This window comes from Pseudoalteromonas byunsanensis, from assembly GCF_001854475.1.
Lineage (GTDB): Bacteria > Pseudomonadota > Gammaproteobacteria > Enterobacterales > Alteromonadaceae > Pseudoalteromonas > Pseudoalteromonas byunsanensis.
On the sequence record NZ_MNAN01000037.1, the window covers coordinates 382945 to 440615 of the forward strand.

Genomic DNA, 57671 nt, shown 5'->3' on the forward strand with positions numbered 1-57671 from the left:
CTATATCCAGACATTCTAAATCAAACCGTCACCCTGAACTTGTTTCAGGGTCCATCTGCACATCGCGATAAAGCTGACACAAGATCCTGACCTTCGTCAGGATGACAGTGGTGTTTTCTGAGCCGCCTGTGCCTATATCCAGACATTCTAAATCAAACCGTCACCCTGAACTTGTTTCAGGGTCCATCTGCACATTGCGATAAAACTGGCACAAGATCCTGACCTTCGTCAGGATGACAGTGGTGTTTTCTGAGCCGCCTGTACCTATATCCAGACATTCTAAATCAAACTGTCACCCTGAACTTGTTTCAGGGTCCATTTGCACATTGCGATAAAACTGGCACAAGATCCTGACCTTCGTCAGGATGACAGTGGTGTTTTCTGAGCCGCCTGTGTGGCGGTGAACGACATATGACCCAATGAATGACATTGAAGATTTTTCTGAGCCGCCTGTGTGGCGGTGAACTTACCGCAATCAGCAATAAGATCCCCTGTATCTTTTCTGAGCCGCCTGTGTGGCGGTGAACGTAACTTGTCTTGCTATTGAGCTAGAAGCAGATTTCTGAGCCGCCTGTGTGGCGGTGAACAAACAACCAGCCATATCTACGTTCAAGTATGGTTTCTGAGCCGCCTGTGTGGCGGTGAACTGATTGAAGGCTTAGCCAAGCTGATCACTGATTTTCTGAGCCGCCTGTGTGGCGGTGAACTAGTTACGCGGCCTCTAGACCCTTACAAATGTTTTCTGAGCCGCCTGTGTGGCGGTGAACTGTACCGCTTTATCTTGCGATAGTCCCATCGATTTCTGAGCCGCCTGTGTGGCGGTGAACCTGGTATTCAATGTTTGATTGCCTGCCCCGCATTTCTGAGCCGCCTGTGTGGCGGTGAACGCATTGGCAAAATCTACATCATTGCAGGGCCATTTCTGAGCCGCCTGTGTGGCGGTGAACAATATGCAATCATCGGTATTACTCAAAATAACTTTCTGAGCCGCCTGTGTGGCGGTGAACTGGGGCCGTTACCACCCACCCAACTACATTGTTTTCTGAGCCGCCTGTGTGGCGGTGAACACGGTGACGGAAACGGTTGGTCAGTTGTTTACTTTCTGAGCCGCCTGTGTGGCGGTGAACTTTGGGCGGCTCACCACCCTCAAAATTAACTTTTTCTGAGCCGCCTGTGTGGCGGTGAACCAAACCTCTCACTTCCATTGAAAACTTCATGTTTTCTGAGCCGCCTGTGTGGCGGTGAACGTTCCGCCGGTTATGGCAAGAGAAATCACAAATTTCTGAGCCGCCTGTGTGGCGGTGAACTTTTGGTAGCGGAGACTCCTTTAGGTAATAAATTTCTGAGCCGCCTGTGTGGCGGTGAACAGCAAGGGTGTGCCTACTTGGGCCATTTATACTTTCTGAGCCGCCTGTGTGGCGGTGAACATTACGTATCAAATGGCGAACTTTATTCGTTTTTTCTGAGCCGCCTGTGTGGCGGTGAACAATAGAATATTAGCTAAAAAACTCAAGAAATAAACAAGTTATAGCCAATTTAAGAAAAATACCTTATTTTTCTTCGGTTCTTTAGTTTATTGATTTTAAAGAGCATTAATGAGGGGCAACAAAGTATGGTATATCATACCTGATCAACTTTTGCTTTATATTGCCATAGTCACGCATTGGTTGCACACTTCGAAAAACCAACTGTAATCCCCATTTACACCTATCAACCGATTCGCCCTGCACAGAGTTTACACCAGAGGCAAATACACATCGGTGCGTAGGTCGCATTCATCCACTTCGTGAATGAGGTTTAGATACTCAAAGAACACTGGATGGTCGCCAAGTTGCTCTTGGTTTTGCGGTAGCCATTGCTCATACAAAGCATAAATGGTTTTTTCTAAGTTATCATGGCTGCCAAAGTGGGTGGCTTTTGCGCAGCGCATTGCGGGGATCGCTCCGGCTTTTACGCCAAATTCATTGTCTGGAATGGTTGTGCTGTTATGACGCAGTGAGCCGCATATTTTAAATCGAAAAGCTGATTCCTCCATGGTATTTGGGTCGCCGTTAGGAATACCAAAGGTGCGACAATGGGCTATGGGTGAACATTGGCTTTGTCTTCGCCAAGCAACAAACTGGCCTGCACTTTCGTACACGCGTTGTGGGTCTCCACAATGAGTTAAATACGCAATAGGAGTGTGTGCAAACTCGACTATTGATACCTCTAGTGAGTTATTACAGCTGGGTAAAGTAAACTCATATACTTGATACCAGTTTGGCCAATCAGGGTTTTGTCTAAACTGACTTGGCGTTTGCGAAAAGGTACGTTTAAACGCTCGTGAGAACGCTTCACTGCTATCAAATTGTGCCGCTAATGCTATGTCGATAATTTTCATATCAAGTTCAAACGCTAGCTCAAAAGAGGCCCGCTTTAACCGAGCCAACTGCAAAAACTTAATTACACTCACTCCTGTATAAGCCAAAAACACGCGATGAAAATGATACCTAGAAAGGGCCGCTACCTCACTGAGCTGTGTTAAGTCTAACTGTCTATCAAGATGATGATTAATATAGTCGCATACTCTTTGAATGCGATTTTCTAGTGTACCTTTGTGGTCCATTTATTTAATCCCTAAAAATCAAAGCCGTTAGTGTGAATAAGGCAGCTATACTTGTCTTGATTGAAATTGCGCTATTACGGTCAGATTGGCTTTCGTTCTTAAAAAGCGAATGAAAACTTCTAAATACAATAATTTTAATCTTGTAGTAAGAATATAAACTAGCTTCATCGGTCAGCCTATGCTGGTTTTTGAACTTAATGTTATGAGGAATTACTATGAACATGATTAACCCACTTACAAACAATACTCTGTTTGCCAATGTTTCTGTGCTACTAGCTCGTTTTGGTCTATCAGCCATTTTCATTATGGCTGGCTTAAACAAAATTCAACAATATGATGGCAGTGCGCAATATATGGCTTCTGTTGGTTTGCCTGGTGAGCTACTGCCACTCGTTATCGCGCTAGAAGTCATTGGGGGCTTATTTATTCTCATTGGACTTTTAAACCAAATTACCGCTTTGGCACTAGCGCTGTTTTGTGTTGTCAGCGCCATTTTGTTTCATGCTAACTTCGCAGATCAAATGCAGTTTATTATGTTCTTTAAAAACATTGCAATGGCGGGAGGGTTTTTAGTACTGGCTGCACATGGGGCGGGTCAGTGGAGTGTAGACCAAGTCATTACTAATAAATCGAATAATTAACACTCTTTTTAGTCGAGCAAACGTAACACCTAATTTTACATGTTAGGTGTTACGCAGTGCTGTAATGGTTGCCATATATAGCGCTTCGTATTGAGCGTATCACGTGTTCTGATACTTATGTATGGATTAGGAATTTTAAGCACCTTACGTTTGGTAAAGCTACTTTTTTGCAACGCTGCAGCAATGATCACATTTGAAAAAAACAAGCGCTCAAAGCTGCCATCATTAATAGCCTGATCTAACCCCTCGGTGATCCGCTTTCTTAATCTATCATTTTGAGGATTCACAAAAAAATACATGGCCGCGGGGTAACACATCGCAAAGTTCGGTTCAACTATCAGCAAAGGCCTTTGTTCAATTTCTCCCCAAGGTTCATGTAGCGCCCTTGGGAATAGCTCAAAACGCCGTTGCTCTAGCATGTCATGCAAATGAGAGGTATCTGATGTCGCAACATCAAAACCATTTTTTTCATAAATTTTGGTATCAGGCCAATCTACCCCACTGCCCACCGAATAGTTTAACAAATGCATTGGGTTCTTTAGTTTGGCAAACTTATTGGCATCATCTTGGTGGATCAAAAATAATCGCGCGCCCATAAGCCCACGCAATAGTGGAATATATACCACACCGAGCTGCTGCTCACGCCCAATTGAGGTCATGCTCCAGTGCACATCAATAATGTCTTGATTGGCAAGTAAATCTAAAGTTCGACCTTGAGGCACATCATTGAGCATTAACGCCTTGAGTTCAAAGTCGCCGTACTTGGCGGTGCTTTTTTCCATAGCCAAGTGTAACAACGAAATATAATAAGCTTGCTTTGGGTCGTGTATATACTCTGCCATGTTATATCGCACCACATCAGCAGCGTTGGCCAAGGTCCCTACAAAAACCAATAAAACACAGCAGCATAAAACAATGTAATGCACTCGGTATCCTTGCGCTTGGTTGTTTTGTTACTTTCAGTATATAACTTTACTGTGCGACTTTCTGATTAATTCAGCTCAATATGGCAACCTGTTAACTGCTGCTCCCCTTTTAGTTTAGCCGCGCCTCATTTTTGGGATGAACCTCAGTTTCAATCCCACATTTGGGATTTTAGTTTTGAAAATAAATATAATTTAAATTTTTCAATGATTTAACTAATGGCCCAGAGTCCACTATTTAACGCTCAATATTAAGAATACTTATAACAACAGTACCAACCAAAAAAGTACGCCATAGTATGCATCGCCAGTGTTGATGCCAAGGTTGAAGCCCTACTTTGATAAACCAGACCAGCCAAAATACTGCGCTACTTTGACCTTACCCATGGACCAAGCAAAGACAAATTGAACGTAGAAGTTATCAATCACCTTAGGTTAATGCTAAATTAGCCACCATAATAACAATCACTTTGTATTTATTTTATGGCGCTTTTTAAGCTCTTAAAACCACTGGGTATTATTTTCACGATGACACTAAGTAACACATCACTTGCTGGCTCACAGCTCCCTCTTGAGGTGCAGTTGGGCCAAAAGCTCATGCTTGATTTTCGCTATTTTTGCCAACAAGGGAACAGTGAAACATGTCGCTCACCAATGACAACCCTCCCCTCAGAGCTTGCCGATGTAATAAGTAAGTATCACATTGGGGGTGTGATTTTATTCTCTGAAAACACCCAAGACATAGAGCAAATAGTCAACTTAAACAATCAACTACAAAGTGCCGCGCACAAAGCTAAACACCCTCAACCACTACTTATTGCCATTGACCAAGAAGGTGGACGCGTGGCACGCATTAATCGCGAACAGGCCACTTCATTTACTGGCAATATGAGCATAGGTGCGACTTACCCTAAACACGATACTCACTACGCAAGCTCAGTAGCAACGGCCATCGCCAAAGAGCTAACGAGTCTTGGAATTAACGTTAATTTTGCGCCAACCGTTGATGTAAACATGAATGCCGAAAACCCAGTGATTAACGTGCGCTCGTTTTCAGAAGACCCAAATGTGGTTGCCAAATTAGGTGCAGCTCAAGTTAAAGCATTTGAACAGCAGCGAGTGATCTCCGCACTCAAACATTTCCCAGGCCACGGTGATACTCACGTCGACAGCCACACAGGCCTGCCACGTGTAGAGCACAATGAAAAGGTTATTTGGCAAAATGATTTAGCGCCCTTTCAAGCGGTGATCAAAACCAACCCACCGGGCATGATCATGACGGCGCATATTCAATACCCTGCGCTCGATAACAGCACGCTGGAAAACAAACATGGTAAACACATGCTCAAACCTGCCACTATGTCGCGTAAAATTATGCATGACCTGCTGCGCGATAAATTAGGCTACCAAGGAGTGATCATCACTGATGCATTAGACATGGCAGGTATCAGCGATTTTTTTGACGCCAATTCCGCTGTACTCGAAACTTTCAAAGCCGGAGTCGATATTGCGCTAATGCCTATTACCATTCGCACCCCCAGTGATATCGGAAAATTAGAAAAGCTCTTGCAAACTCTCACCAAAGCCGTCAACCAAGGACAGCTGAATGAGCATGAGGTAGCACTATCGGCGCAGCGTATTTATGAACTAAAAAAGCGTTTTTTCAACAAAAAAACCAAGGTTTCAGCCAGTATTGCGCGCGCAACACTGGGTAACCCTAGTCATAGAAAGTTAGAAGCAGAGCTTGCATTAGCGGCAATCACACAAGTAAAAAATTCAGATCTGTTACCGGTTGATATCAAAGTTAACAGCAAAGTACATATTATTATGCCTGATCAGCGCAAGTGTGAGGCAATGCGCCAAGCGCTTGAACTATATAGTAAAGCCCCTTTACAAATTAGTTGTAGTAGCTTGCAAGGCTTTGATCCCAAGATTGCCCATGCAGCTATTAAGCAAGCCGATTGGGTGATAGGCGCACATGCGAGTCCGCAACAAAGTGCGGTTGAAATTGGCGGTATGGAAGATGTTAGTAAACTAGAAGAGTTCGCTCTATCTCGTCAAGAGCAGCCCAGCGCGCTCAAAGCACTTTTGAAGTATGCGAAAAAGCAGCAAAAACAAACGCTGTTTATTAGCCTACGAGCTCCATATGAAATCTCTCAATTTTCGCCCTACAGCGATGCTGTGCTGGCAAGCTATGCTTATAATATTGATGTAGATAATAGCAACCGCGTTGCGGGCCCCGCATTTACCGCGCTAGCACAGGTGATATTAGGCCAAGCGCAAGCTCATGGTACACTGCCAGTAACGATAAAATAGGATAAGATAGATGCTGTTAAACTGTGATTTAGGTGAAAGCTTCGGCGCTTGGACTATGGGCTTGGATGAGCAGGCTATGGCCGTTATTGACTGTGCCAATATCGCCTGTGGTTTTCATGGTGGAGACCCAGACATCATAGCCAAAACACTCGAGCTGGCCAAACAACATAGTGTCACCATAGGCGCTCACCCGAGTTACCCAGATCTGCAAGGCTTTGGACGTCGCTCTATGAAACTCTCGCCGCAAACCCTCAAAAATACTTTGCATTATCAAATCGCGGCTTTGGATGGCATGGCACAATGCCAAGGACTATCAGTCAGTTATGTTAAACCCCATGGCGCACTTTACAATGACATGATGGCAGATGAATCCATCTTGCAAAGCGTGATCCAAACAATCGCCCATTACCCCAAACCATTAAAGCTCATGATTTTGGCTACTGCAAAACAAGAAGAGCATCAAAACCTTGCCAACGAATATGGTGTTAACCTTATGTTTGAAGCATTTGCTGACAGGCTTTATACAGATAAGGGATTATTGACGCCACGCAGCCAACCAAATGCCGTACATGGCAAACCTGCGCTGATGGCACAGGTAAAACAGTTAGTTGAACAGGGCTCAGTTACAACCAACACGGGTAAGCAACTACCACTAAAAGCTGATACGCTGTGTGTACATGGTGACAATGAAGCCAGTATCGCGCTCGTCAAAGAGATCAGTATTTTACTAACTAGAACATAACTACTCTAAAATTACACGATCTCCATGGCTCGGAGGGGTTGAAATAACCAGTATGTTCAATATTTCTGATGAGACATTTTTTAGTTGATGTGGCGTATTGGCACTAACATGCACCCCCTGCCCCGCTGTGAGACTCAACACCTTACCAGCCACTTCTAGTTGCGCCTGTCCTTGTAAAATATAAAAGAACTGCTCTGAAAAATGATGAAAATGCCTTACTTCTTGAGCTCCTGCAGGCACCCGCTCTTGGATCACACTCAAGCCAGATGTTGCAGCTAAGTGCCAACCATCACAGACTTCACCCCACTGATAATGCTCAGAATTATCAGTGCTCACGACTTTACTCATAATACTTTCCACCACCATTGAATGATTAAACTTATTACAGACAATAAAAAACCGAGCATAAAGCTCGGCTTAAAATTACCATTGATAATTTAGTTTTTCACGATGGCATTATGATAAACGTTTTGTACGTCATCACAGTCTTCTAACATGCCCATGAACTTTTCAAAGTTAGCAATGTCATCAGCATCTGTGATTTCAACATGTGTTTGTGGCACGAAAGTAATTTCGTCAACTTCAAAGTTAATGCCTTCAAAAGCTTCTGTAAGTGCCGTTTTTGCTTTGTAGTATTCTGTATGAGGTGCAAATACAGAGACCTTACCGTCTTCTACTTCAACGTCAGTAACATCAACATCAGCCATCATTAGAGCTTCAAGAACAGCTTCATCGTCATCGCCATCAAAACCTAAAATGGCTAGGTGATCAAACATGTGCGCAACACAGCCTGGGCTACCAATTTTTGAGTCGGTTTTAGTAAATGGAAGACGTACATCTTTAATAGTACGGTTTGGGTTGTCAGTTAAGCAATCCACGATAACCATACAGTTGCCTGGTCCATAACCCTCATAACGAGCCGCGGCATAGTCTTCACCTGCACCACCGGCTGCTTTTTCAACCGCCTTATCAATAACGTGTGCTGGAACCTGATCTTTCTTAGCTTTATCAATCAAACGGCGTAAAGACAAGTTTGTTTCAGGGTCAGGGCCGCCATTTTTCGCTACAACGTAAATTTCTTTACCATATTTTGAGTTTACTTTGGTTTTTGCCGCCGCCGTTTTTGCCATGGCGTTCTTGCGGACTTCAAATGCTCTGCCCATCTTAATTCTCGTTTTATAGATTAAATAAATTAAATTGGCGAGATTTTAACAAGACTCTCGCCATTGGGCTAGCGTTTGATGGGCTTTGTCTTCGGTTACTTAACCGAAAGCTTTTATAAGCTGTGGTAAATCATCAAACGAATGCAATATATGATGTGCCTGACTGGCATAATGAGGTATCTCGTGCGGCGCATAAAGGCAAGAGCGCATTTTAGCATTATGGGCTGCTTGAATGTCGTAAAGATAATCTCCAACATACATGCAGTGATTAGGTGTAAAATGCCACTGTTTTGCGATATGTAGCAAACCGCTTGGGTTTGGTTTAGCTGGGGCATCATCTCGGGTTAGCATCAGCGAAATAGGCACATTGCATTGACTCAACTTTAATTTCGCAGCGCGACCAAAGTTACGAGTTACTATCGCCATAGGTATTTGCATCAAAGTGAGTTGCTCAAGACACTTAGCAACCCCCGGCATCAATTGCGCGTTATGCGCATCGAGCATTTCATGCTGATGTACAATGTTCATTGCTTCTTGACGCATGTATGGTGAGGGGAGTTGGGAGATAAAATCTAGCAAATCCAGATCTCGAGGGCACCCTACCTGTGCTTTGATCAGCTGAAAATCCAATTCAGAGCTAACTAATGTGCCATCTAAATCAAATATCACACCTTTAATTTGCTGTTGTATCATTACACTACTTTGTGAGCACGCCTGTGCATTAAGCTGTAACATCATAATCCCTGCCATTATCGGCGAATGTAATTAAACCATAGGTTACGAATAGCCATCTTGCAAAGCGCTGCACTAATGATTTATCAGTGCTGTTGCTTAGATGAGAATCCCCCTTATTGCACCTAACAAAACAAAATGGTCCTAGTTTGTTAGCGTCCAAAAGACACATTATCCTTCAAGTAACGCGCAAAATCACTTTTCATCTTAGAACAATAAAAAATAGACTATGCGCAAATTCGAATAAGTACTAAATATGGCAATAAAATACCGTGCCAACTCGCCATTTTTCAAAATTATTGTGTCTATTTTGTAAATAAATAAAAAAACCTCAATTAATAGTTGATATTTGATCGAAATTGTCTTTAAAATCCCGCACTTTTTTATTTCGTGCAAAAATGCCATAAAAAGTTGGCCCCAGTTTTGCTCGTATAAATGAACCCGTTTAGCAATAGAAATGTGGTGAGCAGTATGGATTTTTACATCCTGAAAAAACAAGAGAAGCTTGTTGCCATTCCTGCGGATGAGCAAAATTGCAAAGAGTATTTAGATGACGGCTACTTTTATGTCGATAAAGTGGCGGCATGTAATGAAAAATCAGCTTTGAAAGCGCTTCAAGCCAAGCAAGTCAAGGCATTTAAAACACCTGCCGTATTGTTATTGCTTGTTTTACCTATAATTCTTTTTGCTTGGATGCAAATAAGCCGCTGACCAAATAGCTCTGGCAATGTTATATTAGTGTTTCTATCGTCAAGGAAACGCTGAATGAAAGTATTGCATACATCTGATTGGCACCTAGGCCAACAGTTTTATGAGCACAGTCGCACCGATGAGCAACAGGCTTTTTTAGATTGGCTTGTTGATACATTAGCATCGCAGAATATCGATCTGCTGCTAATCGCGGGAGACATTTACCATACGGCCACACCACCTGCCAGTGCCGAACAGCAGCTCTACACTTTTATAAAGCAAGCAAAACACGCATGTCCTGATTTACATGTTGTCATAATTGCAGGCAATCATGATTCAGCAAACCGTATTGAAACAGCCAAGCCTTTATTACAACTATTTGATACTCATGTGGTAGGTCGTTTTGATAGACAAGCTCCCGAGCAAGTGATCAAGACTATAGCAACCAAAAACGGGACCGCTCATGTTGTTGCAATGCCATTTCTGCGAGTTTCAGATATTTCAATGACCAGCGACATAAGCTATCAAAGTGCCGTTGCTGAAGCCTACAATCAGGCTATAGAATCGCTATTAGCAAACCCACTTACAGAACAAGAACCACTCATTCTGATGGGCCATTTGCATGCCAAAGGTGGTGATATTTCAAGTGACTCTGAACGCAATATCTCAATTGGTGGGTTTGAATCGATAAATGCAAATATTTTTAGTCAACATGCAGACTACGTGGCTCTTGGGCACTTGCACAAGGCCCAAACTGTAGCCAAAAGCGAACATATCCGCTATAGCGGTACCCCACTCCCAATGTCGTTTTCTGAACGTAACTATCAGCACCAAGTTTTAGTAGCTGAATTTGACGGCAAGCAGCTGAGCTCTGTAAACCCCCTTTACGTGCCACGCCATCAAAATGTGGTGCTGCTTCCAGAGCGTGGAGGCGCAGACTTAAATAGTTTGTGTGACATGATCAATGAACTTAAATTTGACCCTAATACACCTCCTAGCTATGTCCGTCTACGTATGAAAAGCAGTGAAACCAACAGTCAATTTAGGGCCATTATCGATGAGGCACTAAAAGATAAACCCATATTATTCTGTGGTATAGAACGGGTAAGTGAACAAGCTCATCAACAAAATGAGGTTTTTACAGATTTAGGTCAAGTTGAACAACTTGATCCAATGACTTTACTTGCTCTGGCATTTGCACAACAAGTAGATGCCAACGAACCCGTTCCAGATGCGTTAAAGGATTGTCTAGCACACGTGATCAACTCTATGGATGAAGAGCCAAACACATGAAATTACTGAATATCACCATTAGCAACCTTGCATCTTTAACTAAGGCCGCTGTTGATTTTGAACAAGCACCATTGAGCCACAGTGGGCTTTTTGCTATCACCGGTGATACTGGGGCAGGAAAAAGTACATTACTTGACGGTATCTGTTTGGCGCTTTATGGAAAAACTGCAAGATTGAGAAATGACTTAAAAAACACCGTAGAGTTTAATGGCGACGATATTAAGCTCAATGACCCCAGAAACTTATTACGCAGAGGATGCGCACATGGGCAAGCTGAGGTGCAATTTGTTGGTCAGGATGGAGAGCGCTACCTTGCACGCTGGAAGATCGAGCGGGCGAGAAAAAAAACAGATGGTAAGCTTAAAAGACCAGAGCACATTTTATTTAAAGTAGCAGACGAGTCACAACTCACACAATCTAGCAGCGCCACCGTCAACAAGATAGAGCAATTGATAGGGCTAAACTTTGAACAGTTTACACGCGCCGTATTGCTTGCTCAGCATGAATTTGCCGCTTTCTTAAAAGCAAGTGCTGATGAACGGGCACAGCTGCTAGAGTGTTTGACAGGAACTGATAAGTTCAGTCGACTTGGACAGGCAATTTTTGAGCATCACAAAGAGAAAAAAAGCCAACTTGAGCAACTACAGAATTCGCTTGCCAATTATCACATTTTATCCGATGAAGAATTAGCTTCTCTTAAAGACACAATTACCACACTGAACGGTCAGCTTACTCAGTTAAAAGCACAAAGCACACAGTATCAGCAAGATATACAATGGCTTACCCAAAAAGAGCAGTACCAACTCAAGCTGCAACACTATCAGCAGCAACTACAAGATTTAGAATCTGACATACAGCAACAAGCAGCTAAGATCGAGCAAGCACAGCTTGCACAGCTTACTCAGCAAATCGCCGATAACCGGCAACAAGCAAGCACACTCGTTAGCCAACACGAAAAGCTGACACATCAATACGACGAGCTGATAAAGCAAGACTACCAACACCAATTAGAAGTACAACAAGCTTTGGTTGCTGAGTCTGAGCGCTCACAACGAGCAGCCCAGGAAAAACTAAAAAACCACGAACCAGATATCAAGCTAGTCAGAACACTTGATAACAAACGATATGCCAACGCGCAACAACTTGAAGACAATAAAAAGCAACTTGCAATTACCGAACAGCAGTTGCAGGAGCTCCTTGAGCAAATAAAGCAAACAGACAAGCTATTAAAAGACAACCAACAAACACAAAACGAGCAGTTAAAGCAGCTTGAACAACACGCTACATTAAAAAGAGCGTTAGATAATTGGTCTTACCTTGAAAGTACTTTCGACAATATTAGTCAATCGACAGAGCACATAGAAAACCTAAAAAATAATTATAATCAGCAGTATGACGAGCGCTCTAAATTGGAGTTAAAGCTTGCTCCTTTGACGGCGAAAATACAAAACCAACAGAGCAACCATACGGCTTTACAGGAGCAGTTAGACAGGCTGCAAAAACAGTTGGCAACATTGGACTATGAAGCACTGCAAAAGCAAAGTTACAGTTTGAAGTCAGCGTTGCAGCTCTCACTGGATGGACAAAAAAATGACCATGAGCAGTTACAATTAGCCGCTAATATTGATAAGTACCGTCACCAACATCATACTTTACAGCTTCAACTGAAAGATACTGAAAAACAAGTAGATTTACAAAAACAAAGAGCACTACTCACACAAGAAAACGTCACTCAAGTACAACTACGTGCCAGTGAAAAAGTCAGTGCTCTACGTGCCCAACTTAAAACAGGGCAGGAGTGTATGGTCTGTGGTGCGACAGAGCATCCCTATGGAGTTGATCACATAGATAGCCATTGGCAAAACTTGATTGCCGACTTTTCTGAGCAACAACAAAAAGCAGAACAGGCGCTAACTCAGGCACAGCAGCGCCACAACGATCAAGTAATTGCAAATGAACAGGTCAATACTCAGTTACAAGTCTCTTTGCAGCGTAAGTCGCAATTACAAGAGCAGCATGCAAAAATAAGCAATTCCCTAAAAGAGCTGGGATTTGAAGAGTATGTTGATATCGACGTGAGTCAGCAACGTTTAGAAGAGATAGAAGACAAACTCAACCGTTATAGTGAACTGAGCAAAACTCAACAACAGCTTTGGCAACAATTACAAACATATCAGCACGAACTGACACAATGCCAAACTCAACATAGTGAGATACAGCAAAAAATTCAGAGTCTAAGTGCTGCTCTTGACGCCAATACACAGCAGCAAAACGATGCTAGAAATACCATAGCTCAATTAAAACACAAGGCTCAACAGCATTACTCAGACAATACATGGTGGCAACAGTATGAGCAAAACATGCACAGTGCCATACAGTCACTTACCAGTAAAGTTAATGAATTTGCCAAATGGCAAGAGACTTTAGCTCAGCTACAAAATACGCAGCAACAACTAGACGCACAGCAGCGTAACAATGAACAACACCAAGGCAAACTGCAACAAACTTTGACACAGCAGCAAAGCGTAGTAACACAATTGCACAATACCCTGGATGAGCTTGATTCTCAGCGCAAAGTCATACTGCCACTTACTCGTAGCGCCGATGAATGGTTTAATGAGCTGCAATCTGAATGTGAGCATTGCAACTCAAAATGGACAGCACATAAGAATACGCTGACACAGCTAGAACAGGCTGCGCGCCAACAACATATTCAACTAGAGCATCTAAAAAACCAACTTGCGGATAACCAAGCACAACAAATTTCCGTAGAACAGCGTTTTGATGAGTGGTTAGCAACACAGCGCCAGCAACATAGTGAACTTAACGCTGCCACTGTGGCAGAATTGCTCGCGGTACCATTTAAGCAATACGAACATATCTTGAAAAATAGCCAGCAACTGCACCTGCAACACACACAAGCACTCGCTAGACTCAACCACCTTCATGAAGAGATTGAGCAACATCAAGCGCAAGCCAGAACAACAGAATCACTCGATCAGCTAGCGCAATTGCAAGCCGATCTCAATCTGCAAATCGAGCAAGTACAGGCACACTGGCTCGATAACAATACACAATTGAAGCAACATGAGCAGAATGTAGCAAACAGGCAAGTGCAGCAAAACGAGCTATCACGCTTGCAAGCACAGTACGAACACTGGCATTTGTTAGATAAACTCCTCGGTGACGCAACTGGTAAAAAACTACGTAACGTAGCCCAGACGCAAACCTTAAAAATTCTGTTGCAATACGCCAACCAACACCTCAGCAGCCTATCCAAACGATATCGACTGAGCATTATCGGACATTCACTCAATATTGCGATTATTGACAAAGACATGGCCGATGAGCAACGCTCAGTGAACACCCTCTCTGGAGGGGAATCATTTTTGGTATCATTAGCTCTGGCGCTAGGATTGGCGTCCTTGTCAGCCAATAAAGTACAGATCAGTTCACTGTTCATAGATGAAGGATTTGGAACATTAGACCCGGAAACTTTAAGTGTTGCATTGGATGCGTTAGACTCATTACAAGCTCAAGGGCGTAAGGTGGGTGTGATCTCTCACGTCAGCGAAATGACCGAACGAGTAGCGACTCAAATTCACGTTAAAAAACAACCGGGTGGCTACTCAAGCATTCAAATTAAAGGACAGATCTAATGCCAAATTTTCAAGCTGATGAAGCAAAAAGCTACGAGCAACGCATAACTAGACTCATCCCCGGCTACGAATTACTGCATGAACTCACCGCAGCCCAGTTGAAAACACTGCTACCAGACGAAGCAACGATACTTGTGATAGGAGCTGGCACAGGCAAAGATATTTTGGCTCTGGCACAGCTTAACCCACACTGGCGTTTTATTGCACAAGATATTTCAGCCGATATGCTTGCGATAGCAGATCAAAATTTTACTAACTTAGGTCTAAGCTCCAGAGTCTCTATTGTCTGTGGCGAACTTGACTCTAACTTGGGTCATGTTGATGCTGCAATATGCCTTTTGGTCATGCATTTCTTGCCAGACAACGGAGATAAACAAGCACTACTAAAAACTATTCGAGCGCAATTACCTAGTCGCGCGCCACTGTTTTTAGCCGACCTCATGGCGCCTGAAACCGAATTTGAACGTGAATCGCAACTTGTGGCGTGTAGAGAGCTTGGCTTGACCGAGGTTGGTGAGCAACGTATGCGCCATAACCTGCAGCATGAATTCTTCGCGTTGGACAGAATGCGCTTAGCTGAATTACTTGCACAAAGCGGCTTTGGTTCACCTCACAGCTACTTCAAAGCGCTCGGTTTTACAGGGATTGTTTGTCGTGCCGAATAGCAACGTAACGAAGTTGCTTTTGCAAGGTTTGTAGATTAAACGGTTTGACCATCAAACCGTCAATTTTTGCAGAGATCAGATTGAGCACAGTTTCTTTATTATCATCACAGGTAACAACAAGAATTGCCAAATGAGATAGACTTAGTTCTTTGCGAACTTTGTCGATAAGCATTTTGCCATTCACTTTAGGCATATTTAAATCTGTTATTAATAAATCAAAATGATGAGTGTTAAGTAGCTTTAAGGCATGCTTGCCATCTGTCGCTTCAACGATGTCTTCATATTCCAAACGACGTAACATGTTTATCATTACATGGCGCATCAATGGCATATCATCTACAACGAGAATTTTCATATTGATACCTCTGTCCTTGAATAGGCCTAAATGTATCTCGGTGATTTAATTTTAGATTAGTTCAATCCTCGTAGAATATCGCATAGTTTATTGATTTTAATATTGCTCAATTGCCTGTAATCTAGAAATGGACACACCACCACACGATGATTATTATCAACAGCAAACTCCTCATCCAGCCACACCAATGAGTTAGTAAAAATATGATCTCTAAATAACCTTTTAGCGTATGTTCTTCCAGCAATAACATGATAGCGATACTGATTTGCTGACAAATCAGGGACCGAAAACAGTAGCGCTTCTTGACTATGACTTTGCAGTAAGCACTCATCGCGATATGATTGCCAGCTATCATAGTTAGTATAATTATGATCTGAATGCTCTAGCTGACCCAGTATTTTCGCATACACATTGAAAATTTTTCGCCAACCATTCCCAGAGGCCTGATTGATCATGGCTACCTCTCCTAGGCTAAGCGGTTGAACTTCAGTCAGATTTTTATATTCAAGCATAGGAGGGCAATGCTCGATATAAATAGCTATCAAACCAGAGCTTGCCCCAAAGCCACGAGTTAGTATTTTCATGACCTGGCTTTTGTAAGTATGCGGTCTAGCGCGTTACCAAAAGCCTGTTTGTCTGCGCTGGAGAGCTTGGCTGGTCCACCGCTCATTTCAACGCCGCTGCTACGCATCGTATCCATGAAGTCTCGCATATTTAATATAGATTTAATATTGTGTATCGTGTATTCCTCACCCCGAGGATTGATTGCCAGCACTCCTTGTTCCACGACTTCTGCTGCGAGTGGTATATCTGCGGTGATGACAACATCGCCCTTTTGTATACGCTTGACGATTTCATTATCCGCAATATCAAACCCCTTACTCACTTGTAACAAACTAACATACTGTGTAGCAGGTACACGCATCGAATGGTTAGCGACCAAGGTGGTTATTGTTTTAGTACGTTCAGCCGCACGGAAGATAATTTCTTTTATCACTGCAGGACAGGCGTCTGCATCAACCCAAATTTTCATGGTATTGGTTACCTAATCTAAAACTTAGTATAAGAATGATCTTAACGGTTCTTCTTCGCGTAACCTACTATTATTTGGATAAAATACTTAGGAACATAAATGAAAGCGTCAATTTTATGCGCCACGCTACTATTTTTACTAACTGCCTGTACAGGGTTACCCCAAGGTATCAAGCCTGTGAACAACTTCGAGCTACAAAAATACCAGGGAAAATGGTACGAGATAGCGCGGCTGGATCACAGCTTTGAACGAGGTTTAAACAACATCAGTGCAAACTACTCGATAAATGATGATGGTACAGTGAAAGTCATTAATCGTGGCTATGATAAACAGCAACGGTCATGGCAACTGGCTGAGGGCAAAGCAAAGTTTGTGGGTGATGAAACGACAGGGCACCTCAAGGTCTCATTCTTCGGCCCTTTTTACGGCTCGTACGTCATTTTTAAGCTAGATAAGGAACAGTACCAGTACGCCTACATTACAAGTTACAACAAAGATTATTTATGGCTGCTTTCACGTACGCCAACGCTCGATAAAGCTATCATTGCAGACTTTGTTCATACTGCGCAACAATACGGTTTCGATGTAGAGCAACTAATCTATGTTCAACATAATGAAGTGCAATGATAATTCACTTTGTGATTGTAAAGCCCCTTTACAGTTTGATGACATTGCTTTTCGATCTAGCCGCGCTTTGCATCATAACTGTCTGAAAAATTTAACATTACTGTCAGGCACCTGTAACACATACAACCCAAGCTATTGCCTCCTTAACAATAATTAGCAAGTGCAATTTGGAGTAACAGTATGAAGCGTTTAGCCTATTCTTTGATCGCAGGAGCCGTCACTCTCGCGCTCACGGCATGTAATGGCGATGATGGTGCGAAGGGTCAACAAGGGGAACAGGGGGTTCAGGGTACAACTGGTCAAAATGGTGTTGATGGCCAAAACGGTCAAGATGGTGCTAGCGGCCAACCTGGAAGCGATGGTGCCAACGGCAAAGATGGCGCTAATGGGGGAAGCGGTCTTATTCGTATTGCTACAGTACCAAATGGCGCCGAAGTAACCGGTTTGTTTCTGACCGAACAAGGTGACTTATTTTTCAACGTACAACACCCAGCTGACAGTAATACCGTAGCTACTGATGGTAAAACCTTTAATAAAGGGACTGTCGGCGTCTTAACCGGTGTAGACTTCAATAACCTGCCTCGCAACATCGTAAGTTCACCAGTTCCTGCTTCAGAACAAGAGCAACAAATCGTAATGTCGGCAATCGGTCAGTATCAGGTATTAGGGCAAACTGGTGATGTCTTTGCCAACTTGGGTGCAAAAGGCGTTACAGGTGGCCTTGGCGTGCACTACGGCATTAACTCAAAGCAAGAAATTATTCGTAACGACAACCCTGATTTCAACGGTTTCATTGCTACCTCTGACACCGAAGGCTACTTATTTACTAACTGGGAATCATATCCTGGGGGGATGAGCCGTTTGAAAATGAGCAAAGACACTAAGGGTGAATGGTCTATCACCGAAGCTATGATGGTAAACTTTGATGCTGTTCACGGCACCGCCGCAAACTGTTTTGGCTCTGTATCACCTTGGGGAACTCCCCTTACTTCTGAAGAGTGGATTGTTAACTCCAGCGTAGATAGCACGACCGATGCAAGCTGGAATGACCCAGCTGATACCCGAACAGATGGTATCGAAGCGCTAGTTGCACCAGATTTTCCCAACCCATACCGCTACGGCTACATCGCAGAAGTAAAGAACCCAACCAGCGCTTCACCCGATGTGATTAAGCATTTCACAATTGGTCGTTATGAGCATGAAAACTCAGTCGTAATGCCAGATGAGCGAACGGTTTATTCATCACAAGACGACACCGGTGGTGTATTGTTTAAATTTATTGCTGATCACCCCAAGGACCTAAGCTCAGGAACGCTGTATGGTGCAAAGTTAACTCAGGACGAGGGATTAAACGACCCAGCCGTTACTGGCTTTGATATCGAATGGGTCGAACTGGCCAGTGGCAGCAATGCAGACATCGCCACTTGGATAACAGAGTACGACAACATTACTACAGCAGACTACGTCGACGGTCAATCAAGCTATATCACTATGGCCGATGTCCAGGCATGGGCGGATGGCGCACAAACTTATCCAAGCATTGAACAAGGAGGCGGTCCAGTAACAGCTGGTAAGCCTATGGATAATCGCGTGGCCTTTTTGGAATCGCGCCAAGCCGCTCGCTTGAAAGGCGCAACTGCGGAGTGGCGTAAACTAGAAGGTATTAGTATTAACCTAGAGCGCGTAAAAGAAGCGGTGACAGGGGAAGATCTGATTGAAGGGGAAATTGTCGATAAAGCCTACATGTACATCGGCATTGCTGATATTGATAACACTATGACAGACGACCAAGGCGACATTCAATTGTCTCGTCGTGTTAAAGACTGTGGTGGGGTTTATCGCGCAGCCATCGATAGCAACTACAACCTAACTCGCATAGAACCTGTAGTCATGGGCGGCACCTACCGCTCAAGCCTCACTGGTGCTGAACGTTGTGATGTAAACCAGCTATCACAACCTGATAACGTCATCGTCATGCGAGATGGACGTATCATCATAGGCGAAGATGGCTTCCAAGATAATAACACGCTGTGGCTATACGACCCTAAGTCCAAATAACAGTCACTTTTTGTAAAACGGCGCTCGACTAAGAGCTGCCGTTTTTTTTGTCTAGCTAATGGAAGTCATAAAAATGAAATACCCTATCTTTGCTGCACTGATGATGCTAGGTTTGCTTAGTGGCTGCGAAAAATCCATCCAACAAGAAGTACAAAAAAACACACTTACTGTAACAGCACCTTTCAAACAGGACGATGATATTCCTGCAGTTGCCTATATTCAACACCATGAAATTTATAACGCTGAGTCTGTCATCCCACCTCAGTGTTATACTAAAACTGATGGTGTTAACAATCCTTGCTACGCCTGTCATCAAACAGATAAGCGTGATAAAAACAAACCAAATCAGATGTTTGACGGTCATCTGCAAGGAAATTACGAATTCTCCGATTTAGGCACCAAAAATCACTGGAAGAACCTATTCATCGACCGAACTGAGTTGGTAAAAGATATCTCTGATGAACACATTTTGGCGTGGATAAATCAAGACAACTACAGTCCTTTCATAGAAAAACTAAAGCAAAACAGTGACTGGCAGGGTGAAATTACCCCTATAGATAATCTGGCCTACCCTGAAAAAGCGTTCGATGAATTTGGCTTTGCTAGAGATGGTAGTGGCTGGGTAGCCTTTAACTACAAGCCTTTTCCCAGTACTTTTTGGCCCACTAATGGGTCAACTGGCGACGTTATGATCCGCCTGCCTGAAGAGTTTAGAACACATCAAGGGGTATACAATCGAGATGTGTATCTTGCAAACCTTAGTTTGGTGGAAATCGCACTCAAAGGCCTTGATGGCATATCTGTACCTGAGCTTGATGAACAGCGTATTGGCGAGGACCTGAATCAAGATGGCCAACTGAGTCGAATTTCTTATTTATCAAAGCGAAGTCATTACGTAGGCGATACAAAAGATGAGTTGGCGTATCAACTTTACCCACAAGGCACCGAGTTTTTACATACAGTGCGCTACATTGGCGTTGACCAACAAGGGAATATCTACAACGCTCCACGTATGAAAGAAGTTCGCTACATGAAGAAGCATAGGTTTAAATCAAAAGCAGCATTGGCCTCATCTTATTATCGAGAAGCAAAAGAGAAGTCATTTGAAAACCTGCCACAAACCCTTTATTTGGGAGATAAAGGAGTGAATAATACGTTTGGCTGGCTCATCAATGGTTACATCGAAGACGCCCAAGGACAACTGAGGCCACAACATGAACAGGAGCTCGCTTTTTGTAATGGCTGCCATAAAACAGTTGGGTCAACTTATGATCAAACGTTTTCATTTGCGCGTAAAGTAACTGGAAGAAATGGCTGGGGCTATATTGACCTAAAGTCCATGCAAGATGCACCTAATGTAGGTGAAGATCAAGGTGAGTTTCTAACTTATATGACCCGAGTTGGTGGTGGCGACGAATTTCGACAAAACCAAGAAATGCTTGCTCGCTGGTTTAATTCTGATGGCAGCGTTGATAAAGACAAAATAATGCAAGCCAAAACTCTCTATGAGCTTATAACCCCCTCAGCTGAACGTGCCTTAGCGCTAAATAAGGCTTATCTGACGATTGTAAAAGAGCAAAGCTATATTTTTGGTCGTGACGCAACACTCGTTGAGGCAACTAACGTGTTGCAGCATATCGACGAGTCACAATCCCCCCTAGAAGACGCACGGCAGTATGTATGGGATATGCAATTGGATTGGTCGAACCTTTAACTTGATAAAAAGTTGATCCAGCCATGGATCAGCTTTTTACTCACTTTAGACCCTTTATAGCTGCCATCAACCTCTTAGATAGCCAACAATATCAATCATATAACTTCAGATCATATTTTTACTAACTGCACTTGTCATACCTTCGAGTGATTCGAGGAGATCAGATTTTTACTAAGCTATATATTCCTTTGAGTACTTAATCAGCAGCGACAATCACCATCCACAACTCATCATAGATCAGTATTTTACTAACATAATTTATAAATACACTGCGTAAAAGCCCAGTAACCCTGAAGGTCGCAGCCCTTTATGAGGGACAAGACACACGGTTGAACGTCCCTATATGAAAAACACAGTTCCTGTACCAAGACATCATAGATCAGCTTTTTACTAACTTATCCTGTTGTTTTATTTTGAGATCATGTTTTTACTAACTGATCAGGAAAATGCGCTATCAGAGATCAGAATTTTACTAACATAAGCAATATAAGATCATATTTTTACCAACTGGATTGATAAAAATAGACTCTAGATCAGATTTTTATCAACTCTTGCTTAGTAAAATCGTGATCTCTGAAGGATACACGCCTAAATATCGTCTTTGTTTAAGCGGTTATCAATGAAATAGCGGCTTTAGTGGGTAAAATCCTGATCCAGATTAGCTTCCAGCAAACCGTCACTAGTGTGAGTTAGTAATTTTATGGTTTCGCGTATGACATTCGGACCCTGATGAAAATATGCTACATTAACGCTTTACAACCCACATCAAAGTACATCAAAAATGCAGATAATTAGTAACATACAATCTTGTACTCTATGTGAACCAGCACTCCCTCATGGCGCAAATCCGGTAGTGCAGGCAAGTAGTAAAGCAAAAATACTGATTGCAGGGCAAGCACCCAGTCTAAGCGTACATAGAACAGGTATGTTGTTTAACGATGCGAGTGGCAAAAGACTGAGAGATTGGTTGAATGTAACAGAAAAGCAGTTTTATAACCCTGAGTTTTTCGCGATTGTGCCCATGGCATTCTGTTATCCAGGCCGTGGCAGTTCGGGCGACTTACCACCCCCTGCACTTTGTGCAAAAACTTGGCACAAAGCTTTGCTGCCACAATTAACCAACGTTAGTTTAACGATTATTATCGGGCAGTATGCCCAGCGATACCACTTAGGTACCAGTACATCGCTCACAGAGCAAGTTAAAAACTGGAAAACACTCTTGCCCAAACGCATCGTATTGCCTCACCCAAGCCCACGAAATCAAGCTTGGCTAAAACGAAACCTATGGTTTGAGCAACAGGTTATTCCTGCTTTACAAGCTCACATACATACACTGATTTAACACCAAACAAAACGATTAGTGCTATAAGCCATTTTCAGCAAAAGATTTAAGCTCGTCACCAGATAAGCGGTAGATGATCCACTCATCTTGCGGTTTAGCTCCTATACTGTTGTAAAAATCAATCGCTGGTTTATTCCAATCAAGCACAACCCACTCAAAGCGGCCGCAATCATTTGCCAAAGCTAACTGAGCTAAGTACTGCATAATGGCTTTGCCAGCACCATTACCACGTTTATCTTGAGCAACGTACAAGTCTTCTAAATACAATCCATGCTTGCCTAACCAAGTTGAGTAGTTATAAAAATACACCGCAAAACCAATCGCTTCACCATCTTGTTCACAGATCAAAGCATGGGCTCGGGCGTGCTCACAAAACAACTTTTCTTCAATCTCTGACACTGTGTTTAACACCGCATCAGGCTCTTTTTCATATACTGCTAGGTCATTGATAAATTTTAGAATTAATGCTGCGTCTTGCTTCACTGCTGCACGGATTTGCATACTCATTTAAAAGGCCTATTTGATTTCAAAACCCTAGTGTATGCTAAAATAACTCATGAATTAAATGCATAATTTGCACAAGCTAAATGCACGGAGAACATAGTTTGTTACCTAACATCGATCTGAATCTGCTCAAGCTATTTGCATCGCTATACCAAAGTGGCTCGGTAAGCAAAACAGCACAAGATTTAAACCTGAGTCAATCGGCATGTAGCCATGCATTGACCAGACTCAGACTCCGGCTTGATGATGATCTATTTATCCGTATTGATAATGAAATGGTGCCTACCTTATTTGCACAGAAAATTGCGCAAAGTGTGTTACCCGCTCTGCAATTGTTATCTGATGGCCTCAATCCCAGTGAATCCTTCAACGCAAACCACAGCACAACATTCACTATCGCAACCACGGACTATACAGCTTGGTGCCTTAAGCCTCTGGTTAGACATTTTTGCGTACAATACCCACAAATTAATCTGCGCTTTGTTTCACTTGAACAACGTATTCCGCAAGAAGCATTGAAAAATGGCACACTTGACTTCGCTTGCGGCTTTTCACATCAGCAAGAGCGCAGTGAAAGTGTTGTTGATCATTTATGGTTTGAAGATCAATATATTACAGCCATCTCTAAGCAACATCCCATAGCCCAATACCCACAATTGACCTTAGATCACTTTTTGACTTACCAGCATATTCTTATCGCTCCATGGAACGAGACTAAAGGCATTGTTGATATTATGTTAGCTAAGTTGAAGAAGACTAGAACGATAGCTGTGACTGTTCCTCATGTTCTTATCGCGCCATATTACCTGACTCAGTCCCCCTATCTACTCACCTTGCCAAAAGCCTATGCACAACAAGTCGCTCAACCATTGGATTTGGTATTGCTTCCCCCACCACTTCGTATTCCAAACTATAAAATCAAGCTTTATTTGCACAAGACTCGACAAAACGACCCAAGATTGCTCTGGTTTATCGAGCAATTCAAAAGGTTTTTCGAGCTGTAATGCCCCTTGACAAAATTGTTTCATACACATCATAGCGATCGAGTTTTATCGTAACGCCGTACTAATCATATCTATGTCAAATTTTGGACTCAAGACATGCTTAGTAGAGTACTTTTATGCTTATCTTTATTAGCGACCAGCATGGCATACGCCTCTATTGCGCAGCAGCTTATCCCTGGAGCTAGAGCGGTTGGTGACTCACCAACGCTAACCTATCTATTTTGGGATATATATCAAGCCACTTTGTACGCTCCCAACGGTCAGTTTGATAGTAGCCGCCCGTTCATACTCAAGCTCCACTATCTGCGCGATCTGGAAGGAAAGGAAATTGCTAAACGCTCCATTGAGGAAATAAAAAAGCAAGGTTTCAAAAATGAGGCGAAGCTGTCTAACTGGCTGAATGAGATGCGGGAAATTTTCCCCGACGTAACAAATGGCACCGAATTATACGGACAACGAACAGAGCAGGGCAGTAGTCTCTTTTTCAACGGTAATACCTTGATAGGACAAATAGACGACCCATTGTTTACTAAATATTTCTTTGCCATCTGGCTGTCAGAGAACACCTCTGAACCCGCTATGCGCAAAGCGTTACTCAACATAAATTAGGAATCATGAAATGTTTAAAACACTCACTGTTTTTCTACTAACAATCCTATTGGCAGCTTGTGGTATTAGTATTGATGCAAACAAATATCAAAATATTGACCCACAATTCGATCCTTTCGAGTTTTTTAACGGCAAGGTCAAAGCATGGGGTATTGTGCAAGATCGCTCCGGTGACATGATACAACGTTTTACCGTTGAGATTGATGGAAGAACAGATGGTACTACTCTTACACTAGACGAAACATTTCATTACGAAGTAGGACAAGGCGTCACCCACAGAGTATGGAAAATTTCGGCGAAAGATAGAAGCCAACTGCAAGGCAGTGCAAACGATATACTGGGGCAGGCCAAAGGCCAACTTGCTGGCAACGTTATGCGTTGGCAATATGAAATGAGCTTGCCCGTTGATAAGACCAGTTACACTGTGCAATTTGACGACTGGATCTGGGCGTTTGAAGACAACACAATTATTAATCGATCCTACATTAAAAAGTTCGGCATCGTGATGGCGGAAGTAACTATTTTTATGCAGAAAACCCACCCTGAGGTGTAAACGAATGTAAATAAGAATATAATCCATTGAAATTTATTAATTTTTTTATTTTTTATGATTTCTCTTGGTTAATACTCGGTGCTAGCATACATGGGATGACAACTCAGCAAACTATCAAGGATAAAAAATCATGCTGAAAAAAACCTTACTAGCCTGTGCGCTAGTCTCACTGGCTGGCTGCCAAAATACCAATAATTATACACAACAAACGCAGAGTAATATGGAAACAAACACCTCGCCGTTGACGTATCCTCAAACCAGAAAAACCGACCATGTAGATAACTACTTTGGACATCAAGTCGCCGACCCATACCGCTGGTTAGAAGACGACATGAGCAATGAAACGGCATCATGGGTGAGCAGTCAAAATGAGACAACTCAAGCCTATTTATCGCAAATTCCTTATCGCGATCAGATAAAAGAAACTCTAACAAAACTAATGGATTATGAAAAGGTAGGCACACCATTCACTCATGGTGATTACACCTACTACTTTAAAAATGATGGATTACAAAATCAAAACGTGTTGTATCGAAAACTAGCAGATGGCAGCAGTGAAGTGTTTTTGGACCCCAATAACTTTAGTGAAGACGGTACTACGTCACTTGCTGGCCTGAGTTTTTCAAAGGATGGTTCTTTAATTGCCTACCAAATATCTGAAGGTGGCAGCGATTGGCGCAAAGTTATTGTGTTAAATACGCAAACCAAACAACAAATTGGTGAGACACTAGTTGATGTAAAATTTAGTGGTATCTCATGGCTTGGTAACACAGGTTTTTACTATGCAAGCTATGATAAACCTACAGGTAGTGAGCTGTCAGCCAAAACCGATCAACATAAACTTTATTTTCACAACTTAGCCGAGCCACAAAGCGCTGATACTCTTGTATTTGGTGGCACTGCTGAACAGAAGCACCGCTACGTAGGGTCTGACGTTACCGATGATGGTCGCTATTTATTGATTAGTGCCAGCATCTCTACTTCAGGTAATAAACTATTTATTAAAGACCTACAAAATCCTAATGCACAATTAGAAACTGTACTAGCAGAAGATAATTCGGATACCTATCTGCTTGAAAGCGACGACCAATGGCTATATTTTGTAACAAACTTAGACGCGCCGAATAAACGTATTGTTAAGGTAAACCCACAGAAACCACAGCCTGAGCATTGGCAAGATTTCATTGCACAGACAGAGCATGTACTCACAGCCTCAAGCGCTGGGGGGTATATCTTTACTCATTACATGGTCGATGCCATTTCAACTGTAAAACAGTATGATATGCAAGGAAAGCTGATAAGAGATATCTCTCTACCAGGCGCTGGGTCAGCTCATGGCTTCCAAGGCAATAAGAAAGATAAAACAATTTATTACGCATTTAGTAACTACAATACCCCTAGCACTTCATTTAGTTTTGATGTTGAGTCAGGCAAAAGTACTGTCTACCAAAAGTCTAAAATAAACTTTAATTCTGACGAATATGTTTCTGAGCAGGTTTTTTACACCTCAAAAGACGGTACTAAAGTACCTATGCTTATCACACATAAAAAAGGTTTAAAGCGTGATGGCAACAATCCCACAATTTTATACGGCTATGGTGGTTTTAACGTCAGTCTAACGCCATATTTCAGTTCAGCAACTGCAGCTTGGCTTGAGATGGGTGGTGTATATGCGGTGGCAAACATTCGCGGCGGTGGAGAGTATGGCAAGAACTGGCACAAAGCGGGGACTCAACTACAAAAACAAAATGTGTTTGATGACTTTATAGGTGCTGCGGAGTATTTGATCGATGAGAACTATGCGTCAAAACGTAAGTTAGCTGTTTTTGGTGGTTCTAATGGCGGTTTATTAGTAGGCGCTGTTATGACTCAGCGCCCAGACTTATTTCAAGTCGCACTACCTGCTGTGGGAGTACTTGATATGCTTAGATATCATACCTTTACATCAGGTGCAGGTTGGGCGTATGACTACGGCACAGCTGAACAAAGTGAGCAAATGTTTAAATATCTCAAAGGGTATTCACCTGTTCACAATGTCAAAGCTGGCGTGAAGTATCCTGCTACTTTGATTACTACAGGTGATCACGATGACCGCGTAGTACCTGCGCATTCATACAAGTTTGCCGCAGAGCTTCAGGAGAAACAAGCTGGTAGCAGTCCTACATTGATAAGGATCGAAACTAATGCGGGGCATGGAGCAGGTACGCCTACCAGTAAGATAATTGACAAATATACAGACATCTTTGGCTTTGCATTACACAACATGGGTGTCAAAAAGTTGTAAAATGGACGTTTAAACAGTTCTGATATCTACACAACAAACATCGACTGAAAAATCGGTGTTTGTTGTGTTTCACTTAATTTAAAGATAGTTCCATGAATACACTCAGCGGGTTATCTGTGTAAAAACCAAAACGCTCACAACGCTTAAATCCTAAGTTCTCATATAAACTAATAGCTTCTGTTTGTTTGCTACCTGTTTCCAAACGGATAAGAGGGATCTGAGCTTCTCCGGCATAGTGTAGTAATATCTGCATAATACGCCGTGAAAGACCCTTACCACGATAACTAGGACGCACATACAAGCGCTTGATTTCCCCATAAAGCGTTTTGTTGAACTGCTTGACGATCGCCCCACACGCGACTATGCCGTCTTCATTCCTAAGCCCGATAGCATGTACATTGGGTTGACGTAACTCTTCTAATGCCAATGATTGGTCACTAGCTATAGGATATAAGGTGTTCATTAGGCGATCGATTTCTGTGAATACTTCAATGACGCTAGGGTCATCCGGGTTTAAATCGACTAATTGCATATACATTTCTCAGTAATTTTGAGTACTTTTTGCGAATAACAAACTATACCGAGTTGAATAGAATGAACAAGTAAATTTATCTAATAATCATCCTATTTTTATCGAACTTTGAAGGGGAGGGGAGATAAATACAGTATCTGGTCAAGGATAACCAAACAACATACACCAATCCAAACAAGGTAGTTTGGATGCCAATATATTTAAATTCTACTTAAACTTTTTGTTCTGTACACTGAGACTCACTGCACTCTTGCTGAACAGTAGCTGATGTATTTATAGCTTGGCTCGGAAAGGTAAACAAAGTCAACGCTAGTAAAACAAGTGTAATAGCAATAGTAACAGGAAGAGTTAATTGCTGTTCTGAATCAACATTATAGGTACGGAATAATGCCATGATGCGCTCCTAAAAAATAACCAGCTAATAAAAAGCACAACATCCCTGAATGAAACTTTATAAGTATTAGCAACTAAATGAACGTTAACTTAATAAAGTATGAGTATTTATAACAAATGAATCAGAAAAACTCAAACAAAGTGATTAGCGAAAAATAAAAAAACCATACAAAAAAACTAAAAAAGCTCAATAAACACTTTAAATTCAATCCATTACCAGCTCATCCGACCAGAATAAAAAAAGCACAAAAAATTATAGAAAAGTCTCCGAAAGCCACTATTTTTAAGCCAATGAGCTAATTATTTTAGCAACTTTCAATACCAAGGTCGTAAACCCCCTTTACAAACGACTTCGATCTGCAAGGCTTAAGTGAGCTTGTGGAATATCAAAACTGAACAAAAATCGTGATAAATATAGGCCATGAAAGATAGACAAAAAAAGAGGGCGATAAACGCCCTCATAAATATTTTACTAATTACAATTTGACGGGAAAGCCGCGATCACGCATTAAGGCGCTAACGTCTGCATCTCTGCCTCTAAACAAGCGATATGCCTCAGCTGGATCCATTGCGTTTCTGACCGAGAATAAATATTTCACTAATCGCTCAGACACCTTTGGATCATAAAATCCTCCCGGAGCGTTAGCAAAAGCTTCAGCAGCATCTGACGTTAACACTTCGGCCCACAGATAGCCATAATAACCTGCTGCATATCCTTCACCAGAGAATACATGTCCAAACTGTGTACTGCGATGGCGCATCACAAGTTCAGATGGCATACCAAGTTTATCTAGCTGTTCCTTTTCAAATTGTGCAGGTTTGATCTTTTTCGGATCCGTGCTGTGATAAAGTAGATCCATCATAGCCGACGCCAAGTATTCGGTAGTTGCAAAACCTTGGTTAAATGTCGCTGACTTTTTAATTTTCGCCACAAGTTCTTTAGGCATTGGCTCTCCAGTTTCCTGATGAACTAGGAACTGATTAATTACCTCATCAGTTGTTAACCAACGTTCGAGTAACTGAGACTGAAACTCGGTATAGTCTCTGACACCGTTGTGTGAACTAGGGTAAACAACATCAGCAGCTAAAAAGTGTAAAGCGTGACCAAACTCGTGAAAGTATGTTTCAGCATCCGACCATGAAATCAAGGTTGGTTTACCTTCAGCACCTTTTACGAAGTTAGAGTTATTCGAGCTAAGTACGTTGGTTTTACCATCAAATGTGGTGTAACTACGATAGGTCGTCGCCCATGCACCGGAGCGTTTACCTTTGCGGGCAAACGGGTCCAGATACCAAAGGCCAACGTGCTCACCTGTTGTTTTATCTTTTACTTCCCACACACTCACATCTGGGTGGAATACAGGCACTTTTCCATCTGGTACTTCAGTAAATTCAAAATTAAATAATCGACCCGCTACATAGAACATCGCGTCACGTAACTTATCTAATTGCAGATATTGTTTAACTTCATTTGAATCTAAGTCATATTTGTCCTTACGCACTTTTTCTGCGTAAAAACGATAATCCCAAGGTTCAATAGTGATCCCCGCACCTTCTTTATCTGCAATAGCTTGCATGTCTGCAACTTCTTCTTTAACACGTGCAGTTGCTGCCGGCCAAACTTTATTCATCAGCGCCATAGCATTGGCAGGGTTCTTGGCCATACGATCTTCCAAGCGCCATTGTGCATAATTATCATAACCTAGCAGGTTTACACGTTCATGGCGTAAGGTAAGAATATCTTTGATAATGGCATTGTTATCAAACTCATCGCCATTTCCACCACGGTTATAATAATTTTTCCAGACTTGCTCTCTTAAAGCTCGCTCTGTCGAGTAGGTTAAAAACGGATCCATTGAAGAGCGCGAGTTAGTAATCGCGTACATTCCTTCTTTACCGCGCTCTTTTGCCGCCGCCGCTGCGGCTTCAATAAATGATGTTGGCAACCCAGACAACTGTTGGTCGTTAAGATAAACCACGTAATTTTCTTCATCCGCTAATACATTTGAAGAAAACTTCGTATACAGTGACGCCAACTGTTCGTTAATCTGCGCGTAACGTTCCTTAGCTTCTCCTTTAAGAGTTGCGCCGTTACGTGCAAAACTGTTGTATGTCATCCATGTAATACGCTGCTGCTCTGATGTCAGCTTTTTAAACTCTTGACTTTCGTATACCGTCTTAACACGCTCAAATAGCTTGCTATTTTGAGTTATTTTAGATTGAAATGCAGAAAGCTTTGGTGCCATTTCGCTACGAATAGCTCGTAACTCAGGGCTAGACTTGTTCGCACTCCAGATCCCATAGTACGTATAAACGCGATCCAGTGTTTGGCCTGCACGCTCTAACGCTACAATAGTGTTTTTAAATGTTGGTTTTTCTGGATTATTTGCAATTAATTCAATTTCAGACAATTGTTCAGCCATACCAAATTCAAGTGCAGGCTTTAAATCGGCAATGTTCATTTTATCGAACTGTGGTACCCCTTGATAAGGCCCCGCAAATTCTTGTAATAATACGTTAGCTTGTTCTACTTGTTGCGCTTGAGTCGTACTGTGTTCGCTATAAGTTGAACTACAACCCGATAGGGTGAGTGCCAACGTCAAGCTTACCGCTGTGCTGACAGCCGTGATTGTTGTTTTAATCATAATTATGCTCTTAGTTTTCTTGTTCGGTTAAATAAACCAGTTGGGTAAGTCTAAATGGGGAACAAAAAACTGCAACATATTATCGGTAAAAGAACAATAAGTACGACTAATGTAAAAACAACTATTACTTTGCCACGCAGATAACTACACTGTTAATAATTGCGTTGGTAAGTCACAACTACAAGCAGGTGAAAATTTATGGAAGTTGGTATCTTTATCTATGATGGAGTTGAAGTCCTTGATTTTAGTGGCCCCTATGAGGTTTTTTCAACGACTAATCAGTTTGTTAGTGAGCATATTGGTGTCAGTCTAGTTGCTCCAACTCATTCACCAGTAAGAACGAGGGGCGGAATGAGTGTAAACCCCCATTACAGTATTTATGCTCATCCACATTTTGACCTATTAATCGTAGCTGGCGGGAAGCATCAGGGAATAGAAAAGAATCCTATTATTCTGCATTGGCTCGCTGAGACAGCGCAACATACTCGTTCTTGTGCTTCTGTTTGTACAGGCGTATTTTTATTTGCCGCAGCTGGGCTTATTGATGAAATGAAAGTTACAACACATTGGGAAGACATAGACAACTTAAAGCAAAACTACCCGCAGTTATGTGTGATAGAGAACAGCCGCTACATTATGGATCAGAATTTTACTAGTTCTGCAGGAATATCAGCAGGCATTGATATGAGCCTTGCTTTAGTCAGAAAGCACTTTGGTACAAATATCGCTAAAACGACGGCAAAACAAATGGAATATTATTGGTCCGAAATGGAGAAGTAACCCTTTTACTAAATAGTAGAAAGCCATTTGTCATTAACAATAAGCGACAGAGCCTGATTTGTTCAGGCTTGTCAGCTTGCTGCATTTAAGACTTGATTTTCAATTTGAATACATACCTGCTCTAGTTCTGTCTGTACCTTCAGGTACAACTCTCGACAAACTTCACTTTGCTCTGCGTCATTTGCAGCATGCTCTAACGAGTTTGCCCAATGATGGAGACGCTTCGCTCCCACGTCTCCAGCTTGCCCTTTGATTGCATGTGCAGCCTGTTTAATACGTTCTAGATTGACAGCCTCCACAGCTTCTGTCAGCTCACGAAAACGAGCATTAGCACTTTGTGTAAAGAGTTCGCATATCTTTACGTATAAACTCTCATCATTCATCAGCCGCTCTAGTGCAGCCTCACGGTCTAATACTTTCATACTCTCATTTTCCAAAAGTACGCTGTCGTTTTCCTTATTAATACTGCTATTAGGTTGTTTATTTATCTGTGTATTAGTATTTGTTTGTGTATTAATATTCGCCTGAGCATCTTTATACTTTAGCAAGGTTGTAAATAAGGTAAGTGAGTCAATTGGCTTAGAAATATAGTCATTCATTCCCGCCGCCTTACAACGTTGCATTTCACCTTGCATAGTACTAGCGGTCAAAGCAATGATAGGAACAGACTGATATAACTGACCAGCTAGGCCTGAACGTACTGCAACAGTAGTTTCATAGCCATCCATTACGGGCATATTACAATCCATTAGGATAGCCAATATTTGAACCTGCTGAGCCGCAAGTGAATTGAGCTTTTGAATTAACTCTTGACCAGAATGAACGAGCAAAGAAACCACATTATGGGCATTGAGGATCCCTCTTGCTACCTCCAGGTTAATTTGATTGTCATCAACGACCACGACAGTTAGGCCCTCCAGTGAGTCAAACTGTTCTCCATACGCTTCACTATCGAAGCATGACATACCTGTGTGACCAAAAATTTTCAAAGTCCCTTCACGGTTTATGCTGGCAAGTACATCTGAATAACGCACAGGTTTACTCAATACCACCAACCCTTTATTTACAGGCATTGGGTCGTTGACCGGATCATAGACAAAACACGCTTTTTTATTTGCGCCAGACGCGTTAGCCAGATTTTGTCCCAGTTCAATGCCCACATCAACCAACCACAAGTCAGCTTGATTCAAGTCACATATGTGAGCGCCATAAAGGCTCAAAAACTTTTTAAAATAAGCCTCTTCTTCTTGTGTTTTTGCCGCTATATATATTTTTTTATCCGCCAGTACCGGTTCTATCACAAGCTTTTTAGCATCACTTAATGCAAAAGGAATAGAAAAACAAAAACTGCTTCCTTTACCTTTTTCTGAGGTGAAGTAGATCTCTCCCCCCATCAATTCACATAACTGCTTACAAATCGACAACCCTAACCCTGTCCCTCCATATTCCGATGAAGTCTCCGGCGACTCTTGGCTAAAAGATTGAAATAACTGACTGTGACTTTGCTTTGCGATACCTATTCCGGTATCTCTCACCTCAACCTCTAACCAAACCTTTTCATCCAGCTCTTTAGTTTTAGCATATACAAATACCCCGCCTGTGTGGGTAAACTTAATCGCATTACTGATCAAATTATAAAGTACCTGTTTAAGGCGGCCACCATCTCCTGTAACACTGAGATACATTACGTCTACCGCATCTAACATATAATCAATGCCCTTTTGCTGAGCTTTGACACTCACAGAACTGGTCACATGCTCAAGGAGCTCTAGCGGATTGAATGGCCGCGCACTCACTTCTAATTTTCCTGCTTCAATTTTAGACAGATCTAATACATCATTTATCAATCTCATTAAAGTTTTAGCACTGGTACTCATCATATCTAGATAATTACCTTGCTGTTGACTCAAAGGCTCTCGACGCACTAATTCCAACGTGCCTAAAATTCCATTGAGAGGTGTTCTCATTTCATGACTTATGCTTGAAATAAAAGCACTTTTTACCTTTGATGATTCTTCCGCTTTACGCTTTGCTATGTCCAGCTCTAATGTTCGTTGTTCAACCTGAAGCTCCAAAGAAGCGTTCATTTTTACAATTTCCGCTTTAGCTTTATTTTGCTCCGTCACATCAGCTACAAACAGAGCAAACCCCAATAAATTTCCGTCAGCCGAGCGAATAGGCGACGCTGACAGCTCCAAATCTCTTGATTCACCCAATAGATCTGCGTGGATCTCAAATGTCTGAAGCCCTCTTCTGTGCATCACGTTATACAAGGTAGAGTGAATATAATCTTCTGGTATATGACGCTTTAGTACTTTGTAAGACTTGTCAGTCGAAGTTTTTAATTCTGGAAAAATCCGCTCTGCCGCTGCATTGTGGCTGATAATACCCAGTTGTTCATTAAAGCCAATAATCCCATCAGACGCACCATTGATGATGTCAGCCAACTGCGAGCGAGCTTCAAGCAATTGCTGGTTATTTCTAAAATAAACCCACAAAGCCAACAAGCCCAGCATAAAAATGATGCCAACAATTAACATCAAGGAATAAACACTCAGCCTGTTTTGTAGTAAATACTCTTCATACTGCGCCATAGGGAGCATTGTAACGCCATTTATTTGTCCACTTTCAGAGTTAGATGCTACAAATAGATCAGTACGTTTTGCCATAAACTCAAGATTGGAGGTTTTTTGCGTAACCGATAGCATTGATGAATCTGACCAAGGCTGGGCTGCGTAATTAGATTGCCAAGTCTGCTGACTGGCAAGATCCTTACTAAAGCGCATAGCTTCATCAGGATGATAGATAAAATGGCCAGTGCTGTTTAAAAGTATAAACTGGGCACTTGCCAAAGATAATTGTTTGAGCTTATCAAGGAGCAGTTGGGCATCTATGTTGACAACCAATACTGAGAAAAGCTCATTTTGTTCATTATAAACCGGCGCAGCTAGGCGTATCGTAGGTTTCAATGGGTAGACTATTTCTCCATGTTCTCGGTTTAAGTCTATCTGTGATACATATATACGACGCTCTTTTAGTTTGATGGTTTCGGTAAAATAATGTCGATGTGCCTTATTTTGCAATTTTGAATGCGGCCGTACACTTACCAAACCACCGTAACGGTCAGTTCTAACTAACTCATCTCCTGTTTGGCTATCAATTAAGCGTAACTGATCTATATCTGCGTATGTATACATCATGGAACTGAAAATTTGCGCCAAACGGTTCCTCCACAGCTCAGTGGTCGTGCTGTCTTTTGGGTCGATGCCTTGATTACGCTGAGCGCGTGAAATTCCCTGAATGGGCGGTGTTTCAATTAAAAAGTTAATGTAATTTCTATATTTTTGCACTTCGCGATTTAAAAGCCGCTTCTTACTCTCCAGCAGCTCAGTGAGCTCCTGTTCGACTTTAATTTGAGTCTTTCTCTCTATATTTCCATCGAAATATAGCGTTACCACAAGCATTATAAGTAGCAATGTAAAAAGGCTTGCCCACAGTGACATGCCTTTTTTAAACAAGCTGAAAATATGTTCACTCGTCACTGGGTAGTTCCTTTATTGAGATCTCGTTGCGGCCTTTATTTTTAGACAAATAAAGTTGCTCATCAGCAGCTTCTAACCACTTTTGGCCGTTGCACTGTCGGACGCTATCGCTGTACACCCCGCCAATACTGAGCGTCACATAACCAAACTTAGAGGCTTCATGTGGCAGATTAGCTTCTTGTATTCGCTGCTTTAAAGCACAAGAAAGCTTTTCTAAGCCATGCCTATCAACTTGCGGCATGATACAAACAAATTCTTCTCCACCGTATCGTACTACCGCATCTTCACCACGGTGATGGTTGCATTTAATCAATTGAGCCACGCGCTTTAAGCATTCATCCCCTTTAATATGACCATAAAAGTCGTTATATTTTTTAAACCAATCTATGTCCGCCATAATTAATGAGAACGCGGTACGATTACGCTTGGCATAAGACAAGCGTTTATCCAACTCAGAAGTCAGGTAATGTCGGTTATAAACTTGTGTTAACCCGTCAATAAAGGCCATTGATTTTAGTTGCCTATGCTGATGTAAAAGCCGTACTTGTGCCTCAACACGGTGCATTAACGTTAGTGCATTAACAGGTTTTATCACAAAGTCACTGCCACCAGCTTGCCAGCAACGCGTTTGTTCATGATCTTGATGATGGGAGGTAACAAAGATAATCGGTATGTCTTTGGTAAAATCACTTTGCTTTAGCAACTTGCACGTTTCTAGTCCGTTCATTACCGGCATTTCCACATCCATAAGAATGATGTCAGGCTGATGCGATTGACAGTACTCCATGCACTCTAGGCCGCTCGCACAACGCGCTGTTCGGTAACTCTTCGACAAAATACTTTCTAGGACGAGGTAATTAATTTCATCATCTTCAACTATCAAAATAGTAGGGCTCGAATTAACCTGTTCCATAATTTATTGTAATAATGAAGGATAGATATAAATGTAGTCGAGCCCGCTACATTTGCAAAAATATAGCTTTTTGGATGAAACAGTTAAGATAAAAATAAGAGCATAAGTATCAATGAAGTACCTACCATATCAAGGTACTTTTTAGGAGCACTTAGTGCCTGCAACATGACAGGCACTAAGCGGCAGCGGCTTAATCACAAGGCTTACTTGGTTCTAGCTCGGTTATGAGGTGTCGTATAATCAATAGTAGGGCCCTTTGGCACCAGCTGATTCGGATTTATCATGGTATGACTATAATAATAGTGCCGTTTTATGTGACTAAAGTTCACTGTCTGGGCAATGTTCGGCCATTGATATAGCTTACGAATATAGTTTGCCAGATTCGGGTAGTCCTCTATACGCTGCTTATTACACTTAAAGTGACCATAATAAACAGAATCAAAACGGATCAACGTCGTGAATAGCCGCCAATCAGCCTCTGTAACATCAGCCCCAACCAGGTATGATGAATCGTTAAGTATTCCCTCAACCTTATCTAACGCTGCAAACAACTCATCGAATGCCAGCTCATATGCTTGCTGAGTCGTTGCAAAGCCACATCGATAAACCCCATTATTAATGTTCTGGTAGATGTATTCATTTATTTCATCAATTTGCTGCTTTGCATGCTCAGGATAATAATCGTCTGTATTGTGAGTGATTTCGTTAAACGCGCTATTAAACATACGAATGATCTCACTGGACTCATTGCTGACAATTTTTTCCTGCTGTTTGTCCCACAAAACAGGCACAGTCACACGTCCACTATATGTGTCATTATTTAGGGTATACAATTGATGCATGTAATCAAAACCATATAACGGGTCACCACTGCTGCCGCTTGCTTTGTCAAAAGTCCAACCTTGATCCAGCATATCAGGACTTACCACTGAAACTTCAATATGTTCCTCCAAGCCTTTGAGCGCCCTAAAAATTAAGGTCCGATGTGCCCATGGACACGCCAAAGATACAAACAAATGATAACGACCTGATTGCGCTCTAAACCCGCCAGAGCCAGAGGGGCCTGCAGACCCATCAGCCGTAACCCAGTTTCTTAACTGCGCCGCTTCACGCTCAAATTTACCTTTGTTACTGGTGTCGTACCATTTGTCCTGCCACTTACCATCCACAAGTAGTCCCATATTGTCCTCCCGTTATGCTATACAATGTCGCCGAAACGGCCCATCTGATAGTCTCTTACTGCTTCTTGCAGTTGCTCCTGAGTATTCATTACAAATGGGCCCATATGCGCTATCTTCTCGCCGATAGGTTGCCCAGCTAACACCAAAGCACCCATCCCTTGCTCTCCCGCGCTAAGTACCAGAGCTTCACTTGGTGCTACTTCCAATAGTGTTCCCACACTAAACTCAGTCGCTAATAAACCACCACTATGAATATAGATCAGGACCTTGCCATGTGAGGACACATCGAGCTTTATCGTGCTGTTAGGCGGAAGTATCACATCAGCAATCGCACCTTCTCCTGCAAGCCCTAAAATCGCGCCTTCAATAACATGCTCATCCATCCGCCAACTGCCAGCAAGTGCGAGCAACTGCGCATGCTGATCATTCTCCAAGGCGGGAACACCTGATCCTGTTGAGTCTTGATATCTTGGTGGTCGCATTTTCTCCTTTGCTGGCATATTGAGCCAGATTTGAAAACCATGCATACCATTACTTTCATCAACCAAAGGCATCTCACTGTGCACGACCCCGCGTCCAGTGCTCATCCACTGTACATCACCACTGCGAATGGCTTTTTTATTGCCCATTTGATCTTGATGCTCAAAACCACCTTTGCGAATGTAAGTAAAGGTTTCAATACCACGGTGAGGGTGAGGAGGGAAACCTCCGATGTAGTCACTTTTATTGTCAGATTTTAATTCATCAATCATCAAATATGGGTCGAGACTCTTGCCATCAAACCCAGCAATACGCTTGATACTTACGCCTGCTCCATCACTGGTGGCATAGGATTTCTGTGTGCGAATGATTTTCATGTTTTGCTCCAACAGCACATTGCTTGCTCAATATTGATACTGTAGCAAGAAGCAAAACGATTAAAAATTAGTAAAATTAGCGGATTTCATTCTAAAAAAAAGAATGGTTTGAATGACAATAACGCTAAATACAACGTGTGTGCACTTAGCGTTAAAGCTAAAAATAAAATGAGTTAACTGGCTACCCGCTTAAACAGTAAGCTTTTTAAACTTGCTTGTGGGTTAATATCTCGAAACTCAGGCGGGTTATCAAGACGTTCCACAAACACCATATCTGGGGCCTGCTCAGCCATTTCCTGAATTAGAAACTGTGCATCTAAACTTGGGTCGTTTACACAAGCGAGTACTTGACCGTGCTCTGTCAGAAGTTCAGGCAAGCGACGGAGTATCTTCTTGTAATCTTTAGTAAGCGCAAAGCTGCCTTTTTGAAAAGAAGGTGGATCGATAATAACCAAATCATAGGGGCCAAACTTTCTCACCTTTCCCCAAGATTTAAATAATTCGTGACCCAAAAACTTCACTTTGTTGAGTTCATGACCATTAGCTCTGTGATTATCTCGCCCTTTACCAAGCGCAGCTTTAGCCATATCTAGGTTTACTACTTGCTTTGCACCACCTGCAATCGCGGCAACCGAAAAGCCACAGGTGTAGGCAAACAAATTCAATATCCGCTTATCCTGCGCGTTTGATTTTACCCAGCTGCGACCAAAACGCATGTCTAGAAACAAACCGTTATTTTGCTTATTACCCAAATCCAGCAAAAATGTCAGCCCATTTTCAACAACTTGCTGTTCTTTTGACAAAGTGCCCCACAGCACCTCAAGTTCACAGTCTGGGCGGCTGCGATGATGCAACAAAATACTTTTCACCTTACTTTGCCAAAGTGGTAATTGCGCCCACTTTGCACTGAGCACTCGCAACGCGTCGATAAACTCAAGGTCGGGCTCTTTAAACAATGAAATCAATAACTGTCCTGCCAACCAATCCACCGTAATATGTTCGAGGCCTGGCCAACACTGACCTCGACCATGAAATAGGCGTCTGACTTCATCGGGAAATTGTTCTAATTCGCATAGCTGTTGGTCAAGCAAGGGCAGGGCAGTTGGTGTCATGATATATAAAAAGTAATAAGCAAAAGGGGTATTCTACGCATTTTCTGTGACTGGCACCACACACGAATCCCCCAACATAAAACGAAGTCGTATGCAGTGCCAAAAACGTATCAGTAAGCCTGATACACCACATCACCATCAAGTAAGGTAAGTTCAGCCTTTACTTGTTTGATTTGCTCAGCAGTTAAGTCGAACAGGTTGTGATCTAACACCACAAGATCGGCACGTTTACCCACTTCTATGCTACCCACCAAATGTTCCTGACGCATCGCATACGCCCCGTTGATAGTGTAGGCTGCAATCGCCTGTGCTAGCGTAATATTTTGTGGCGCTCTGGATATAGCGTGACTAAGTGCCACAAAAGGGTTAAAGGTACTGACATTCCAATCGCTACTTAACGTGAGTGTGGCATTTGCAGCTTGCAAACTTTTTATAGGCACCAGATCCTGTGAGCGTTGTACCCCTATGAGTGGGATATTTTCAGGCCAATGACTTGGCTGGCTAAATTCTCCTGCGACTTGCGCATCGGCAATCACATTCAGTTTGCCAAAACGAGGCATGTCATCTGGGTCAACGACTTCTAAATGAGTGATCCTGTGTCTTGCATCGCCATTAGAGGCGTTTTCAATAGCATTTAATGCCTCGTGGATACCCCTATCACCAATTCCATGAATGTTAAAGTCGAAACCAACTGGCTCCAGAGCCTGGATATATTTTTCCATGCGCGCTTGAGTAAAGTAATTTAACCCCTTATTTTGATATAAATTGAGCCAGTTAACTTCGTAGGGCTCATGCATTGCCGCCGTGCTATTAACTAAAATGCCATCCATATAAAACTTTACCTGATCGACTTTCAACAGGCTGTCTGATGGGCGACTAAACATCGCTTTAAGCGATGCAAGTTGCTTTTCATCGCTCATTTGCGGGTATGCCCAAAGACCAAGGCTAACACGCAGCGTTAACTTATCCTCATCAGCTACACGCTGCCAAGTTTGCAGGTGTCCTCTTTGCCAATAAGTACGCGCATCACTGATTGACGTGATCCCGACTTTATTGAGCTCAGGCATCGTGTACTCAATCAAACCGTAGTAATCTTGCGCCTTAGCGTCTGGACGCGAGTTCATCGCCAACTCCATTAATTGGTTACCAGCGTTATCATATAGAATCCCGTTCAGGTTGCCTTGGCTATCTTTACCTATTACACCCCCGATGGGGTCTTGACTGTTAGCCGTGATCCCCGCAAGCGCGAGCGCCTTACTATTCACCCACATTGAATGAGAAGTTTGCTCCATGATAATGACAGGGCGCTCCGGTATCGCTTCATCCAGTACCTCCAACGGCGATGTCTGCATGTCCAACAACGTTGCTATCTCATGACCATAGCCAATTAACCAGTCCGTATTAGGGTGGCTTAATGATGCTTCATACAATAAGTCGATATATTCGCTTTCTGAAGCGTATCCAGGTAAGGTAAATTGCGTGACTTCAGAGGCAGACTCCAAGGGATGAATATGCACATCATGGAAACCTGGCAGCAGCATTTTACCCTTCAGATCGATCACTTCTGTACGGTCGGTAATATAACTCTTGGCCTGTGTATCATCTCCAACATAAACAATCTTATTACCTTGTATTGCGACTGCCTGTGCCCATGGTTGCTTAGTATTGACGGTATAAACCTGACCATTGACGAACACCATACTCGCCTCAGCAGTGGTGGCCTCGCTGACCGCAGGTTTTGCCGCATCGCCCTCTTCAGTACAACCTGACAAAGCACAGCTAAGTGAAAGAAGTGTGGTACAAATTAACATAGTTGATTGACTCATTAGTTGACTCCTTTGGTATAGCGATACACTATCAAGAAACAGGTAACCGTAAGGTAACAGTATAGGCGAGTCATGATCATATTATTGGTAGAGGACGATACAGTGCTGGCAACTCACAGTATCGACTTTCTTGCACAAGAGGGAATAGAGGTAGACTACGCCAGCACAGTTAAACAGGCGCAAGCCATCAGTGAACATCAGAATTATGATGCTATCGTGTTGGATATCAACTTGCCCGACGGTGATGGGCTGACGCTTGCTAAACAGTGGCAACACCAGCGCCAAGAACCGATTTTATTTCTCAGTGCCCGAGATGCCCTCGACGATAAACTGCAAGCTTTTTCATATGGCGCACTGGATTATTTAACCAAGCCATTCGCATTGCCAGAATTGGCCATTCGCATTAAATTGCTCGCAAACAAAAGTAACTCAAAACCTAATCGACAATTTAGTCTCGATTCTTTGCAAGTCGATTTAGACGCGAGAATTATCACTCGGGGAGATAGGGTCATCGTGCTGTCTGCCCAGCAATGGCTGTTGTTAGAGTTACTGATAAAGCACTATCCAAACCCAGTGAGAAAAGCCGCCATCATAAATGAAATTTGGCCGCAACAGGACAGCAATATCAACATGTACAAATCACTCATAACAAGGTTACGTAGCAATTTAACCCAAGAAGATGAACCTGCCTTATTACATACGCTAAGAAAGCAGGGCATCGCATTGAGAGTCCAACATGACTAAGCATCACACTTCTATGATTATGTATTTGAGTTCACGTATCACCTTGCCGATGCTTGTAATGATGCTCTGTTGGCTGGGCGTATCTAAATACAGTTACGAGTTTGCGCTTGATGACAGTGCCGCGCACTACCTCTATTATGACGCCGAGCGAGTACAAACACAGCAACTTACATTGCCTGTCTCTGATGAGTTTAAACTTATTACGCAATCGCACATAGAACTACCTGATCATGTAGTGCAGGCATGGCGTTCAGGTCAATTACCCATAAATCAGGTCACACTGTTACAACACTCAAACCAAGATATCTACGTCCTGCCTTGGCAGCAACCTAACAGTAATGCCGCACCCTTTTTTGTATTGCACTTTTTCGATCAACAAGACACTTTACCAATCACGCCATGGCTTTCACTTTTGCTAGCCGCTTTTAGCCTCTTTGCACTTTACATTGTTCTCAGAAGTACATTTAAAATAAACAGACAAATCAACGCACTTACTTTGTTTGTAAACACTAACAAACAACACAGTGATATAGGAAGGTTCAAAGAGTTCAGCGCCTTTTTCGATGCGCTCAAATTATCAAGACAAGCCGAACAGCTTGTACAGCAAAGAGAACGCTTACTTAGCGCCTTCTTGAGTCACGAAGTACGCACTCCACTGACACACATCCAGCACGGTGTTGCCCGACTGCAACAGCAAGATAACCTTCCTCTTGAAGCCATAGACGTGCTGCTTACATTGGAACAAGCGCAACATCGACTTCGCGACACCAGTAGTGCAGTACTTGCGTTGTGGCAACAAGCCGATATTGAGAAACAACATATTGATATGAAGTCGGTTATCAAACGCGTTGTCGCTAGGCACGATAATCACCATTTTCAAATCAACCTTACACTCTGCCCACATGAGGTTATTCTGCCACTCCATATACCATTATGTGAGTTATTACTTACTCAGGCGATAGAAAACGCACAGCAGCATGGTCAATCACCCTTGACGATAAAATTAACGCCTGACGTACTCACTTTACACAATACCAAAGAGACCAAAGCGCAAGATACTTCAGGTACAGGCTTAGGCGCTGTATTGATCCAGCAAATATGTACACGGCTGGACTGGCATTTTAAAATTACGGCAACAGAGCAAGACTATACGCTTACTATTAAGTTTAAAGCGCTTTATTAGTAATAATGGCCAATCATTATGTATTCTGCGCATAGCGTACAAACTCAGAATAAATAGAGTCTTTGATTAATCTGTCGGGTGTAAACGCATAATAATGCTGATAAACATTATCAATGGGGCCAATAAATCGTATGTCGCGATTACGCTCAATTTCCTCTTTAACCGATAGTGGTGCCGGAAACAAACCAAACCCTTGCTGGCCCAAGGCAACCATCAGGGCGCTATCATCCACATGACCGGCTACGCTTATCTCAATGTCCAACTCATCTAGCCAGTAGTGAATTGCATTAGTTACGGGGCTCGACTTAGCAGGCAGCACGACAGGCACGTCAGCCAGCGTATTGGGATAACTCGTTTGCAAATTTTGCTGCCAGCTACTGGCACCAAAAAAACCTAATTGGCTTTTACCTATTTCATGACAGAACACTTTAAACGGTAAACTATTGTCCAAAGGCTTATCTGCCAATACTAAATCCAGCTTATGAATCGCCATTTGCGCTAACAACTCAGCTTGCTGCCCATCAATACAATGTAGATTAGCAATACGTTCATTCTCAATTAATGGTGCTAGCCATTTTGAAACCAATGACTTGGGTAAAGCATCTGATATGCCGACTTTCAAGGTCCGTGACAAGGTACCAACATCACCTGAAGTGGTTTCGAGCCACTCATGTGCAATCGCAAACATATCATCTGCATATTGCTGCGCTATTTGCCCAAACTCTGTTAGACGGAGTCCTCGTCCTTCACGCAAAAACAACGCTTTACCTAAGCGCTGCTCTAAGCTCGTTATTTGCGCACTCACAGTCTGAGGCGTCAGATGTAATACCTTACTCGCAGCGGCAATACTACCGTGACGACTTACCTGCCAGAAATAATATAAATGGTTGTAATTGATGTTGGTAATCATTCGTTAATACCTGTCACTAAGTAAGAAATAATCAGCTTTTTTCTTTTCATCTACCTTAGTAGATTTAGATGGTACCTGCAATTGAGGTGCGACAAGTTCAATCAAATAACGGATAAGAATCCAACCATGAAACTGAAGTTATCAATAAAAGACAAAACAGTTACCGCAGCGATGAAAGTGCAGCTATCAAAGTTAGTAATGAAGCAGCTACAAAAGTACGCTTTAAATATTCGTGCTGTAGAGCTTCACATCGATGATGTAGTGTCTCGTCAAAATGGTTTGATTAAACAATGTCGTCTAAATCTTCAATTACCAGGGTTACCAAGCATAGTGCTTAAGGCGAAAGGCAATAACATGCTACAAGCAATTAAGCGCGCATTACACAACGGCCAAAAAATACTGGCTCAAAAGTATGCAATTGCTCACTAACCCTTTGTAGTACATGCAATCATTTTTGTTCCATAAGATCCCAAGCACTTGCAGCGGAAAGGATGCCGCTCTATTTCATCAAGTTATTTTTTAGCTCGCCGATACAATATTATGTGTAGGACATTAAACTGGTCGTGACGTGAAGCTCCATGCTCTAACTCAACATTCAATAGCTCAAACGGCTTTAGACTTGCGCAATCAAGCAGGAGAGGGCGTTCGCACACTGAACTTGTCAAACAACATACAAAAAGCTTTCACCCGATCACAGAGCGATGATAAAGCCGCAATGAAAAAAGAGCTACCAGCCCATATAGATGCATTACTAGCTCAACAGAAAAAAATCAAAAAACAGCTGCGGGAACAAAAAGAACAGCTCGTTGATGTAAAAACTAGATTAGACATGAATGAAGAAATCAGACAAAACATGATCAAACACTTGACGGCTGAGCTAACTCAATTACATCTGCAACTCGTTAGTATATCGCAGGCACTGCATGACGCATTGAAAAAATCAGGAATAAGTGACTTAAATCAGCTTGTAGATGTGCTTAGCTAGGTAGCGCCTTAAAAGCCAACCAATAGCACTTTCCCAAGTGCCATCCCCTCTCTTTGGCAACTAAAGTCAATACGGCTATCCAACGGCGTTTGATAAAGCGACTCCAGCTTTTTAAAAGGCGTGCCAATAAACTTTACGGTCTTCACCCGCAAACTCATACGAGAGCGCTTATCCAAAAACGCAAATGCTGTGGCATTTAGGGTTTCCTTACACGACTCCAAAATATCACTAGAGAGAATATGCTGATGAATCGCTTGATGTATTTCTTGTGGTGCAATTTGCTGCTGACTACTGGCTAAAACGCAAGTAGCATAAACGTCAAGCAAACCGACAGCTCTGACTTTTTGATTGTTTCTGTCTTCATAAATAGCCATGACACAAGGCACTTTGGTTTCATCAAAGTCTTGAGGTTTAATGGATTGGATCACTAGGCTTTTATCGACCTGTTTATGGATAAGGCGCTCTAGCTGTCCTAGTTTGGGCAGTGCCAACTGACCATTAATTTCCACCTGTTCTAGGATCACTTCACTTTCTTCCGTTCCCTGTACCAAAGGCAGCAAATTATCGTGTAACTGTTGGTCAGAAAAAGGTTTTGAAAGCACAAAGCGAGCACCAGCTTGCAAGGCTTCGTTTATTTTTGCCTGCTCATCAACCGTGGTTATCATCGCGACTGTCATATTTAGCTGACGCTTTTTGATCGCGTGAAGCAAAGTCAAACCTGACATATCAGGCATATGCCAATCGGTCAAAACAATATCGGGACGCCAGTTACCTATCTCTCGTAACGCTAACTTAACGCTGCTGGCTTTTCGGATCAAAAGCTTACGATAACCAAACTTTTCCAGTGCACGTCTTACAATCTCTAATGTTGCAGGGCTGTCGTCGACAATCAGTATCTTCACATTTGACCACTTAGAACAAAAACTTGTTTTTTATTATAGGCATATTTTTTATGCATCACTAAACTCAAAGAGAGTTTCTAATCAAGTTAAGCTAGTTAAACAATGCATAATTTATATTTTCCCGCCGATGTATACCAATACATAGCAATTAATTTTGGGCTGCTAATTCTGGCAGCTTGGTTCTATATTCTTTTATTAATTTTGCGTGAATTCAGACACTTTGCAACCACAATGGCAAAACATAAGCCTAGTATGCAAGATGAAGATATTTTAAGGATATGTCGAGAATCTGTAGATAGTGCATTGAATTACGTTAATGATAATAGCGAAACCATTTCCCAGCTAGCGCAAATACAGCAAACACTGGAACAGCAACTAGCTGAGATCCGCAACTCAACCAAAGACCGCATGTCCAAGCAAGAAGCCGCCTCGATTAAAGCACTGAATCAAAAACTCGTGCAATCCCATGCGCTAATTCGAAAACTAAAAGGAGACCTTGATCAAAGCACAGAAAAATTAAAAATAACTCGGCAAAAGCTATACAACCAATATGATGAAATAGAAGTACTACAAAAAGAACATCAACAACTGCAAGAGAAATATCAAGCCATTCAACAACAAATGGGCGCTTCGCCGCAAAGCGCACAGGATTTCGAACAAGAAAAGGCGCAATTGAACGAAATAATTAATAACTATAAGCGGCAAATTGCTGAGCAAAATCAAGCATTGGAACAGTTATCGTTACAAGCAGATACCAGTAATGATCCCGATTCAGATGGAATTAAAGCTGAATTAGAGCAGACAAAAGCCGCGCTGAAACATCTCAAGAAAGAGAAAAATTTCATTGAGAGTAGATACTTAGAGTTGACTAAAACAAAAGACCAATGAGTCCTGCCGGTTATGTCTAATAATTCAGCATTTATTCAGATTTTTTTTAAAACAAAAAATTAACCTTGGTGACATTTTGTCAAAAAGCATGTATTTTACCGATGCAGTAATTTGATAGCTTGTAGCTTTAATTTGAAATGAATTTAGATTAGTTAACTATCAAAGTCAGACCGTCACGAAGCAGGAAAGGGATTACATAAATGACGTATATATCAGACACCAGCGCCCAAGATACTCAAGTGCAAACACAACGCTCAAAAGCCAAGCTAGCAATGCCATTTATTGTGGTTATTGCATTTATTGTTTTTATATATTTCATTGTTACCCCTGCTATTGCAAACTGGAGTAGTGGCCAATCAGCCGTTGAATTGGAAAAAATTCGAATCGCTAAAGTTGAACAAGGCATGTTTGTCAGAGACTTTTCAGTACAAGGTCGTGTCATTGCTGCAAAACGACCCGTATTGTATAGCCCAGCACAAGGAACGGTAACCTATTTAGTCGAAGCTGGTGATAGCGTAACGACGGATCAGACTCTAGCAATTATTGATAGTCCAGAACTAAAGAGCCTTTATGATCAAGAAATAGCTAATCTGACAAAACTGAAAACACATCTAGAGCGCGAAAAGATACAGGTTAAGAAGTCCAATCTTGCTCATGATAATCTGATTGGTAAAGCTGAAGTAGCGCTCAACGCAGCACGTCGAGAGATGCGTCGCTCAGAAGACGCTATGCAAAATAATGTCATAAGCGATATTGATTATCAAAAGGCCAAAGACGATTTACAAAACGCTGAGCGCGAATATCAACACGTGCTCAAAGAAGTTGCCTTGCTCAAAGAAAGTCAAAAGTTCGAAATACAAACCCGCGAGTTAGAATTAGAATCACAACAAGTCAAAGTCACGGAACTAAAACGTCAAGTTGATGGCCTTAAAATCAGTTCACCGGTTACTGGCTTAGTGGGCAACTTAAATGCGCAACAAAAAAACTCAGTTGCTAAAAACCAACCGCTATTGAGCGTCGTTGACCTTACCCAATATGAACTAGAGGTAAGCATTCCAGAAAGTTATGCCGATGACCTCGCATTAGGTATGGAAGCAGAAATAACGTTGAACCAAGTCCTTTATGAAGGTGAGTTAGTCGCAATTTCACCGGAGATAACCAAAGGAACTGTGAATGGCAAAATTCGTTTTAAAGATGACTCTTTGACAGGTCTTAGACAAAACCAAAGACTCACAACCCGGATTATATTGGAACAAAAAAACGATATCGCGTTCTTACCCAGAGGCCAGTTCATTAACACCTACAATGGCCAATTCGCCTATGTTGTTAAGGATAACGAAGCAGTTAAGACCCCAATAAAATTGGGCTCGCGAAGTCTTGCTCAAGTGGAAGTGCTTTCTGGATTGAAGCAAGGTGACCAAGTTGTTATTTCAGACAATGATATCTTTAAGGATGCGCCTAGCGTGCGTATCTTACAATAAAAGGAACTATGTATGTTAAAGATGCAAAACCTCGCTAAAGTTTTTTACGCAGACAGTATTAAAACTCAGGCATTGCACCCATTTGACTTAACGATTGAACAAGGAGAGTTCGTAAGTGTAATTGGCCCGTCAGGTTCAGGAAAAACAACCTTCTTGAATATCGCAGGGTTACTCGAAGAACACAGTGAAGGGTTATATCTACTTGATGGACAAGATGTATCCAAAATGAGAGATAAGCAAAAATCTGCGTACCGAAATGAAAAAATTGGTTTTGTATTCCAAAGCTTTAATCTTATTCCTGAGCTGAATTTATATGACAATGTTGATATGCCACTACGGTATAGAAAGTTCTCTGCCGCAGAGCGCGACAAACGCATCATGCAAGCACTTGAACAAGTTGGTTTAGCAGGCAGAAAGAACCACTATCCAACGCAACTTTCGGGTGGACAGCAACAACGCGTAGCTATTGCAAGGGCCATAGCTGGTTCACCTGCGGTTATCTTGGCGGACGAGCCGACTGGTAATTTAGACTCTAAAATGGCGGATGGTATCATGGCATTACTTAAAGATATCAATGCTCAAGGCACCAGCATCATTATGGTTACGCATGATAACGAGCAAGCTGTTCAAGCCAATCGTATTATACAAATCAAAGATGGATACTTAGACGAGTATCAGCCATTAAAAAAAACCGCAGCCATAGCCTGAACTGAGCTATAGCACTCACTGCCCTCTGGTACATTTCACTGTGCCAGTAGGCGTGTTAAACTGGACCACATAACAAACCAATTTGGAATATGTGGTGTTAAAAATCTCCAATAATGTTGAGATCTCCGCTTGGGAAATAGAGCTCAGTGCTATCCGTGCACAAGGTGCAGGCGGGCAAAATGTAAATAAAGTATCGAGTGCAATTCATCTAAAGTTTGATATAAACCGCTCAGCGCTCCCCGAATTTTACAAGCAAAGACTACTAGCCTTAAACGATAGCCGCATCACCAAAGAGGGTGTCATCATAATCAAGGCGCAGTCCCACCGAACACAAGAAATGAACAAAGAAGAGGCCCTTGAGCGTTTGAAAACTCTGATCCTCAGTGCCACAAAAATTGAAAAAGCACGTAGAGCAACCAAACCAACTCGAAGCTCGCAACGCAAACGCGTAGAGAGTAAAGTTAAGCGCGGTCAGACTAAAAATTTAAGGGGTAAAATTAAGTTTTAACTTGGGCAGGTAGATGCACCACAAATTGGGCTCCTCCCCATTGAGAGGTCTGTATCTCACACCCCCCCCCGTGCCAAGTGACTATCTTTTTTACAATCGCCAACCCCAGACCAAACCCCCCTGAGGTTTTATTGCGGCTTTTCTCCAATCTAATGAAGGGTTCAAAAACCTTATCGCGCGCTTCAGGTACAATACCGATACCATCATCACCTACAAACAAATTCACTTGTCCTTGCTCAAAGGTCATTGCTAAATAGATATGCTCTCTAGCGTATTTATCGGCATTTTGTAGCAGGTTTTGCAGCACTCTGGCGATATAATTGCGCTCTGCAACAATATATAGCTGTTCATGTTCACAATCGAACACTATATGTTTGCTAGTTACTCTATTGAGTTTTTCCAATTGTTCATGAAGCAGCTCAACAAAATCAAAGGGCTTAAACTGTAATTCACTTTGCGCCATCTCTAGGCGCGCGTAACTGAGCATTTCATCAATCAACACTTCCATCTCTTGAACATCTTCTGACATCAATGTGACCTGCTCAGGCGCATCCTTATGCATTAGAGCCAATGCAAATTTCAAACGTGCCAAAGGCGTTCTTAACTCATGTGATACTGCATTGACTAAGTGCTTTTGATTACTCATCAAATTAGCGACTTTTTTAGCCATGGTATGAAATTGACTCGTAAGATTTGCAATGGCAGAAAAACGAGAAGGGGCAATAGAAATATCTAGCTGACCTTTGGCGAGTTGACTCGTAACGTACTTGAGTTGCATTAAGTCTCGCCAAAGTGGGCGCAGCCAAAACATCAGCAACACTGCCAATAACAAAAATGAGCTTAACTTGATTAAGTATTTAGGCAACACGACCGGCTCAACTGGCATAAATGGGCCAAGTTGCACAAGCGTTTGCTTGTCCTGCATCAAAAACGACAAGAGCGCATGGTTTTGCTCGGTGTAAGTTGTCACAATATCGCCTTGCAGCAATTGATTACGTTGCTCAGGTAACCAAGCTACTTCATCTACGTGCAAAGTGTTGAGCGATGGGTCTGGCGTCGCTGTATTTATCACACTCGTTTGTAGTGACTTTGCAACTTGCTTAGCATGGCGTAGATCATCCGGTGCTTGATATACCCAGTGTTGCCAAATAAGTTCACTACCCTGATTAATAGCAATAATACTGACAAACACCACCAGATATAAACTGATTAACAAGCGGATCATTCAGCCCTCAGCCCCATGCTGATTTGGAACACAAATAGCCTTTACCCCAAACTGTGATCAGTCGTTCAGGTTGCTCTAGATTATCATTGAGCTTTTTACGTAAGCGCGATATGCGCACATCCACACTTCGGTCTAAGCCATCATATTCTCTGCCAACCACATGTTTATAGATGTATTCTCGACTTTGTGTCTCACCCGCGTGACTGGCAAGGGCCCATAATAAATCAAATTCGTAACTGGTTAATTCGACTTCTTGCTGCTGCAGCAACACCTTTCGATTTGCTTTATCAATACTAAGCTGGCCTAAGCTAAGCTGTTCTCCAAAACGCACCGTAGTGCTATTGCGTCGCAGTAAAGCATTCAAACGAGCCAACAATACATGTGGCTCAACAGGTTTAATAACATAATCATCAGCACCGATCTCCAAACCTCGTACCTGATCAAAATCACTATCTTTGGCTGTTAAGAATAGTATAGGACCCTGATATTGTGGCCTAACTTGCCGGCACACGCTAAAACCATCCTGATTGGGTAACATGATATCGAGCACCACTACATCTGGCTGCGTCGCTAAAATCGCCTCAACAGCCTTTGCACCATCATGTATCTGGCTGACCTCAAACCCGTTACTTTTCAGGAATTGCGCTGTCAACTCGGCCAGCCGGATATCGTCTTCAACGAGCATTACATGTGCCATTAGAATATACTCCAGTCAGTTTTTAATCTTCTTCTGTATTGGCTACTCATTGCCGCGTTAACCTTAATGACCTGTTGTGCTAGCACCACCTGCTCAGAGTTAATTAAACGAAAGGTCATATTCTTTTGTAGCGAGATATCGAGTTTTTCCACAACGCTTTTTTTCCCATGCCAACACTGCATTTTAGTCTCTTCTTGATATAAGCAGGCATCAATTGGGTGTGGGGCTTGCCAATTTACTTTAACCGTCATCTTACAAAGCTCACCCAACTGCCTGACAATACAAGTAATTGGTTTTATTTCTAAGTTGGGAGCATTTGTTAAAGTCCCTGTCGCCATTAAATTTGTGCAACCAAGCAGCAAAGATAATGCAACCGCAAGCTGTATACTAGAATTCATACAGCCCTCCAATAAAGATACTGCTGGAGCCACTATCTCTAAGTAATGGACTATCACTGATCCCATCAGCCAACCATGTATGCTTAATATTGAACTTAAACTGCCAGTGTTTGTTGATTCTATGGTTGTATGCCATCGACAAAAATGGAGAAATACTACTGCGCCCTTGATAATACAAACGCGGATCGGAACTGTCTGTTGTACGTAGTCCGTAATAATAATCAACCAATTGCTGACTTTGCCACTGCGCACCAACTTTCAGCTGAAGTTTCGCTTGAGTCTCTATAGGCAAAGGCAATTGTTGACTGAAAGTGACAGTCGCATTCTGCCCCTTGTACACACCACCTAAATCATGAAGCCAAGACACGGTTAGTTTACTATTGTCATTGATATACCAATGTAAAAGTAACCCACCATCAATAGTCCAATCTCGGTGAGTAATTTCATCTATACGAATTTTAGGTTTATAAGCAGGTGTTTTGGTGGGGTGATCGCCTTCGGAAGGTACGCTCTCAGGTAAATTGTCGACCACCATGCCATTCACATCGAGATATTTCTCTGGAGCGGCGATGCTACGAAGATGATGTCGTTCAAAAAACGCCTGTTCGACATTAGGTTCAACAATAACGCTTAAATCAAAATTATGCTGATGACTGAACGTATACCCTAAAGTGGTATTTTCTAAAAAGAACTTATCACCGTAGTAGCTAAAGTAAGGTAAGAAAAACAGCGGTATATCGTCACCTCCTTCTAAAGGATTGGTCATTACCCCAGCCCCAATAGCAACAGCAAATTGCCATTGACCGACCTCAATGCAGCCTTCTTCTTGGGACTGACATTGCTGAGCATGCACCCCCATCGATGCTAACATGCTCATGGCAACTAAAACCTGCTTCAAACTTACCTCCTCTGTTTAGTTATTGTGGTGTTTTTTCTAGATGTCACCTAACCTACGTTTAGTAAGTCACCCACTATTGCTAATTTACCATTGTATTTGCAATTTGCTATCTAGAGTAACACTTAATAACAATTCTCTGTTTAAAGGTAACAGTTAATCTGGCGGGATTTTGTACATTAGTACTAACTCATTTATAGAAGGAGATATAAAGTGCTTTATTCAAGATTACTAGCCGTTGGGGTTACGTTGTTACTAAGCGCATGTTCAAGCGATAGTGACAATGAAAACTCAAAAGATAACCCCACAAAAATACCAAATTTAAATGATATCAAGGTATCAACTAGCCCACTTGCCAGAGCGAGTTCTGAGCAGTTTTCTAACCATTTAAAAAATGGTTTATTTATGAACCGTTATAGAACATCTCTGTATCCGGATAGTTTAGAGATCGATAGCCCAGCTACCACCGAAGATTTCTCGGTTACAAATCAGCAAGAGCTGGGAGTTGATGAAGCCGATAGAGTCAAATACGATGGCCAATACATGTATATCGCTGGTAACAGTGCTCAAAACCTGCAAGCTTCTGAGCAGTATCGTCAGTTTGTTCGCATTATGAAGCGCGATGCTGAGGGCAACCTCACACAAGTAAATGATGTCACTAGCACTGAAGTTGCCTATCAAAAGCAGCGCCTTTACTTAACAGACAATACCCTCACCGTGCTAAGCCATGACAGTGGCTGGTTTGGTATTGCGGAGCCAGCGGCCACAGGTGGTATAGCTGAGAGTACGTTTCCTGCACCCACCACCAACCAATTTGAATTCAGCCTAATGGATGTGACGACACCTGAACAGGTTACTGTAAAGGCCCATTACACTATCGAAGGGCTCCTGATTGACAGTAGGGTAATAGACAATAATCTGTACCTAGTAAGTAATTATTATCCACAATTTGATGGCTTTACGGGCACAGATCACACAGAGCAAAGTAAACTTAAAGACTATCAAGCGATACAACAAGAGCACATTAATCAGTTGCTGCCAAAAATTGAGAATGTGAGCACTGGCGAGTCAGCATTGTTGTTTAATACCAATGATTGTTACATCAATAATGACGCAACTGAACTAGATGGTTTCAACGCCATCATGACCATTACAAAGGTTTCGCTAACGGACCCGACTCAGCGCAGCGCTATTTGTGTCAACACACAGGTTGATGGTCTATATGCATCATCAAAAACACTCTATACCTTTGCAACGAATTATTCAGCAAATGACTTAAACTCTGTTATCCATAAATTTGATTTAAGTGATAGTACGCTCAATTATGTCGCAACTGGTGAGGTTTCTGGACATTTTGGCTGGAGAAATGAGAACCTACGCTTCAGCGAGTTAGGCCAGCACTTACGTGTAGTAACCTCTAGCGGTGACAATATCAATGGTTATAAGCACAAACTCAGGGTTATAGAGCAACAAGGCCAGTCACTGGTTGTAACCAGCGAACTTCCCAATGAGAGCTTTCCAACTCCGCTGGGTAAGGTCAACGGTGATGGCATCGTCGATGAAGATATCTATGCTGTGCGCTTTACAGATAACCGCGCTTTTGTGGTGACCTTTAGACAAGTTGACCCACTCTATGTTATAGACCTATCGAACATGCAAATGCCGAAAATAGCTGGGGCATTAGAAATTCCAGGTTACTCGGCTTACTTACACCCTGTAAACGAAAACTTATTGCTTGGTGTTGGCCAACATGTGGATCAAATCGACACCGACCTGCCTGTGATAGGACAAGGCGCAAAAGTGAGTCTATTCGACATCAGCGACATTACCAATCCACAACAACTCAGCGAGCATGTTTTCCAAAATGGATATACCGCCGCCGAGAATGATTATCACGCGTTTAATCTGCTAATGATGAACAATGGCCTACTACGTTTTACGTTACCCATAGAGTCTTGGCATGAAGAGAACTCCTCGCAAACTACCTGGAACAGAGAAAATATGCTGGCGGCTTTCGAGGTCGATACTAATACCATGCAGTTAAACTATATTGGTGGCAGCACCGTTAGCTACTCAGACAGCAGCGATGTGCCCTATGTCTGGTCTGGAGAAGATCGCGCGATCATCCACCTAGATGACCTGTATTACATTCATGGCAATTATATCTGGCAAAGTGACTGGCAAACTCCAGAGGTTAATAACGGCCCTCTTTAATAAAATAGGTATCAGCCCGTCACCTTTTTGATGAAGCTAGCTGATACCCGTTTGACGACTTCTTTAACATGCAAGAATTTCCACCGAGTGGATTAGTACAAAGTGGATTCCCACCGAGTGGATTCTAAGTTGGTTGGGCGCTTAACAGCTCAGCCAGCTTATTTTTAACCACTGGATTATTCGTGGTGTGTTGCAGCTGTTTTAATTTAACTAAACTTGCCGCACTCAAAGGCTGGCCTGATTCCATAATCGTGCGCGCAAACGCCGCAACATACTTTGGATGTGGCGCACTCAGTAATGCACTAACAACTTCCTCTTGATAACCAACATGTTTACTGAGCACTTTGATGCTATTGAGCTTAGCTCCATCATCATGACCATGTAATAACGCTGGCAATTGGGCAAGTAATCCTTTGTCTTTACTGTTGCCAATGGCCAATACCGTCGTTGCCAAATTTTGCTCAGCAGTTAAATTACGCTCTAGATAAAGGGCAACATTATGTGCTTGTTCTGGTGAAAAGTGTGCCATGGTGCCAATACTTAGTAATGCAGTATTGGCGACCTGATGCCCTGACTGCTGTGCAATTGACTCTAGCGCACGCAGCGAAAGTTCACTGGATGAGCCAAAGCGCCCCAATGCCATCGCAACTTTGTGTTTGTCCAAATCCGCAGTTTGTTCAAGTTGCAACAAATCCACCAGCATAGCTTCTGCTTCTGTCGTTTGTAGCTTCTGTAGCGCATAGATAATAGCCGAGCTAAACTGTGGTTGCGCACTCAATAGAGCTTGAATTTCGAAGGCGTTGTAGTTGCCTATCAGATACGCCCCCACCACCTTGGCTAACTCAGACGAAAGCGAGTCTTTGAGCTTCTCAAGCGCTTGAACCAAAGTCGCTTGGTTGGTTATCTGAATGTCAGCCTCGGTTATAACTTCAACTTGAAGATGTGCATTGGCATTCGCGTTTGACGCCAGCAAAGTAACTTTTTGAGCGGGTACCTTACTAACCAGTACCGTTTGCTCAACAACATAGTGCTGTTGTTGCTGTTCCCAGACTCTCTTATTGGTATAGTTTAGTTTTTCAAGCCTACCTTGTTGGCCCATCAACAGTCGCCAATCTTCTTGTTCTGCTTTAGGCTGATGTTGCGTGTCTAGATAAGACTCTTTGACAATAGAACGTGTAATCTCACTGCCAGCTTGCTGATAACTATACTGTACCTGGCGCAACGCATCGCTATAAGTCAGCGGTTGGTCAATGTCATAGCTCAGTAAGTTAAATATTTGTCCGACTACTTGCAAAGTATGTTCACCTGGCAAACCGAGCAAATCTAATTGTACAAAACGATTATTTTTACGACGAACGCTAAAAGGCAACTGCTCAACAAGTGGTACTACTTTAGCATCTTGTATGTATTGGATGTTGCTTAACAGCCCATGCCAAACATGCTCATCAGTTTGTGGCTGTAACTGCATATGCCAACTGAGCTTTGAATGGGACAAGACCACCTGATTAGCACCAGCGATGGAAGAGTCTACTTGTACCATCAAACTCAATTGATTTTCTATCGGTTTAACAGATTCAGTCGACCTATTTTGTACGTGAGTACTGCGCTTAACTGGCTCGCTAGTCTCCGCTAACCATAAGTATCCAGCCGTCAACATACTGGCCAAACACACCACTATAAGCACTTTAATTTTCATATTAACTCCGAAAATTGGCGACCTTGGGCCGCCAGTAAAAAATTAAAGTTGCTGCCAAGTTGGGCTAGCGTATTCGTAAAAGGTTGTTTCACGCTCATAAAGTGGGTCCCACTTCATGATATCCACGTTGAACTGCAACAAGCCCCATAGTTTCTTGCAGTAGCCTTGAATTTTGCCATCACCACCTGAAAGCTTTCCAGACACTTTCAACTCCAAGAAACCTTCTTCACGAATTTCATCATCAACAACAACGCGTCGAATACCCGCTTCAACATAGCCCTTGCCTTTGACTTTCAACAGGCTTAATTTTCCTTTTACACCCGCCTCGGCAATACCATGACCAAATGAGCCATATGCTGCGCTTGAAACCACACCGCCCACATACGGTTCAACCGACGCATAGATATAATCCGGGCGACGCACTCCATCGGCTTCAAAAGGCATGTCGTTACCATAACCGCCAATAACACCGCCAACAGTAAAATCCGCGCCCGCTTCAATGCCTGCGCCAAATTTAACCCCTAACTTTAATAAACCTAGTGGGTCTAACGGCAATTCGACTTTGGGTTTGAAAGGTTCAGGAATTAGATCAAAATAGTACTCAACAGGATAACTTACCGACGCATCTAATAAGTCATCACAATTTGGTTTGAACGCAGCCACAGCATCATCACCCACAGTAAGATTGAAACTCATACCTTGCGTACAATCTAACTTAGATGGATCAAAAGAGAACTCTACAAAACCCACCGCCATTTTGAAATTACGGTTGTGTAACTTCAGCCAGTTTCCCCCTTGGTAAAAACCGCTAGTGGCACCATTGGCAACGCTGTCAACAAACATCCAACCTTGCTGATCTCGATACTGATGTGTACGACCGACCGCATTGTTTTTTGTTACCACGCGAGCCGTCTGCTCTACATAACCGGGGTCTTTGTACAAAG

General features: G+C 42.4%; 51 protein-coding genes and 1 CRISPR repeat array (1 of these 52 running past the window's edge). Of the genes, 25 read left to right on the forward strand and 26 right to left on the reverse strand.

The genetic code is table 11. The features are described 5' to 3' along the window. Positions 1–378 precede the first annotated feature (378 nt). Positions 379–1487: a CRISPR direct-repeat array (repeat unit 28 nt; unit sequence TTTCTGAGCCGCCTGTGTGGCGGTGAAC). 248 nt (positions 1488–1735) lie between these two features. Continuing rightward, a complete protein-coding gene (locus tag BIW53_RS20055) occupies positions 1736–2605 on the reverse strand; it encodes an AraC family transcriptional regulator (RefSeq protein ID WP_070993787.1) in 870 nt (289 codons plus the stop codon). A 215-nt stretch (positions 2606–2820) separates the two neighbouring features. Between BIW53_RS20055 and BIW53_RS20065 the strand changes: the two genes are divergently transcribed. Further along, entirely contained in the window at positions 2821–3246 is a 426-nt protein-coding gene (locus tag BIW53_RS20065) for a DoxX family protein (RefSeq protein ID WP_070993789.1), read from the forward strand. Between the two features lie 35 nt (positions 3247–3281). Here BIW53_RS20065 and BIW53_RS20070 read toward each other — a convergent pair whose 3' ends face one another. Next, entirely contained in the window at positions 3282–4088 is an 807-nt protein-coding gene (locus BIW53_RS20070; protein ID WP_245699498.1) for a hypothetical protein, read from the reverse strand. Between the two features lie 609 nt (positions 4089–4697). Here BIW53_RS20070 and BIW53_RS20075 point away from each other — a divergent pair. Both BIW53_RS20075 and BIW53_RS20080 read left to right on the forward strand, forming a co-directional pair. Beyond that, positions 4698–6485 carry a glycoside hydrolase family 3 protein gene (locus BIW53_RS20075; RefSeq protein ID WP_070993883.1) on the forward strand — a complete coding sequence of 596 codons (1788 nt, stop codon included), beginning with the start codon at positions 4698–4700 and terminating at the stop codon, positions 6483–6485. A gap of 10 nt (positions 6486–6495) precedes the next feature. Next, on the forward strand, positions 6496–7227 hold the full coding sequence (locus BIW53_RS20080) for a 5-oxoprolinase subunit PxpA (protein ID WP_070993791.1): 732 nt from the start codon (positions 6496–6498) through the stop codon (positions 7225–7227). Here the strand turns inward: BIW53_RS20080 and BIW53_RS20085 are convergent, their stop codons facing one another. The 3 genes from BIW53_RS20085 to BIW53_RS20095 all read right to left on the reverse strand — a co-directional run bounded on the left by BIW53_RS20085 (position 7228) and on the right by BIW53_RS20095 (position 9128). Beyond that, positions 7228–7575: a cupin domain-containing protein gene (locus tag BIW53_RS20085; RefSeq protein WP_070993792.1), complete on the reverse strand. Its 348-nt coding sequence runs from the start codon at positions 7573–7575 to the stop codon at positions 7228–7230. It lies immediately after the preceding gene. Positions 7576–7664: 89 nt separating this feature from the next. Continuing rightward, positions 7665–8390 (reverse strand): YebC/PmpR family DNA-binding transcriptional regulator, encoded by a 726-nt coding sequence (locus BIW53_RS20090; protein WP_070993793.1) that lies wholly within the window; start codon positions 8388–8390, stop codon positions 7665–7667. Between the two features lie 99 nt (positions 8391–8489). Next, entirely contained in the window at positions 8490–9128 is a 639-nt protein-coding gene (locus BIW53_RS20095) for an HAD family hydrolase (RefSeq protein ID WP_415839077.1), read from the reverse strand. Positions 9129–9593: 465 nt separating this feature from the next. Here BIW53_RS20095 and BIW53_RS20100 point away from each other — a divergent pair, with 465 nt between their 5' ends. From BIW53_RS20100 to BIW53_RS20115, 4 genes are read left to right on the forward strand one after another with little or no spacing between them, the layout of a single operon-like run. Then, positions 9594–9833, forward strand: a complete 240-nt coding sequence (locus BIW53_RS20100; RefSeq protein WP_070993794.1) for a hypothetical protein — start codon at positions 9594–9596, stop codon at positions 9831–9833. A gap of 54 nt (positions 9834–9887) precedes the next feature. Beyond that, entirely contained in the window at positions 9888–11105 is a 1218-nt protein-coding gene (locus BIW53_RS20105; protein ID WP_070993795.1) for an exonuclease SbcCD subunit D C-terminal domain-containing protein, read from the forward strand. Next, positions 11102–14764, forward strand: a complete 3663-nt coding sequence (locus BIW53_RS20110; RefSeq protein WP_070993796.1) for an SbcC/MukB-like Walker B domain-containing protein — start codon at positions 11102–11104, stop codon at positions 14762–14764. The genes BIW53_RS20105 and BIW53_RS20110 overlap by 4 nt, the downstream gene beginning before the upstream one ends. Then, positions 14764–15429 (forward strand): class I SAM-dependent methyltransferase, encoded by a 666-nt coding sequence (locus tag BIW53_RS20115; protein ID WP_070993797.1) that lies wholly within the window; start codon positions 14764–14766, stop codon positions 15427–15429. Before BIW53_RS20110 ends, BIW53_RS20115 begins: the two co-directional genes overlap by 1 nt. Here the strand turns inward: BIW53_RS20115 and BIW53_RS20120 are convergent. The 3 genes from BIW53_RS20120 to BIW53_RS20130 are packed head-to-tail and all read right to left on the reverse strand — an operon-like array spanning position 15401 to position 16817. Then, entirely contained in the window at positions 15401–15784 is a 384-nt protein-coding gene (locus BIW53_RS20120) for a response regulator (RefSeq protein ID WP_070993798.1), read from the reverse strand. The two genes, BIW53_RS20115 and BIW53_RS20120, sit on opposite strands and share 29 nt — an antisense overlap. A 56-nt stretch (positions 15785–15840) precedes the next feature. After that, positions 15841–16368 (reverse strand): DUF6942 family protein, encoded by a 528-nt coding sequence (locus BIW53_RS20125; RefSeq protein ID WP_070993799.1) that lies wholly within the window; start codon positions 16366–16368, stop codon positions 15841–15843. Beyond that, entirely contained in the window at positions 16365–16817 is a 453-nt protein-coding gene (locus BIW53_RS20130; RefSeq protein ID WP_070993800.1) for a YaiI/YqxD family protein, read from the reverse strand. Before BIW53_RS20130 ends, BIW53_RS20125 begins: the two co-directional genes overlap by 4 nt. Positions 16818–16916: 99 nt before the next feature. On the opposite strand from BIW53_RS20130, the gene BIW53_RS20135 reads away from it, so the two are divergent. The 4 genes from BIW53_RS20135 to BIW53_RS20150 all read left to right on the forward strand — a co-directional run bounded on the left by BIW53_RS20135 (position 16917) and on the right by BIW53_RS20150 (position 22558). Next, complete coding sequence (locus BIW53_RS20135; protein ID WP_070993801.1) at positions 16917–17444, forward strand: lipocalin family protein; 528 nt, start codon at positions 16917–16919, stop codon at positions 17442–17444. Between the two features lie 180 nt (positions 17445–17624). Further along, positions 17625–19502 (forward strand): alkaline phosphatase PhoX, encoded by a 1878-nt coding sequence (locus BIW53_RS20140; protein ID WP_070993802.1) that lies wholly within the window; start codon positions 17625–17627, stop codon positions 19500–19502. A 73-nt stretch (positions 19503–19575) separates the two neighbouring features. Then, positions 19576–21216, forward strand: a complete 1641-nt coding sequence (locus BIW53_RS20145) for a hypothetical protein (protein WP_139158899.1) — start codon at positions 19576–19578, stop codon at positions 21214–21216. Positions 21217–21997: 781 nt separating this feature from the next. Then, entirely contained in the window at positions 21998–22558 is a 561-nt protein-coding gene (locus BIW53_RS20150) for a uracil-DNA glycosylase family protein (RefSeq protein WP_070993803.1), read from the forward strand. A 21-nt stretch (positions 22559–22579) separates the two neighbouring features. Here BIW53_RS20150 and BIW53_RS20155 read toward each other — a convergent pair whose 3' ends face one another. Next, a complete protein-coding gene (locus BIW53_RS20155; RefSeq protein WP_070993804.1) occupies positions 22580–23065 on the reverse strand; it encodes a GNAT family N-acetyltransferase in 486 nt (161 codons plus the stop codon). An 80-nt stretch (positions 23066–23145) separates the two neighbouring features. Here BIW53_RS20155 and BIW53_RS20160 point away from each other — a divergent pair, with 80 nt between their 5' ends. The 4 genes from BIW53_RS20160 (at position 23146) to BIW53_RS20175 (ending at position 27512) form a co-directional block, all read left to right on the forward strand. Next, complete coding sequence (locus BIW53_RS20160; protein WP_070993805.1) at positions 23146–24066, forward strand: LysR family transcriptional regulator; 921 nt, start codon at positions 23146–23148, stop codon at positions 24064–24066. A 96-nt stretch (positions 24067–24162) separates the two neighbouring features. Continuing rightward, a complete protein-coding gene (locus BIW53_RS20165) occupies positions 24163–24675 on the forward strand; it encodes a chalcone isomerase family protein (protein ID WP_070993806.1) in 513 nt (170 codons plus the stop codon). A 10-nt stretch (positions 24676–24685) separates the two neighbouring features. Further along, entirely contained in the window at positions 24686–25228 is a 543-nt protein-coding gene (locus BIW53_RS20170; protein ID WP_070993807.1) for a DUF3833 domain-containing protein, read from the forward strand. 130 nt (positions 25229–25358) lie between these two features. Further along, positions 25359–27512 carry a prolyl oligopeptidase family serine peptidase gene (locus tag BIW53_RS20175; protein ID WP_070993808.1) on the forward strand — a complete coding sequence of 718 codons (2154 nt, stop codon included), beginning with the start codon at positions 25359–25361 and terminating at the stop codon, positions 27510–27512. Between the two features lie 73 nt (positions 27513–27585). On the opposite strand, the gene BIW53_RS20180 is transcribed toward BIW53_RS20175, so the two are convergent. The 3 genes from BIW53_RS20180 to BIW53_RS20190 all read right to left on the reverse strand — a co-directional run bounded on the left by BIW53_RS20180 (position 27586) and on the right by BIW53_RS20190 (position 31082). Next, positions 27586–28044 (reverse strand): GNAT family N-acetyltransferase, encoded by a 459-nt coding sequence (locus BIW53_RS20180; RefSeq protein WP_070993809.1) that lies wholly within the window; start codon positions 28042–28044, stop codon positions 27586–27588. A gap of 211 nt (positions 28045–28255) precedes the next feature. After that, a complete protein-coding gene (locus tag BIW53_RS20185; RefSeq protein ID WP_070993810.1) occupies positions 28256–28438 on the reverse strand; it encodes a hypothetical protein in 183 nt (60 codons plus the stop codon). A 475-nt stretch (positions 28439–28913) separates the two neighbouring features. Continuing rightward, positions 28914–31082 carry a M3 family metallopeptidase gene (locus BIW53_RS20190; protein ID WP_070993811.1) on the reverse strand — a complete coding sequence of 723 codons (2169 nt, stop codon included), beginning with the start codon at positions 31080–31082 and terminating at the stop codon, positions 28914–28916. Between the two features lie 198 nt (positions 31083–31280). Here BIW53_RS20190 and BIW53_RS20195 point away from each other — a divergent pair, with 198 nt between their 5' ends. Further along, a complete protein-coding gene (locus BIW53_RS20195) occupies positions 31281–31862 on the forward strand; it encodes a DJ-1/PfpI family protein (protein ID WP_070993812.1) in 582 nt (193 codons plus the stop codon). Positions 31863–31933: 71 nt separating this feature from the next. Here the strand turns inward: BIW53_RS20195 and BIW53_RS20200 are convergent, their stop codons facing one another. The 6 genes from BIW53_RS20200 to BIW53_RS20225 form a co-directional block, all read right to left on the reverse strand. Then, the gene (locus BIW53_RS20200) at positions 31934–35404 is read right to left on the reverse strand and encodes an ATP-binding protein (RefSeq protein ID WP_070993813.1); all 3471 of its coding nucleotides are present in this window, start codon (positions 35402–35404) and stop codon (positions 31934–31936) included. After that, positions 35394–36317, reverse strand: a complete 924-nt coding sequence (locus BIW53_RS20205) for a GGDEF domain-containing response regulator (RefSeq protein ID WP_070993814.1) — start codon at positions 36315–36317, stop codon at positions 35394–35396. The genes BIW53_RS20200 and BIW53_RS20205 overlap by 11 nt, the downstream gene beginning before the upstream one ends. A 203-nt stretch (positions 36318–36520) precedes the next feature. Then, positions 36521–37498 (reverse strand): glutathione S-transferase family protein, encoded by a 978-nt coding sequence (locus BIW53_RS20210; RefSeq protein ID WP_070993815.1) that lies wholly within the window; start codon positions 37496–37498, stop codon positions 36521–36523. 17 nt (positions 37499–37515) lie between these two features. Then, positions 37516–38355, reverse strand: a complete 840-nt coding sequence (locus BIW53_RS20215; RefSeq protein WP_070993816.1) for a pirin family protein — start codon at positions 38353–38355, stop codon at positions 37516–37518. A gap of 173 nt (positions 38356–38528) precedes the next feature. Next, positions 38529–39467 carry a class I SAM-dependent methyltransferase gene (locus BIW53_RS20220; protein WP_070993817.1) on the reverse strand — a complete coding sequence of 313 codons (939 nt, stop codon included), beginning with the start codon at positions 39465–39467 and terminating at the stop codon, positions 38529–38531. A gap of 110 nt (positions 39468–39577) precedes the next feature. Further along, positions 39578–41293, reverse strand: a complete 1716-nt coding sequence (locus BIW53_RS20225; protein ID WP_070993818.1) for an amidohydrolase — start codon at positions 41291–41293, stop codon at positions 39578–39580. Positions 41294–41365: 72 nt separating this feature from the next. On the opposite strand from BIW53_RS20225, the gene BIW53_RS20230 reads away from it, so the two are divergent. Next, positions 41366–42037, forward strand: coding sequence for a response regulator transcription factor (locus BIW53_RS20230; protein WP_070993819.1), 672 nt, complete (start codon positions 41366–41368; stop codon positions 42035–42037). Next, complete coding sequence (locus tag BIW53_RS20235) at positions 42030–43220, forward strand: sensor histidine kinase (RefSeq protein ID WP_070993820.1); 1191 nt, start codon at positions 42030–42032, stop codon at positions 43218–43220. Before BIW53_RS20230 ends, BIW53_RS20235 begins: the two co-directional genes overlap by 8 nt. 16 nt (positions 43221–43236) lie before the next feature. Here the strand turns inward: BIW53_RS20235 and nhaR are convergent, their stop codons facing one another. Further along, complete coding sequence (gene nhaR, locus BIW53_RS20240) at positions 43237–44130, reverse strand: transcriptional activator NhaR (protein ID WP_070993821.1); 894 nt, start codon at positions 44128–44130, stop codon at positions 43237–43239. A gap of 126 nt (positions 44131–44256) precedes the next feature. Here nhaR and BIW53_RS20245 point away from each other — a divergent pair, with 126 nt between their 5' ends. Both BIW53_RS20245 and BIW53_RS20250 read left to right on the forward strand, forming a co-directional pair. After that, positions 44257–44559 carry a hypothetical protein gene (locus BIW53_RS20245; RefSeq protein WP_070993822.1) on the forward strand — a complete coding sequence of 101 codons (303 nt, stop codon included), beginning with the start codon at positions 44257–44259 and terminating at the stop codon, positions 44557–44559. A gap of 139 nt (positions 44560–44698) precedes the next feature. Then, positions 44699–45115: a hypothetical protein gene (locus tag BIW53_RS20250; RefSeq protein ID WP_070993823.1), complete on the forward strand. Its 417-nt coding sequence runs from the start codon at positions 44699–44701 to the stop codon at positions 45113–45115. 8 nt (positions 45116–45123) lie between these two features. On the opposite strand, the gene BIW53_RS20255 is transcribed toward BIW53_RS20250, so the two are convergent. Next, complete coding sequence (locus tag BIW53_RS20255; protein ID WP_070993824.1) at positions 45124–46017, reverse strand: response regulator; 894 nt, start codon at positions 46015–46017, stop codon at positions 45124–45126. Between the two features lie 231 nt (positions 46018–46248). Here BIW53_RS20255 and BIW53_RS20260 point away from each other — a divergent pair, with 231 nt between their 5' ends. The 4 genes from BIW53_RS20260 to arfB all read left to right on the forward strand — a co-directional run bounded on the left by BIW53_RS20260 (position 46249) and on the right by arfB (position 49602). Beyond that, entirely contained in the window at positions 46249–46905 is a 657-nt protein-coding gene (locus BIW53_RS20260; RefSeq protein WP_245699499.1) for a chromosome partitioning protein ParA, read from the forward strand. A gap of 200 nt (positions 46906–47105) precedes the next feature. Then, complete coding sequence (locus tag BIW53_RS20265) at positions 47106–48386, forward strand: efflux RND transporter periplasmic adaptor subunit (protein WP_070993826.1); 1281 nt, start codon at positions 47106–47108, stop codon at positions 48384–48386. 12 nt (positions 48387–48398) lie between these two features. After that, complete coding sequence (locus tag BIW53_RS20270) at positions 48399–49094, forward strand: ABC transporter ATP-binding protein (protein WP_070993827.1); 696 nt, start codon at positions 48399–48401, stop codon at positions 49092–49094. 94 nt (positions 49095–49188) lie between these two features. Next, positions 49189–49602 carry an alternative ribosome rescue aminoacyl-tRNA hydrolase ArfB gene (arfB, locus tag BIW53_RS20275; protein WP_070993828.1) on the forward strand — a complete coding sequence of 138 codons (414 nt, stop codon included), beginning with the start codon at positions 49189–49191 and terminating at the stop codon, positions 49600–49602. On the opposite strand, the gene BIW53_RS20280 is transcribed toward arfB, so the two are convergent. Genes BIW53_RS20280 through BIW53_RS20295 form a run of 4 tightly spaced genes read right to left on the reverse strand, consistent with a single transcriptional unit; the run spans position 49592 to position 52820 of the window. Continuing rightward, a complete protein-coding gene (locus BIW53_RS20280) occupies positions 49592–50827 on the reverse strand; it encodes an ATP-binding protein (RefSeq protein WP_070993829.1) in 1236 nt (411 codons plus the stop codon). The two genes, arfB and BIW53_RS20280, sit on opposite strands and share 11 nt — an antisense overlap. A gap of 7 nt (positions 50828–50834) precedes the next feature. Then, the gene (locus BIW53_RS20285) at positions 50835–51524 is read right to left on the reverse strand and encodes a response regulator (protein ID WP_070993830.1); all 690 of its coding nucleotides are present in this window, start codon (positions 51522–51524) and stop codon (positions 50835–50837) included. Further along, on the reverse strand, positions 51524–51922 hold the full coding sequence (locus tag BIW53_RS20290) for a DUF3019 domain-containing protein (protein WP_070993831.1): 399 nt from the start codon (positions 51920–51922) through the stop codon (positions 51524–51526). Before BIW53_RS20290 ends, BIW53_RS20285 begins: the two co-directional genes overlap by 1 nt. Further along, the gene (locus tag BIW53_RS20295) at positions 51912–52820 is read right to left on the reverse strand and encodes a MipA/OmpV family protein (RefSeq protein WP_070993832.1); all 909 of its coding nucleotides are present in this window, start codon (positions 52818–52820) and stop codon (positions 51912–51914) included. Before BIW53_RS20295 ends, BIW53_RS20290 begins: the two co-directional genes overlap by 11 nt. A 210-nt stretch (positions 52821–53030) precedes the next feature. Between BIW53_RS20295 and BIW53_RS20300 the strand changes: the two genes are divergently transcribed. Further along, positions 53031–55031 (forward strand): beta-propeller domain-containing protein, encoded by a 2001-nt coding sequence (locus tag BIW53_RS20300; protein WP_070993833.1) that lies wholly within the window; start codon positions 53031–53033, stop codon positions 55029–55031. 124 nt (positions 55032–55155) lie between these two features. Here BIW53_RS20300 and BIW53_RS20305 read toward each other — a convergent pair whose 3' ends face one another. Together BIW53_RS20305 and BIW53_RS20310 are read right to left on the reverse strand one after the other, a co-directional pair. Further along, positions 55156–56727, reverse strand: a complete 1572-nt coding sequence (locus tag BIW53_RS20305; protein ID WP_070993834.1) for a hypothetical protein — start codon at positions 56725–56727, stop codon at positions 55156–55158. A gap of 42 nt (positions 56728–56769) precedes the next feature. Continuing rightward, positions 56770–57671 carry the 3' portion of a hypothetical protein gene (locus BIW53_RS20310; protein WP_070993835.1) on the reverse strand. Its footprint extends 70 nt past the window's final position, so only the last 902 of its 972 coding nucleotides appear in the window; its start codon lies off the right edge, out of view; its stop codon occupies positions 56770–56772.

Bases quoted from the DNA above. Each gene is read 5' to 3' on its own strand.
- BIW53_RS20055 (WP_070993787.1), bottom strand. From the start codon at position 2,605: ATGGACCACAAAGGTACACTAGAAAATCGCATTCAAAGAGTATGCGAC.
- BIW53_RS20065 (WP_070993789.1), top strand. From the start codon at position 2,821: ATGAACATGATTAACCCACTTACAAACAATACTCTGTTTGCCAATGTT.
- BIW53_RS20070 (WP_245699498.1), bottom strand. From the start codon at position 4,088: ATGGCAGAGTATATACACGACCCAAAGCAAGCTTATTATATTTCGTTG.
- BIW53_RS20075 (WP_070993883.1), top strand. From the start codon at position 4,698: ATGACACTAAGTAACACATCACTTGCTGGCTCACAGCTCCCTCTTGAG.
- BIW53_RS20080 (WP_070993791.1), top strand. From the start codon at position 6,496: ATGCTGTTAAACTGTGATTTAGGTGAAAGCTTCGGCGCTTGGACTATG.
- BIW53_RS20085 (WP_070993792.1), bottom strand. From the start codon at position 7,575: ATGAGTAAAGTCGTGAGCACTGATAATTCTGAGCATTATCAGTGGGGT.
- BIW53_RS20090 (WP_070993793.1), bottom strand. From the start codon at position 8,390: ATGGGCAGAGCATTTGAAGTCCGCAAGAACGCCATGGCAAAAACGGCG.
- BIW53_RS20095 (WP_415839077.1), bottom strand. From the start codon at position 9,128: ATGATGTTACAGCTTAATGCACAGGCGTGCTCACAAAGTAGTGTAATG.
- BIW53_RS20100 (WP_070993794.1), top strand. From the start codon at position 9,594: ATGGATTTTTACATCCTGAAAAAACAAGAGAAGCTTGTTGCCATTCCT.
- BIW53_RS20105 (WP_070993795.1), top strand. From the start codon at position 9,888: ATGAAAGTATTGCATACATCTGATTGGCACCTAGGCCAACAGTTTTAT.
- BIW53_RS20110 (WP_070993796.1), top strand. From the start codon at position 11,102: ATGAAATTACTGAATATCACCATTAGCAACCTTGCATCTTTAACTAAG.
- BIW53_RS20115 (WP_070993797.1), top strand. From the start codon at position 14,764: ATGCCAAATTTTCAAGCTGATGAAGCAAAAAGCTACGAGCAACGCATA.
- BIW53_RS20120 (WP_070993798.1), bottom strand. From the start codon at position 15,784: ATGAAAATTCTCGTTGTAGATGATATGCCATTGATGCGCCATGTAATG.
- BIW53_RS20125 (WP_070993799.1), bottom strand. From the start codon at position 16,368: ATGAAAATACTAACTCGTGGCTTTGGGGCAAGCTCTGGTTTGATAGCT.
- BIW53_RS20130 (WP_070993800.1), bottom strand. From the start codon at position 16,817: ATGAAAATTTGGGTTGATGCAGACGCCTGTCCTGCAGTGATAAAAGAA.
- BIW53_RS20135 (WP_070993801.1), top strand. From the start codon at position 16,917: ATGAAAGCGTCAATTTTATGCGCCACGCTACTATTTTTACTAACTGCC.
- BIW53_RS20140 (WP_070993802.1), top strand. From the start codon at position 17,625: ATGAAGCGTTTAGCCTATTCTTTGATCGCAGGAGCCGTCACTCTCGCG.
- BIW53_RS20145 (WP_139158899.1), top strand. From the start codon at position 19,576: ATGAAATACCCTATCTTTGCTGCACTGATGATGCTAGGTTTGCTTAGT.
- BIW53_RS20150 (WP_070993803.1), top strand. From the start codon at position 21,998: ATGCAGATAATTAGTAACATACAATCTTGTACTCTATGTGAACCAGCA.
- BIW53_RS20155 (WP_070993804.1), bottom strand. From the start codon at position 23,065: ATGAGTATGCAAATCCGTGCAGCAGTGAAGCAAGACGCAGCATTAATT.
- BIW53_RS20160 (WP_070993805.1), top strand. From the start codon at position 23,146: ATGCACGGAGAACATAGTTTGTTACCTAACATCGATCTGAATCTGCTC.
- BIW53_RS20165 (WP_070993806.1), top strand. From the start codon at position 24,163: ATGCTTAGTAGAGTACTTTTATGCTTATCTTTATTAGCGACCAGCATG.
- BIW53_RS20170 (WP_070993807.1), top strand. From the start codon at position 24,686: ATGTTTAAAACACTCACTGTTTTTCTACTAACAATCCTATTGGCAGCT.
- BIW53_RS20175 (WP_070993808.1), top strand. From the start codon at position 25,359: ATGCTGAAAAAAACCTTACTAGCCTGTGCGCTAGTCTCACTGGCTGGC.
- BIW53_RS20180 (WP_070993809.1), bottom strand. From the start codon at position 28,044: ATGCAATTAGTCGATTTAAACCCGGATGACCCTAGCGTCATTGAAGTA.
- BIW53_RS20185 (WP_070993810.1), bottom strand. From the start codon at position 28,438: ATGGCATTATTCCGTACCTATAATGTTGATTCAGAACAGCAATTAACT.
- BIW53_RS20190 (WP_070993811.1), bottom strand. From the start codon at position 31,082: ATGATTAAAACAACAATCACGGCTGTCAGCACAGCGGTAAGCTTGACG.
- BIW53_RS20195 (WP_070993812.1), top strand. From the start codon at position 31,281: ATGGAAGTTGGTATCTTTATCTATGATGGAGTTGAAGTCCTTGATTTT.
- BIW53_RS20205 (WP_070993814.1), bottom strand. From the start codon at position 36,317: ATGGAACAGGTTAATTCGAGCCCTACTATTTTGATAGTTGAAGATGAT.
- BIW53_RS20210 (WP_070993815.1), bottom strand. From the start codon at position 37,498: ATGGGACTACTTGTGGATGGTAAGTGGCAGGACAAATGGTACGACACC.
- BIW53_RS20215 (WP_070993816.1), bottom strand. From the start codon at position 38,355: ATGAAAATCATTCGCACACAGAAATCCTATGCCACCAGTGATGGAGCA.
- BIW53_RS20220 (WP_070993817.1), bottom strand. From the start codon at position 39,467: ATGACACCAACTGCCCTGCCCTTGCTTGACCAACAGCTATGCGAATTA.
- BIW53_RS20225 (WP_070993818.1), bottom strand. From the start codon at position 41,293: ATGAGTCAATCAACTATGTTAATTTGTACCACACTTCTTTCACTTAGC.
- BIW53_RS20230 (WP_070993819.1), top strand. From the start codon at position 41,366: ATGATCATATTATTGGTAGAGGACGATACAGTGCTGGCAACTCACAGT.
- BIW53_RS20235 (WP_070993820.1), top strand. From the start codon at position 42,030: ATGACTAAGCATCACACTTCTATGATTATGTATTTGAGTTCACGTATC.
- nhaR (WP_070993821.1), bottom strand. From the start codon at position 44,130: ATGATTACCAACATCAATTACAACCATTTATATTATTTCTGGCAGGTA.
- BIW53_RS20245 (WP_070993822.1), top strand. From the start codon at position 44,257: ATGAAACTGAAGTTATCAATAAAAGACAAAACAGTTACCGCAGCGATG.
- BIW53_RS20260 (WP_245699499.1), top strand. From the start codon at position 46,249: ATGGCAAAACATAAGCCTAGTATGCAAGATGAAGATATTTTAAGGATA.
- BIW53_RS20265 (WP_070993826.1), top strand. From the start codon at position 47,106: ATGACGTATATATCAGACACCAGCGCCCAAGATACTCAAGTGCAAACA.
- BIW53_RS20270 (WP_070993827.1), top strand. From the start codon at position 48,399: ATGTTAAAGATGCAAAACCTCGCTAAAGTTTTTTACGCAGACAGTATT.
- BIW53_RS20280 (WP_070993829.1), bottom strand. From the start codon at position 50,827: ATGATCCGCTTGTTAATCAGTTTATATCTGGTGGTGTTTGTCAGTATT.
- BIW53_RS20285 (WP_070993830.1), bottom strand. From the start codon at position 51,524: ATGGCACATGTAATGCTCGTTGAAGACGATATCCGGCTGGCCGAGTTG.
- BIW53_RS20290 (WP_070993831.1), bottom strand. From the start codon at position 51,922: ATGAATTCTAGTATACAGCTTGCGGTTGCATTATCTTTGCTGCTTGGT.
- BIW53_RS20305 (WP_070993834.1), bottom strand. From the start codon at position 56,727: ATGAAAATTAAAGTGCTTATAGTGGTGTGTTTGGCCAGTATGTTGACG.